The organism is Neobacillus niacini (assembly GCF_048572935.1).
GTDB lineage: Bacteria > Bacillota > Bacilli > Bacillales > Cytobacillaceae > Neobacillus > Neobacillus niacini.
Window position 1 is genome coordinate 1,499,387 of the sequence record NZ_CP183883.1, and the last position, 40,614, is coordinate 1,540,000.

Below are 40,614 nucleotides of genomic sequence, written 5' to 3' on the forward strand. Positions count from 1 at the left end.
GAGGTGGGGCGAGGACCTCACCTCTTACTCTTTTTTAAAAGGGGTGTGAACCATGGAGAAAATTATCAATCGTTTTGTAAAAGTGAGAAATACAACTGAACACTTCAGACATAGCGACCATTATAAAACAAGAGATATCGTGTCCGCGTACGGATTTTTAACACCTGCATTAATTCTAGCGATTCTTTTCATTGTATTACCAATTATTTTAGCGTTTACGTACGGCTTTACGGACTACTATTTATTAAAACCAAACGACAAAGAGTTTAATGGGCTTGAAAACTTTAAAAGAATGATGACAGATGAAGTGTTAATCAAAAGTTTCATGAACACGATTAAGTTTGTGGTGTTTGTTGTTCCTCTGCAACTATCGATGGCACTTGGTCTTGCGCTCATTGTTAACAAAAAAATCAGAGGAGTAGGGTTCTTCCGTACTGCCTATTTTTCACCAGCTGTTTTATCTCTTGTTGTCATCTCAATCCTATGGACGGTCATGTTAAACCCAACATCTGGATTAATGAATGAACTCCTTGCGAATGTTGGGATTTCTAAACAGCCTTTCCTCTCAAGTACATCACAAGCGATGTATACAATCATTGCAATTTCTGCATGGTCAGGCTGCGGGTATCAAATGATGATCTTTTTAGCAGGACTGAAAAATATTGATGGAAGCCTTTATGAAGCAGCGGACATTGACGGAGCCAATGCGTTCCAAAAGTTTTTATTTATCACCATTCCGTCAATAAAACCTATTCTGATGTTTTTAGTGATCACCACTACGATTCAGGCGTTTAAACTCATTGTTCAACCGATGGTTATGACAGGCGGCGGTCCGGATTACTCAACGATTACCATTTTACAATACATTTATGAGTATGGATTCCGTCACCGTAACATTGGATATGCAAGTGCCATTACATTAGTATTCACGATTTTCTTAGTCGTTATCTCAATCATTATTAAAAAGCTATTTAGAGAGGAGAAAGCAGCATGAAAATTGTAAAGAAAACCTTGTTTTATATCTTGGCGTCTCTTGTGGCATTACAATTTTTACTTCCTCTTATTTGGATGATTCTTTCTTCATTTAAAATCGATGAAGTGATTTACAGAGATATTGATACAATCTTTGCCTTTGTTCCAAGATTTTCTGATCTTTCGTTTGATTCCTATGTGGAGTTATTAGGTTTTTATAACATCTTTAAGAACGTTGGAAATAGTTTGATTTATGCATCCGTTACAGTGGTTGTAGGATTAACCATCAATTCATTGGCAGGATATGCTCTAGCAAGATTTATATTTCCATTTAAAGATTGGATTTTAATTTTTATTATCGCACTTATGATTGTGCCAATTGAAGCGACCATTCTTCCCTTGTTTTTAGTGGTAAATGAAATGGGATTAATCAACAGTATTCCGGGTTATTTGCTGCCATTTGTCATCAATGTGATGAACATTTTCCTATTCAGACAACATTTCTTATCCTTCCCTGGTGAATTGATTGAATCAGGAAAAATTGATGGACTAAGTGAAGTCGGATGTTTCTTCCGAATCGTCATGCCGTCAAGCTTAAATATGTATATTACAGTTGGAATTTTAACGTTCTTAGCATCATGGAACGATTTTCTATGGCCGGTTATGGCGTTATCAAACGCAGATTTGATGCCAATTCAAGTTGCCCTTAATGCGGTTTTTGCTGACACGTATAACATTTTCACAAGTCACATGATGGCAGCACTAACAATCGTAACGATTCCAATTGTTATTCTTTATATCATTTTCCAAAAATACATTGTGGAAGGTTCCATGCAAAGTGGAATTAAATAAAAGAGGTGCTCTATGAATCGACTACAAAAAGCAAATGATTATATCAAAGAAAACAAACATAAAACAAATAACCGTCCCCTTTTTCACTTTTCACCAGAAGTCGGATGGCTCAATGACCCAAATGGTTTTTCCTTTTACAAAGGGAAATACCAGCTCTTTTATCAGTATTACCCGTATGACATTGTATGGAATGATATGCATTGGGGTCATGCAACAACAAATGATTTTGTCAAATGGGAGTACCTTCCCGTAGCGATGGCCAATGACAAAGCGTATGATGCAAACGGATGTTTTTCTGGAAGTGCGATTGAAAAGGATGGGAAGCTCTATCTCATTTATACAGGTCATATTGATCCTAACTTAGGGTTTGATAAAGATGAATCACAAATTGCTGAACGTCAGTGTGTAGCAGTGTCAGAGGATGGTATCCATTTCGAGAAATCCAAATTAAATCCCGTGATTGGCGAAAAAGAACTGCCAGAAGGGTATCTCATTTGTGATTTCAGAGACCCTAAAGTGTTAGAGCGTAACGGGGTATACTACTGTGTATTAGCGGTAAGAAACGAGAAACGTCGTGGTGAAATCATCATGTTCCAATCAAAAGATTTACTTCAGTGGAGCTTTCATTCTTCTATTTTTCAAATGCCATTTGAAGAAAATACGTTACTAGAATGTCCAGATCTCTTCCACTTAGACGGAAAAGATGTGCTGATTTTCTCAGAAATGCCATGCGACCCTGAATTTGACGGAGAAGTAGAGAAAAAAACGTCTTATGTGATTGGACACATGGATTTTGAAAACGGAGCATTCAATCCTGAGGCAAAAGGCTTACTAGATTATGCAACGTTTTACGCACCACAAACAACGGACGGTCAAAACGGAGAGAGACTTTTAATTGGATGGATGCATCGTTGGACAAAAGCAATACCACCAAAAGAGTACGGCTATAACGGCATGATGAGTTTACCAAGAAAGTTACACATCAAAAACAACACATTGATTCAACAAGCTTATATTAGCCATGATGATTATTTCACACCTGTTGCTGTTCATGAACATGTTTCATTAAATGAGGACTTGCACATAGAAAGCGGAAGAACAGGATATTTATCTCTATCACCTTTATCTAAGAGTGAATCGTTTGTTGTTGAATTAAATAAGAAAGATAAAACCGCAACACGCGTGAGTGTGGATCCATCATCCAATTCTGTTGTGATTACTTCTGATTATGGAGATAGTGAACCCATTACCGTACGTGACTGTTTTAACAATGAAGAAAACACATTAGAATTTTATGTGGATCTTCATTCAGTTGAAATCTTTGTGAATAAGGGCGAAAAAGTCGCAACATTTACGGCATATGAAAAAGAAAAAGGAACAAGTATTGTCCTTTCAGGAAAAGGAGCCCAATTAAAAGAAGTTCGTTATGAGGCGTTTAGTTCTTAATAGTCTTAATAAACGAAATAAACCCCGCTCTAAACTATTTGGGTATGCACACAAGAAGATTGGCTGGATTTGGAATCACAGATGTCAATGCAAAAAACTTGGCCATTAATCCTAAACTTAGTGATAGTACAAAAGCACCGGGTTTGAAATAATCACGAATTAAATGGACAGGGAGTAGCTCAATATGCTGCTCCCTGCTCTATTTTTTCGGGCGACAATGGGGACGGTTCTGGCTGCAGGGTTTAACAAAAAAAAGCCGCGAGAACCGTCCCCATTGTCACCTCTCTCGAATTTTGTCGGATATTATAGGTAAAATGTCATGGGGGATTGTATCTAATTTTGAAGGAATAGGCTGGGTTCTTGTCGAATTACTAATCTGATATTTCAACTTTTTCAGAAATAGAAGAAAAAACACGCTTTAAATAGAAAAATGGGGATGTTATAAATTTAACCGTGAAGGGTGCATATTCTATGATACCTAAACTAAAACCAGTCGAATCACAAGGAAAGACAACACATAATAAACTATACATTCCGGTTGTAGGTAAGTTTTGGCTAAGCCATGGTTTTGCGCTTCTATGGGTATGCATTTCGATTTATATTGCTCACCCTTGGTTAAAAGATTTAGCCTATCATGTATCGTATCCACTGGCATTGCTTATCATTGGAGGACTAGCGTACGTTCCGGGTTATATGAACGCCTTTCTGGTTATTAGCCTAATTTTAGACCGACAGCCTCCCTCTAAAATTGAAAATCCTCACGAAGAAATTACGATCCTTATCGCTGCACATAATGAAGAAGATAAAATTTTTCAAACGTTGCAATATATAGATAAACAAGACTATTTAGGTAAAAAGAAAGTAATCGTCATTAATAATTGTTCCACAGACCAAACGGTTCATGAAGTAAGAAAGGCAAAGAAGAAATTGTCTATTGAAATTAAGTTGGTCCATGAAAATAAACCAGGAAAATTTCACGCTCTTAACCGTGCACTAAAGGCGGTTTCTACTCCCTATTTCATTACCTTGGATGCTGATACGCTGCTTCATCCATCCTCTATCCGCTACCTTGTTTCAAGAATGAAATCAAGCCCTGAAGAAGTTTGCGCAGTCGCAGGCAGTGTTTTGGCAAAAAATAGTAGAGAGAATTTATTGACGAAAATGCAAGAATGGGATTATTTCTTAGGGATCGCATCGATAAAAAGACTTCAGGGTCTCTATCAAGGTACTTTAGTAGCCCAAGGTGCCTACAGTCTATACAAGACAGAATGCATTAAAGAAGTTGGAGGTTGGCCGGATGCCATCGGTGAAGATATTGTTTTAACTTGGCGGCTGCTCGAAAGAAAATGGAAGGTATACTTTGAACCCTGTGCGGTTGCCTTTACAGAAGTTCCTAATTCATTTAAACATTTGGTACGGCAGCGTGCACGATGGGCAAGGGGCATGATTGAAGGATTGCATGAAGTGAAGCCTTGGAAACAGCCGCAAATGTATGTGAAATATATGACTGGTGTTAATTTAATCATGCCTTATTTAGATGTAACCTTCACATTATGCTGGATTCCCGGACTGATTTTGGCGTTTTTCGGGAACTACTTGATTGTTGGTCCTGCGACATTATTTGTTTTGCCCTTAACACTAATGAGTTATAGTATTCTCTATTTCTATCAAAGGAATTTTGTATTCAAACGATTACAACTTAGAATTCGTAAGAATATAATAGGGTTTATTTTTTACTTTCTTGGCTATCAATTGATCATGTCTCCCGTTTCAGTGTACGGGTATCTGCAAGAGATTTTTAAATTCAAGAGGAAATGGAAATAAAATTATAGGTGTTGAAAGGGAGGTGAGTGTTCGAAACCTCCCTTTTTGCATTAGCCGTATTTTTCCACTTGAAAGTAATTCTCAATTACCTATTGACACCATTTATCTGAAAATATAATATATAAATGTGATAATGATAATCATTTTCAGTTAAAATTATTTAAAGGAGACATTAAGGATGAAAAAATTAGGTCTGATTTCTTTACTATTCACTTTGTTTTTCTTATTAGCTGCGTGCGGCAGCACAGAGGAAGCAAGCAAATCGTCAGGTTCTGAAGGAGAAAAAACGAAAGAAGAAGCGAAAGAAATCACGATTACTCATAAATACGGAGACGTTACCATTGAAAAGAACCCTGAGAAGGTCGTTGTATTTGATTTTGGAGTACTTGATACATTAGATACATTGGGCGTAGAAATAGTCGGACTTCCACAGGCCATCGTACCAAAGACGTTAGAGAAGTATGCAGGTTCAGAATATACCAATGTAGGAAGCTTAAAAGAACCTGATTTTGAAGCACTGCACGAATTACAGCCAGATGTTATTTTCATTTCAACAAGACAAGCAGAACTGTATGATCAATTTGCAGAGATTGCTCCAACGGTATTTGTAGATGTAGATTATGCAAACTATATGTCGTCACTTGAAAAGAATTTCAACCTCTTAGCAGAAATTTTTGAAAAGGAAGACGTACTCGCTGAAAAAATGGATGAGCTAAAAGCAAGTATTAAGGAGTTAAATAAAGAAGCAACCGCATCGGACAGCAGGGCATTGATTTTATTGGCGAATGAGGGAAAAGTAAGTGCCTATGGTCCAGCTTCCCGCTATGGTTTTGTACATGATGTATTTGGTTTCAAAGCAGTAGACGAAAACATTGAAGTTTCACAGCACGGTCAAAGTATCACGTTTGAATATATTTTAGAAAAAAATCCAGATGTTCTATTTGTCATTGACCGTTCAGCCGCAATCGGCGGAGAAGTAGGAGCAAAAGATACCCTTGAAAATGAGCTGGTTAAGAAAACAAATGCTTATAAAAATGGAAAGATTATTTACTTAGACGCAGTGAACTGGTACATTGCAGGAAATGGTATTAACTCAACGCAATCCATGGTTGAAGAAGTGAAAGCAGCATTAAAATAATCGGATAAAAACTAGAAAACCTCCCCGTCTGAACTAACATTAGATGGGGAGGTTTTCGTTTAATTAGATTGTGCTACAGGCTTAATTTGTCTGTTGCCCTGCTGCTCTAGCTTTCTAACTACTTCTTCACTTGTATCCACCCGTTTAACAAATAGGGCCAATACGAGAGCCACGATATTAATGGCGAGTGTTACATAGAAAGAATATTGAATTCCGGCTAATAAAGCCTTCTGTGTTAATAGAGCAGTCGAAGCTTCTGTAAGTGTTGTCGGGTCGACACCAGCCATAAGGCTAGTTGCTTCTGTTTTTGTCACGGAGTTCATAATCGTTACGAGTACCGCTGTACCAATGGAGCCAGATACTTGCTGAGCAGTGTTGTTAATTGCTGTACCATGTGGATTTAACACCGTTGGTAATTGATTTAACCCGTTCGTCATGATTGGCATCATCACCATAGACATCCCTAACATTCGCAATGTGTAGACAAGAATAATATAGGTGTAGCTAGAATCAATTTGTAAGTGCGCCAGCATATAGGTGGATACGCCGGTAATCGTAAGTCCGATTACGCCAAGGATTCGCGGGCCAAATTTATCGAATAGTTTACCAGTGATTGGCGACATAATTCCCATCACAACCGCACCCGGCAGCATCATCAATCCTGAATCAAGTGGTGAAATTCCACGAACGTTTTGTACATAAGCAGGTGTTAAGATCATCCCTGAAAACATGGCGATGGCGTTGACGATGGCAATCACCGAACCAAGGGCAAACATCGGATATTTATAAACACGTAAATCTAATAATGGCTGATCCATTTTTAATTGACGAATAATAAAGGCGATTAAGGAAATACCACCTACAATGATCGTGGTTAAGACGATGGTATCGTCCCAGCCATCCGAGCTTGCTGAACTTACCCCATAGAGTAATCCGCCAAAACCGATGGATGATAATACGACTGAAAGGTAATCAAGTGTTGCATTTTTATTTTGTTCCATTACATTTTCTAGCTTCCAAACGGCCAATACTAAACTAATGATGGCTAATGGTAAAATCATTTCAAATAGTACGCGCCAGTCATAGTATTCTACGATGTAACCGGAAAGCGTCGGTCCGATGGCTGGTGCTGTAATCATAACTAATCCGAAAATTCCCATTGCCGTACCTCGTTTTTCACGAGGGAAGCTGACTAACATGATGTTCATTAATAAAGGTCCCATCACGGATGAACCAGCTGCCTGAACCATGCGCCCTGTAAGTAAAAGACCAAAGTTTGGAGCGAAGGCTGCTAATGCTGTACCGAGCGTGAAGAGTACCATAGATGTAATGTATAAATTACGATTCGAAAATCGTGTAAGTAAAAAGGCTGACGCTGGAATTAATATGCCGCTGACAAGCATATAGCCAGTTGCTAACCACTGAACGGTAGAGTAATCTTTGATTTCTAAATCCACCATAATGGATGGAAGGGCCACATTTAATAGTGAGTTATTTAGAAAAGAGACAAATGCTCCAACAAATAATATCGCAATCATTAAATATGGTGGTTTTTTTTGTAATGATGTATCCATATATTTTCTCCCTTTTCCTTAATTTTTTTGCAAGCCTCTTTTTAGAAGGTCAATCTGGACAAGATAGTTTTTTAGCGCTTCTTCATCGCTATAGTCCTTAGCGAACAGTTGAACAAGGTTTTGAAAGGTAATGCCCATCACGATTTTAATAACATGGTGTAATTCTTGTTCATTGTGAATGTTCAATTTGGTTGTATCGATTAATTTGATGATATTAAAATACTGTGTTTTCTGGTTTTCCTCATAAACATGGTACGCTAAGGTTTTTTCATTTTTATAATTCATATTTAAATAAACATTCCTAAAAAAGTTTTTATGTTCTTGGTCACGATGGACCTCAAGCATAAATTGAAAAATAGAAATAAACGTCTCAAATAAATCTCCGTTTTTTTCCTGAAGGACACTAATAAATCGTAAATGGTTTTTTATGGACAATTGATTTAACAGGTAATAAAATAAATCCTCTTTATCCTCAAAATATTGATAAAAGCTGCCTCGTGGAATCCCAGCACTTTTGATAATATTTGCAACCGACGCCTCATGCAAAGGAACCCTAGAAAACTCCTTCTTAGCAGCCTCAATTAAAGTATCCTGTTTATCCTTCGGTAAATGAAAAAACGTTTGTTTGGGCATAATCATTCTCCTATCCGATGTGTGACACTGTGTCACAATTGGGTACTAACAGATTATAGATGACACCATGTCATAAGTCAACAAAAAAGTGACACAGTGTCATTTTTGGTGCCTGTCACCTTTTATGTCACCTTTTAATTCGGAATATTGTTTATTTTATGATTTAATAGAGTGATACGGCAAAGTAGTAAAAGGAGAGTGTAATAGTTGTTAACGAATCATTTGGACTTTAGACTTGAACCGCAATTGAAGGAACTATATGAGGAACACAAACGAAGGGCTGCAAAAATAGATTGGGGCTATCATGACTTCTTGCCTTGGGATAAGGCGCAGGATTTTAAGAGAGTACCTTGGAACCCTGAACAGGTAACACTGCCACCAGGTGTCGTAACGGCAGTAGAGACAGCACTTTTGACAGAGGTTAATCTTCCTTGGTTCACCTCCCATCTCGATCAAACCTTCAAAGGATCGCTATCTGTGATTAAGGATTTTGTACATACCTGGACAGCCGAGGAGGATCAGCATTCAAACCTTTTGGAAACATATCTTTTGATTACAAGAAATGCAGACCCTAAGCGCATTCGCCAATTGCACAAAATGACCGTTGAAGGCGGCTGGGAGCCGGATTTTCATACCCCATTTGAGACGATGGTCTATACTTCGCTCCAAGAACTCGCAACCATGGTTTTTTATTACAATGTTGCAAAGGTAGCAGGACCTCATGATAAAGAACTGGCTACGCTTCTTAGACGCCTCGCCAAGGATGAAACACTGCATTATGCTTTTTATCGCGATGTCATCAAGCTCCACCTGCAATTGGAACCGAATTATTGCTACTACCTAGGTTATGTCATTAAAAACTTCCAAATGCCCGGCACAGTCATGCCTGATTTTGAAGACCGGATGTCGATTATTGCAAAGGAAGCCAATTACGGGCCGCTTGAATATTTTGACCAAGTACTGGATGTTATTGTGGATTATTGGGATATTGAGAATCTTAGACCGATTGCACCAGAGGCAGAAAAGGCGCGGTTGGATATTCTTAAATACCATGCAAGGCTTAAGCGTGTGAGGGATCGATTTTATGCGGGTGCAAACCGCAAGTAAATAGATACTATATTGAGTTTTCCCTGCGAGATTGCTATGCAGGTAAATCCATGATTTTTGCAGATTGGATGCTGAATCAGGCAGGTAAACAAATAAATAATGCAGGTAGGGGAGAGTTATTGGCAGGTAGGAGTTTTTTCATGAAAGAAGGTATTTGAAAATCTTCCTACTTCCTCTAATTTAAGCTTCAATTCTACCAATTAATTTACAGAGCCAGGCTTTTGTCTGGCTTTTTCAGCTACCCGGGGCTCCCTGCGAGAGAGATATTCAGTGAAATGATAGCTTTTGGCAGATAAAATGATTAATCATGCAGGTAACCGAATGAAAAATGCAGGTAGTGGGGAGTTTTTGGCAGGTAAGCAGAACCAGGTGACAGGTACCACCAATAGTGAGTGGAGACTAACGTTTCCGTTTCCGCTCATTAGACTTTTTTATTTTCATTATTTTTGTGGAAGGCTGCTTTCGAATCCATTTAAGAAAACGAGAGAGCTGGGAATCTTCCTTTAGTTCAGGGACGGTGGTTAAACGCGCTGCGATTTCTTCATTTGTATAAAGAGCATGGATTTGTTTATGGCAAGGGATACATAAATCGGCCGTAGCACCGAATGTACCACCCATTTCTTTAGGGAGCAGATGGTGGACGGTTGTTTCAACCTCCTCTCGCTCACAAAGTTCACAAGTACCCATTCCTACGCCCCCTCTAATTGCTTCCTCTCATTGCCCGCGTTCCACGACCCAATCAACAAAGAAGGAAACAGATGTACATATTTATTTGCAAATTTCCAATTGTAAATTCATCTATTTTTGTAAAGGGCATTCTTTTTTACAAATTTGCCCCTATTATAGCAGGATGGTTGTCTTCGTAGGTGTTGGATTTTTTAAGCATGTTCTAAAAAACGTCTTATGATGGATACTCGTCCAAGCCATTTTCCATATTCTTAATAAACTATACATATAAAAAGGTTTGTTAAGAAAGGAGTAAGGAAAATGCCAGGTAAGAAAAAGCATCATAAGCACCATCATCATCATGGAAAAGACAAGCATGACAAGAAGGAAAAATATGATCATAAAGACAAGCATGACGGCGGCAATCAACACGATCAATACGACAAGTATGATGATAGAAACAATAAGGGCAATAACAATAAACATGATGGTGGTCATAACCAGGACAAAGGCAACAAGCACAATGATTGTATGAAGCATGGTGAAAACGACAACCATGGTGACTATGGTGGTAATAAGCAGAACAAAAATAACCAAAATCGTGATGGCAAAATGGAGTACAACCATAACAAGCATGATGATTACAACATGCAGGACATGAATGACAATCACGATGACTATGGATGGAAAAATCAACACAACAGTGGATGGAACAAGCAAGACAACGATGGATGGAACAAACACCATGACAGTGGGTGCAACAAGCATGACAACGATGGATGGAACAAACACCACAACTGTGGATGCAACAAGCATGACAACGATGGATGGAACAAACACCACAACTGTGGATGCAACAAGCATGACAACGATGGATGGAACAAACACCATGACTGTGGATGCAACAAGCATAGCAACGATGGATGGAACAAACACCATGACTGTGGATGCAACAAGCATGACAACGATGGATGGAACAAACACCATGACAGTGGATGCAATAAGCATGACAACGATGGATGGAATAAGCGCCATGACTGCGGATGCAATAAGCATGACAATGATGGATGGAATAAGCGCCATGACTGCGGATGTAATAAGCGTGACAACGATGGATGGAACAAGCACCGCAACTGTGGATGCAACAAGCATGACAACTATAACCAGCATAATCAATACGGAATGAATGACTATGGCCACAAACAAGATAACAGACATGGTCAAATGGACGATCATCATGACCAAAATCAACACCATGAGTATAATAAATACAGACCATGCAGGAATCCAGGTTGTATTTTTAAATGTAAGTGTTGGTAATTTTGTATGGGAGCGATTTCTATTTGCTTAGAAAGCTCCCTATTTGTGTGCCATTGGGATACTCATTTAGTGCTAATGCCCATGAAGAGGCTAGGTTCAGGTTTCTTCAATGGACGAATCTAATAGATAATAGATTTATCCTTCTTCGACAAAAAATCCCCCTGAAACGCTGCTAGAGTTCGTTTTTCACAATAATTTAGATTATTTTTAATCAAACGATTGATTGGCCGTGATTTATGTGGAGAAATGTCGAAGTCTGGCTGCAGATATAGTAAAATGAATACATCGAGTTTCTGGGAGTGAAATGGATTCGGAATCTAAAAAAATGAGGTTATGGAGCATGATCGCCGATTTGCTTACGAAGTTAGAAGATGAAAAGGACCAATGGATGTACGCAGCGATGGACCATTTTCATGAACAGTTTCCGGGCTTTTATAGCCTAAATGATGAAATTGCTGCAGGAACAGCTGAAAATCAGATTATAAAAATGAAAAGCACCGTACATAGCTTTCTTAAACAAAAGAATCTTGATCTGGAAACGAAGCTGCTGGAGATTAAAACGATTGAAGCTAGCCTTTTGGAAGATCAGCGTACTCACGAGAATTTGAAGACCGCAATTGAATTTTTAAACAAGGAGCTTGCCCTTTACGATGACGAACTGCAAGGCTTGGAAAACGTTCAGTTGGAAAAGTTTGAGTTTTTATTGGACGACAGGTTTACCTTGGACAAGAAGGATCAGGTTATCTTTAAGGAGCGGAAGATATCGAAGTTACTAGAAATCTATCAAATGGTCGAGATGGAATTGGTTGATTTTTATCAAAGGCAGCTTTCAGCGATTTGGGTGCTGCTGTCACGCAGTATGCAAAACATTGATTCTACCATTAAGTTTGATTTTAAAATGGATCCAGCGTTTATTGGCCTTTCTTTGAAGCATGGACGGGGGCTTGATCAATATCTAAAATCAGGGAATTTTGAAGAGGATTTTCAGATTGTGCTGGATACGTTAGTACGAAATAACGATATCGTCTACCAGTATTATGTCAGCCAGGTTAATCAGTTTAAGCTACAGGGTATAAAAGAAATTAACCAGCTATGGACACGAAAGAACGAGCACAAAAGCCTGGCAGAAGAAAACCTGTGTGAGCTTCAAGGAAAGAGAGAGCAAAACAAAACGCGTTTGCAAGAACTGCAGGATGAGCTGGCTAGAGAGAAGTTGCAATGGGATCAGGAAATGCTAGAACCCAAGTTGCTGGATGATCTTTTAAAAAGAGAGTTTGTGAAAACCGTGTCACACTGGCAGGAGAGGCTATTCGCGGAGGATACTTCCGATGAGGAGCGATGGATCTATCACCAGTACTGCCAAGTTATTTTAAAGCAAGCGGAGAGGATTATTGGAAATGACTACTTCTAATACAATGGATGAGAAATATACAAAGGCCATTCAATCACTTAAGAAAATTAATAATGAACTGTTTTATGATGACTTGAAAAAGCTAATGAAGGACCGGGAAGAAACGATTGCAGCACTGAATGAAGAAGTCTATGAATCAATTGAAAACATGCAAAGGTCGATGCAGGGCTTTCCTATGCAGGTTAGTGATCGGTTAAAGGAAGAGGTTATTAACCCGCAGAATGAGTTATTTCATCAAGGGATGGAAAGGTTTAATGAGAATATCCTCGTGCTGGAAAAGAAGATTGCTTTTTGGCACCAGCAGTATCAGGAAAATCTAGAGAAAACCGAAAAGTTGTTAGCCGAAGTCAAAGGGTTTCAGCAGGAGGATCAAGAATTTATCATCGGGGAAACCGATAGGGTGATGTCGGACCTTAGATACCTAAAGGACGCTTTGAGTGAGCAGGCTTCTGCCTTGAATGTGAAATATGAAGTGGTGAGCGACCGATTAGGGTTGATGTTACAAGAGTTTATGGCCATTGAAGACAGATACAAAGAGGAAATCGCTGAGCTGACACAGCAGGTAGTGCACATTCAAAAAAATTCCCAGGACAAGTGGGAAGAAAAATGGAAGCTGAGTGTTGAAACTGGTGTAAAGAGAGAAAGACTTTTTAAAAAGTGGCTGATGGGGCTGGCTGTTGGACAGGGAATCTCGGTTTTAATGATGGTTTTGTATTTTATTTTGAAGTAACGTGGCGGCTTGCTCTTGAAATGGGGGCGGGTCTTTTTTTTTTGATAGTTTTATAGTGTGGGATTTATTCGGCAGATAAACAAAGGAAATTGGCAGGCAAGCAGGGGAATATGCAGGTCAGAACAGCAAATCCGCAGGTTGGCAGGTATGTAGTTTTATTAAAAAATGGTAAACTAAAAAGCTCAACTCTGGTGTGGATTTATGCTTAACTTGAGTGAATTATAGGCATGCCTTAGCATGGCTTATTTTCATTTTAGTCTGAACGAGGAATTAATTAGGCAGATAAACAAAGGAAATAAGCAGATAAAAAGGAAAAAAATGCAGGTAAGAATACCAAATCCGCAGGTAAAGGAGACAAATTTGCAGGAAGGAATAATTGGTATAAAAATGGTAATTGTAAAAGCCCCATTCTAGCCTGAATCCATCTTTATTTCAGAGTTAAATATCCATATTTGGGGAAAATTACATTCGAAGCATGCCGTAACAAGGCTTATTCAAATTTTAGTTTGAGCATGAAATTAATTAGGCAGATAAACAAAGGAAATAAGCAGATAAAAAGGAAAAAATGCAGGTAAGAATACCAAATCCGCAGGTAAAGGAGACAAATTTGCAGGTAGGAATAATTGGTATAAAACTGGAGATTACAAAAGCTCCATTCTAGCCTGAATCCATCTTTATCTCAGAATGCAATACCCATATTTAGGAAAAAACACACCCAAAGCATGCCGTAACAAGGCTTATTCACAATTTAGTTTGAGCATGAAATTAATTAGGCAGATAAACAAAGGAAATAAGCAGATAAAAAGGAAAAAATGCAGGTAAGAATACCAAATCCGCAGGTAGAGAGAACAAATTGGCAGGTAAGAGGGTTTGAACGAAGACCTGAAGAATTCTAGTTCGCCGAGAAAACAAAAAAAGATTCGGTATCATACATAACCGAATCCAAAACGATAAAGAGAGACGGATAATAGGAGGTCCTTCTCATGTCTATATCATAATCCGAATTCATGAACAAACTATGAATAAAGATTTAAAGTACTATTAATGAACGATGAAAGAAAAGAGACCGGCTTCCACTGGAAACCGGCCTCCTGCTCTATTAAACGATCTCATATTCGGTAACGTTCCGGTCAATCACGCGAGCTCCTTTTACAGAAGCAAAGTTGCCATTTGTAGATGTAAAAACTCCAGACGCGATCATTTCCTCCATTGCAGCCTTTACGACTGCTTCTTCAATCGGTTCCTTCGGATTTTCTACAGATAAACGCGCCGTTTTACCAAATTCCGTAACAAATTCTAACTCTAGTGTTTTCGCCATTTTATTCACCTCCTATCATTTTTTATCTTCCCATTATGCTAGTAAATCGGCATTTTCGACTCTCTCAATATTGCTAAGAGTGTCATTGGATAAACCAATAAGGGCTTGTGCCGCTTGCAAAAGTTGATCTGGGGTTGCAGACTTTTGGATATTGTTAAAAGTCTTTGCCTTAAGAAGCGGTTTACCGTCATCATCCATCCCCGCTTGGAACACCAAACGTAACTTTGACGCTGTTACAACTGCTTGTGCCATCACTATCACCTCCTTTCACCCTCTATATATAGAAAAGTAGGCAAAAAGGACATGGTGATTAAAAATATATTTAGTAACTGATGTTATACTTTAATAAACTAGTAAAAGAAGTGAGGAGAAGAAATGAAGTTAAAAAAAATACACCATATAGCGGTGATTTGTTCTAACTATGAAGTTTCGAAGGATTTTTATGTGCGAATTTTAGGTTTAACGCCTATTAGAGAAGTGTACCGCGAGGAAAGAGATTCTTATAAACTGGACCTTGAGGTAAACGGACAATACCAAATTGAATTGTTTTCCTTTCCGAATCCGCCAGCACGTGTCAACTTTCCAGAGGCTGCTGGATTAAGACATTTGGCATTTGAGGTGGATAATATTGAAGAAGCTGTCTATCAATTAACAGAACTGCAAGTGGAAGTAGAAGACATACGGATAGACCCATGGACACAAAAGAAATTTACTTTCTTTGCGGATCCAGATGGGCTGCCGATTGAACTTTATGAATGTTAATCAATCATCAGCAAACATTTCACCGAGATATTCCGCATGATCGAGGTACTGTGAAACAAATTCATCTAATGTCATGGGGAAATTGGTATCTTCTACCCAATAATCATAACTCACGGCAATCGTTTTTTTGATGAGATCGTTGCTTAGCCACTTTTGGGCTAATGGATGGTGATGACCGGAGAGGACTGCATTTACATCCTGGATACTGGTTATCCTGAACACCCCCAAAAAATGCTTTTTTCTAGTATATGCAAAAAGATTCCGTTAAGCGTGAAAAACGGAAATTTATTGTTATATTTTGGCTAAAGTATTGATATCAGGATATAGTAATATATGTAGATTTGTGATAGCATATAAAGCACTGTAGAAAGAGGAAGTGAGCTTGCGTGATTAACATAACTGTTCCAAAGCCAGATGTTACGATTACTAAACAGGAAAATCCAGAAATGAGCAATATTTATGGGTTTACTGATTTCCATCTTATCCCTCGTGATAAGGGTGGCATTTTCATGTTTTATAACAAGGATAAAGAGCTGCTGTTTGTAGGGAAAGCAAGGAAGTTACGACCAAGAATCAAGAAACACTTTGAGGATACGGTATCCCCTATTAAAGACCATCGAAATGAAGTGACACGAATTGAGGTTTGTGTGGTTGATGAGCCGGTAGATAGAGAAATCTATGAAACGTACATCATTAACGAATCGAAGGCGAAGTACAATATCGACAAGGCGTTTTTTAGATAAAAATAAAGGTAATAGGTAAAGTCGATAAATGACCGAGCCTATTGCTTTTTTTTATAAAAGGATGAGACTGAATTGGATACGACCTATATTTATACATATTCAGGTTATGAGGATGAACTCTCTTTGCGTGCGTTGGAGATGCGCGCCTTGTTTGGGAGAGAATCGCAAACGAATATCTTGGAAAGCACCGTAAAAATTGACCCCAGCCGCAGTCCGTTTATAAAGGAGAGAATTGAAGTAATTTTTGAAGGAGAGAGTATGGAGGTGCTCCTTGAAAAGTTGGCAGATTTCCAAGTAACCGAAGATACGTTTAAAGTGATCTTTGTTAAAAATGGTGAGGAAACATTTGCGAATCGACGGTCTATTGAGCGAGAAGCAGGGCTGCGCATTCAAGGTACTGCGGATCTTCATCATCCCAAGCGGCTGTTTGCTGTCATGCATGTAAATGGAAGATGGGTTTTCGGTGACAATGTGAAAAGTGAGTCAGTTTGGTTTCACCATCAGCAGAAGCCGCATCAGTACTCCACCGCGCTTAGTACTCGTGTAGCGAGGGCGGTGGTGAATATCGCCATCCCGAATCCAGTTGGGATAAAAGCGATTGATCCTTGTTGTGGAATCGGGACTGTACTGATTGAAGCACTTTCGATGGGGATTGATATTGAGGGGAGCGACAACAACCCCGTTATTCTCTCGGGAACAAGGGAGAACGTTACACACTTTGGACTTTCTTGTGATGTGAAGTTTAAAGACATGCGTGATATCACTGACCATTACGATGTGGCGATTATTGATTTACCCTATAACCTGTGTTCGGTGATATCCCCTGAAGAGCAGTTGGAAATGCTCCAAAGCTCACGCAGGTTTGCTGATAAGGTTGTAGTGGTAACCGTGGAACCGATCGATCCGATTCTTATCGAAGCAGGATTTGAAATTGTTGACCGGGGTGCTGCGAAAAAAGGGGTATTTATCCGTGAAGTGATTGTGTGCCGGTAGGGATATTCGCGTGCCCACTTGGGTGCCTGTCACCGCTCGTGGACACTGTCCACCTGAGGTGGACAGTTCAGGTGGATTCTGGTTGAGGTTCGTCCCTGATAAGCACGATGAAGGGCATGAACATACTATTCAACATTCATTTCATTTACTTTTTTTTCAACTCAAATAATCGATCACCAGCTTTTACTTGCTTTTGTTCTGTTATGATCGGCATTTGATATTGATTAGTATTTGTCACTATCACAGGAGTGGTAACAATATACCCTGCCCCTTGTATGCCTGTAATATCAAATTCAATAAGTAACTGACCTTTTTCTACTCGCGCTCCTTGAGAGACGTGAGGAGTGAAAAATTTACCGTCCAGCTGCACCGTATCCATTCCGATATGAATTAAAATTTCCGCTCCATGGTCAGAGGTGAAGCCAATCGCATGGTTAGTTGGAAAAAGCGCCGTAACGAAACCGGAAATAGGGGAGTACAGCTTCCCCTCAGAAGGTGCAATCGCAACCCCCTGACCAAGTGCACCAGAGGCAAAGACCGCATCTTGAATACTAGAAAGAGCTTGTACTTCACCGTTGAATGGGCTAAAAAGAACCTCATAGCCTTGACTAGGTTTTGATGGTGTTTGGGCAGTTGGTTTGGACTCATCTATTCTCGTACCTTGGTCCGCTCTTATATTTTTCTCCATCCCAAACAGCCAAGTTAGGATGAAGCCGACGATAAATCCGACAATCATCGCGACGATGGAACCCCAGAATCCAGCGTCCAGTCCTCCTTTAGAACTGATATAGGCAGGGATTCCAAAGATACCGAGACCACCGACCATATAAATTTGCGATTCCATAAAGCCTAAAATGGCACCACCTGCTGCACCGCCAATACAACTGATGATAAACGGCCTTTTCAGGGGCAGCGTAATCCCATAAATAGCGGGCTCTGTCACACCAAAAAAACCAGAAATAAAGGCAGGTAAACTAAGCGATTTTATTTTCTCATCCTTCGTCCTTAACCAAACCGCCAGTACTGCACCAATTTGAGCGAAGGAAGCGGCAAACATCGTCCCAAAAACGGGGTCTGCACCGTTCACGGTAAGATTGTTAATCGCAATAGGGACAAGACCCCAATGAAGTCCGAAGATAACAAATACCTGCCATAAACCGCCGACAAATAGCCCCGCAATCATCGGGCTGAGATGATATAACCAAAGGGTCGCTTTGCCTAAAAGCACGCCGGCCCAAGTGGCGATTGGCCCGATGACAAGGAACGTAATCGGAACAACCATTAATAAAGTAAAAAATGGTACAACAAAGGCTTTGACCACATCCGGTATGACCTTTTTTAAAAATCTCTCTACCTTTGCCGCAAAATAACTGGCTACTATAATTGGGATAACCGAAGAGGCATAGCTCATTAAAATCACAGGTATTCCTAGGAAAGTAATATATACGGGGGATTGAAAAACACTCCCAGAAAATAAAGTGGTAATGGGGTCACCTGTTGTTAACGTAGTCAGGGCTGGATAAACAAGAGAGGCACCAATAGCCATCCCGATAAAGTGGGAGCCGCCGAATTTTTTGATGGCGGTGTAGCCTAAGAAAATTGGGAAGAAGTAAAACAGGGAATCACCAATCGCATAATAGATATGATAGGTTCCGCTTGTATTCTTTAACCATCCTAATGCCACGAACATGGCAACGAACCCTTTAATCATCCCGGTTGCGGACAGCACGCCTAGAACGGGGGTGAAAATACTAGAAATAATATCAATAAAACTAGTTTTCTGTTTGCTGGCGCCATCGTCGGCATCGACTGGCGATTGTGATTGGAAACCGCCGGAGTTAACCACTGCTTTGTACACGTCTGGCACATGATTGCCAATCACCACTTGATATTGGCCGCCGCTTTTCATCACGGTGACAACGCCTTCCATGTTGTTTAGCGTATCTGTATTCGCTTTTTTTTCGTCCTTCAATTTAAAGCGTAAACGGGTAATACAATGAACAACGCTGTTCACATTTTCTTTTCCACCGACATTTTGTAGGATGTCTTTGGCTAACTGTTCATACTTCATTCCAACACCTTCTATCCGATGCTTTTTAAATAAATGGCTGTGGATTTTATTCATTTTAAGAAGGTAAATAAACGGAGAAATCTCGCTTATTTAGTAATAACTAATAAAAGTAGCCTCAATAGACGGAGAGATTCCGCCTATTGACCCGAAATAGATATAAACGGATAAGATTGCTTTGCTTAACCGGAAACCCTCCTCTTATTAACCCTGAAACAGGCTTCATTCTGCATTTAGCCGGAAAGTCTCCGCTTTTCTTACTTCGCTGGTTACGGGAGCGTAAATTAAAAGCCTTATTTAACATAGCCAACTAAATAAAAAAACCTGTATTTCTATGAGCGCACACGAATAGTGTGTTTCAAAGAAATACAGGTTATTCTCTCATTCTTTTAATAAACAACAACTGGCTGGTAAACGCTGAGATTGTCGTAAACGGCTTTCATCATGCTAGGTGTTACGTTGACGCAGCCGCCGGAGCCTTGTGTAAGATAGGCGTTGCCGTTCCAGTTTGTACGCCAGCCGGCGTCGTGAAATCCTTGTCCGCTGTTTGTAAATGGTGCCCAATAATCGACTTTAACTTCATAATCGGCTTTGCCGACGGCACTGCCCTTGAGTGTGTATGGTGTCCGCTTAAAGAGAATATACCATACACCTGGGGAAGTATCTTCACCCGTACTGTGTTTGCCGGTAACAACATTGGTTGTTAATACTAAATTTCCATCTCTATATAGCCAAATTCGCTGTTCGGCAATGGATACTTCCGCATAGGTACCGCCAATGCCATTGTTTGCAATAGTTTCGTAACCATAGCCCTCTTTGTTCCAGCCATTGCCGTGGATGTTAGAAGCAGAAACAGATTTTTCTCCTTTTTCAAAAGCGGTTTGAACAAGTGCAGTTTCCTTTTCGACATCAAGCGCCCAGCCATAGCCTTCACCTTTAACCGATATCACAGAACCTGAGTGGGTCGTAAAGGAGAAATCCTTCCCTAATGTGGATTGAGCATTATTAATTTCTGCGATTTTATCCTTTAGGATGCTTGGATCGATAGAAATTTTCATATCTTTTGTCACAGAGGCATGTTTGATTACTTCGCTGCCCTTTAACGAATACACCTTATCTTGTACCGTATAGTCAACCTGATGGTGAAGGAGCTCCTGCAGCTTCTTCTCTTGGTCTTTTACCGTCTGACTACCTTCTTTGGTCGGCTCAAGTAATAGTGGATTCAGATGGATTTCACTCGTAACTGGTTGTTTTTCAAACTCCTTTACGAGGTGACTCACATCATATTGAGTACCTTCCAACCCTTGTATAATCGTTACTTTTCCGTCTTGTAAATTTACCTCCGCATCTTTAGGAGCTTGTAATTTTTCATTCATGGCGTTGAGCTTTTGTTCCAGTTCTTTTTTCAGGTTTACACTACGGTACCCGTCATCCTTGCTTGGCGTTAAGAAATACTCCTCTGATTTAAAGGAAGGCAAAAAAGTCCACTGATTTTTTACTAGTTTTTTTACTCTAGGCAAATCCTCTTCTGTAACTATCATCTTTGTATCTTTGCCATCTATGAGCAGGTCATTTCCAATATAGATATCATTTTTCAATACAGATGTTTGTAATTTTTCAAGGGCTTCGTCAGCTGTTAATCCGCTAACTTCTATGCCATTAATCTTTTTATTCGCATTAAAGTGGTTTGCCTGATAATAGCTAATCCCTGATAGTAACAGTGCAATCAAAATGACGAGGATTGCTGACATGAGCTTCCAACTTTTATACCACGGTGTTTTTTTATTCGGTGAATGGGTAATCTCCCCAACACTTTGTTCTAAAGCATTTCCCACAATTGTTCCCCCCAATACCTTTGAAACTATATTTTACCACAAATTACCAAGTATTTTACAATAATATTAATCTTTCATTACAATTCTACAAGATAGTATAACGTAAACTTTGTCGTTATTTGTATAAATTTAATTTATATTTTTTTTCGAAAAAGTAGTAACGCACCAATCGATTAATTCGATACAAACTGAGTCACAAGAATATGGGTGGAAATTAAGGGAATAATAGGAAATACCTAGTTTTTTAAGGAGTTTTCCAAAATGAGTTTCTCCAATAAATTGAGTCAGCTTTCTGATAATCTTGAAAAAAACATTAAAATGTTAGAAGAGCATTTTTGCCATACAGAAGATTTAATGAAAAAAGAACTCCTTTTTTCGAAACAGAAGTGTGTCATTCTGTATCTGGATCCCTTGGTAAAGAAGGAACTTCTTCAATCCTCTATTATCGAGCCTATTTTAGAAGGGGAAAAGGAAGCGATTGAACAGATTGTCCATGCGGCAGAAGTAAAAAAGACCACCGAGGTCTCAGAAGTGGGGAAACAATTATTAGATGGATTTTGTGTGATTTTGCTAGAAGGCGATTCCTTTGCCTATACCGCTTCGGTAGGAGGGATAGAAGGCAGGTCCATTGAAGAACCGAAAAATGAACGGAATATTAAAAGTTCTCATGATGGTTTGGTTGAAGAGTTTAACTCAAATCTGCAGCTTTTACGCAAAAGAATAAAAAGTCCTTTTTTAAAGGTGAAATATTTTACAATCGGTAACCTTACCCATACGAAAGTGGGCATGGTTTATCTAGAAAATTTAGCGAACAAAGAGCTTGTTGAAAAAGTAGAGCGAAGATTATCTTCGATTGAAATCGATCAACTTTATACACTTGGTAATTTAGAGCAGCTCATTGAAGACCATCCTTTTTCACCTTTTCCGCAAAATTTAGCAACAGAAAGACCGGATCGAGCAGTGTCCTATTTAGCTGAAGGAAAAATTACGATTATTGTGGATGGGAGCCCCCGAGTGTTAGTCGTTCCGATTACATTTTTTGCTTTTTATCAGGCACCGGACGATTACAATAGTCGGTGGCTGGTCGGTTCATTCTTTCGAATCATTCGTATCTTTAGTTTTATTGTTGCGATTAGTTTGCCTGCAATCTATATAGCCATTGTTTCATTTCATTCAGAGGTCCTTCCCATCGGAATTCTATATTCTATCCGGACATCCTTAGAGTATGTTCCCTTTCCGCCTTTTGTGGAGGCCTTAACGATGCAGATCATTTTGGAACTATTAAAAGAGTCTTCGATTCGATTGCCATCGCCTATCGCTCAAACCATCGGGATAGTCGGGGGTTTAGTCATTGGGACAGCTATCGTAGACGCACATATTGTATCGAATATGATGATTGTGGTAATCGGGTTTACCGCCATTGCCTCCTTTGTGGCGCCGATAAATGAAATGGGGACGAGTGCGAGGTTGTTAGGTTTTCCTACTATGATCGCTGCAACATTGTTTGGTTTTTTTGGGATTGTCTTCGTGTTAATGTTACTTTTTATGCATTTATGTAAACTAGATTCTTTTGGAACGCCTTATTTTTCTCCGTTAGCGCCATTCAAGAAAGAAGAGATAAAGGATACGTTTATACGGCTGCCTTTTTGGAAATTGAATACTCGTCCGACTGATGCCAAACCAGCTTATGCGAATCAACAAGGGAGAACAAGGGCATGGAAAAAGAAATGACAAAAAACCAGATAACAAAATTTCAGTTGTTTTTTTTATTGATACAATCTCAAATTGGTGTCGCTCTCTTATCCCTGCCGCATGCTGTACAGAAGAGTGCGAAGGGAGACGGGTGGATCTCTACCCTCATTGCAGGGGTGGCCGTTCAAGTTATGCTTATCGTTTACTGGCAACTGTTAAAACGATTTCCTACCCTCATGTATACAGAAATAACGAAGAAGGTAGCAGGTAGATTTTTAGGGAATTTCCTTAATATTTTTATCTACCTAAATTTCATTCTTGTCGGGGGTTTAGCGACCATTTTATTTATCAAGCTTATCAATTTATGGTTATTGCCGCTAACACCTGGTTGGATGATTTCTGCGCTGATTTTGACTGCCTGTATTTATTTAGCTGTTAGTGATTTAAAAATAATCGCTAGATTCTTTGTCCTGGCTACCACCTTAATACTATTATTATGGTTTACATCTGTATTAAGCTGGTTTACTCCGAAAGAGTTTCAATATGTCCTTCCGATGGGCAGTTCCGGAATGAAAAATATTTTATTGGGAAGTAATAACTCGCTGCTCGCGATGTTAGGATTTGAATCGCTGCTCTTTTTCTTCCCGTTCATTATTGAAAATAAAAAGGGAGTATTGAAGACAGCTTCGATGGCCAACCTTTTTATCACTCTTTTTTACACCTACTTTATTTTTATTACCCTTATCAATTTTAGTACCGGTCAGTTGACGCAAATGAGAGAACCGATTTTAAATTTACTTAGAGGAATCTCCTATAATATGATTGATCGGATTGACCTGATTTTTCTATCCGTATGGATGGTGCCAATGGCTACTTCGATCATTACCTATTTATTTGCTGCAAGTAAAAGTTTGAATTTAAAAAAGAAGAATTATCCAAAGACTGTCATCGTAAATGGCTGCATTCTCTTTTTGATTACCTTGATTCCAAAAGATGATGACATTATAACGATGTTTAATCAATATGTTTCCTTTTTAAGCTATGTGGTCGTATTTTTGATACCCACTTTGTTATTAATCCTTTCCTTCCTGATGAAAAAACATGAAATGAGTGAATCACGATGAGAAAAATCTGTTTCACCCTTTTGATGATCCTACCCATCATGTTAACAGGTTGTTGGGACCAACGACTCTTAGTAAATCGAACACTGGTGAATGGAGTAAGTTACGATTTAACGGAAGATGGTAAAATAACTGCAGCGGTGAGAGCGTTACATATACAAAGCAAGGGTGGCGGGTTATTCGAAATCCAGGATGAACTAGTTGGAGCCAAAAGGCCAACCATCGTCGGTTTGGGATTAGATTTAGACAGTACCATTCCAGGTGAACTTGACGCGAGTAAAGCCCATGTGATCATCATTGGGGAGGATCTAGCGAAAAAAGGAATTCATCCTTTCATGGAGTTCTATTATCGAAATAGGGATTCTTATTTGTCCTCCAAAATTGTGATTGGTAAAGGAACGGGGAAAGAGATTCTTTCTGTGGAGAAAGAAAAAAGCCCCATTGCATTCGCCATTTTGCAATTACTAGAAAGTGCCGAATCTGATACGGTCATCCCGAAAAAGAATACCTTTATAGTTTGGAACAACATTTTGGATCCTGGTAAGGATATGCTGTTACCTTATCTTGAAAGAACTGCTGCGGATAAAGTAGATGTGGCAGGAGTGGCCCTATTTAACGGTGATAAATATACAGGTAAATCAATATCAAAGGACAAAAGCGGTTTACTATTGTCCTTAATGAATCAGCTAAGCAAAAACAATAGAATGGCATTAATAATCGGTTCAGAAAAAAACGGCCGTTCCATTTCCTTTTCTACTAGAGATATAAGCCGGAACTTAGAAGTCCAAGTGACACAGGATGAAAAAATCACTTGTAAAATTGATCTCAAGATGAATATTGAAGTCATAAGCTATCCACAAGATTTTAAAAATGAAATCAATATTAAAAAAATAAATCAAGACCTATCTGAGGAATTCACCAAGAAAGCAAAGGAAATTACTGACACATTACTAAAAGCCAATTGTGATGCATTTGGGATTGGCCGGCAAATTTCAAGCTACCACCCTGAACTATGGAACAAAATTAACTGGGACCAGGAATATAAAAATGTCCAAATTGAGCCTGTGGTAAAGGTTAATATCATAAAAACGGGCAATGTTTTTTAACCATTTACTTTCGTTACCTATCGGCAGAATTTCTAGCTAAGCGGAACTCCTAAAGGGACTAAAATAAAACCAGCAGCGAAGACTCGCTGCTGGACGGTAACTTATCTATATACATTAATCCTTTTCCTTACGATAAACTCATCTTTTTCGGTTGACATAATCTTAAATAGAAGACCTTGAATGAATATCGCAAATAAAAAGTAATAAAAGATTAATTCCTTGGCAAAGAGGTAGAGTAAAATAAACGAGGTGACCGATAGAAGTCTGCCGATGTTGAGTGCGGTCTCCTTCATTACCATCGATTCTGTCCGCAGGCCGGACTTAGGCAGAACCTTTATCACTCTAAACATGTAACTAAAATAGGTGACGCCTACGAGCGCTTTGCTAATCTCGTTGATGATGAGAAAGATAAAGACGGTCCATATATTCATATGGAAAATCATCGGAACGCAAGCCAGGAAGTACATCAGCCAGACAATCAAGATTGTATGGGGCTCCCTTTCTCTGTGGTTATACTTGGAGTGCCATAAACTTGCAAGAACGGCAATTGTTCCAAATAGGATTGAACTTATTCCTACAAGGAATTCATTTTTTACGGTCATAAATAGAAGGACGGCAGGGAAGAAGCCTAATAGTCCCTCACAGATCCCCCATATTATCCACCCGATCCACATCGGTTTTAAATCTGCTTTTCTCGTGCTAAACCTCCATAATAAACGTAAATACAAAGGTTTCTTAGGTGACAAATCTTTTGGCAGCCAAAAGCTGAGAATCAGTCCTGTAAAAAATAACAATAAAGATAGAGAAAATACAAGATTGTATCCAGTAAGGTCCAATTTGGAAATAATAAATCCTGCAAAAGCCGGGCCAATGGTATTTACAACGCCAAAAACAGCCATTTGTTTCCCCATGAATTGGGAACGGGATGGATTGTCTACCAAGTCATAAATCAATACTTGTATACCAAGCCAATAGAAGCCTGCGGCCGTTCCATTCAAAATGCCGATTAACATTGGATAGGCTGCTGTTTTCTCTTGTAATAGAATAACAAGTAAATAAAACAGTGCTGTAAGGCCAATTCCGATTTGAAAACTAAAGATTCTATCCCTCTTTTTTGACAGCAAGGCACCGATGGCGTAAGAGACGGTACCAAAAAAGAAGGTCACGAGGATAAAAGAAGCATTTGTTGTCAACTCGTTTGAAAGTCTCCACAAATAAAGAGTTAAAAATAAACCTGACATGGTAGTGGCCAGACCGTAACACGCGTGGATCGATAACAATAATTTTTGTGAACGACTCAATTTCTTCCCCTCTATCTTTTCAATCTGATTTCAATTCAAAAGTATACCGATTTCATTAGTTCCGTGTCCACATGTTTATTATGAAATACTTACTTGAAATATTGTGAATTATGACGTAATATTTAGTAAATAAGTTTACTAAATAATTCACGATTTTAAAAAAACTAAATGTTATACATGGAGGTATTTAAATTGGCAACAATAAAAGACATCGCTGAAAAGTCAGGTTACTCGCCTTCTACTGTTTCGCGGGTTCTGAATAATGATCAAAGTCTTTCTGTTTCTGATGAGACGCGTGAAAGGATTTATGAGGTGGCGGAGGAGCTTAATTATCGAAGGAAAACAGTAAGGCTGCTGGTGAAAAATATCGCTTTTTTATATTGGTTAACGGATATTGAAGAATTAGAAGATGTCTATTTTAAAACCATGCGCATCGAATTAGAAAAAATGGCAAGGCTATTCAATGTGGAGATGATTACCTATAAAATTTCTGATGGAATTCACCAAATTCCCGATAGCATTGAGGGATTCATTGCTGTAGGGACGTTTTCAGACAAAGAACTTGCGCATTTAAGAAGCATTACCACCAATGGTGTCTTTCTCGATACATCACCTGACCCGAATCATTATGATTCTGTTCGACCGGACCTTCCGCAGATCACAAGAAAAACGGTTGATTTTTTAATGGAAAAAGGGCATACGGAGATTGGTTTTATTGGAGGAACTTATCATAATCCCAATACAGATGAGGACGAAATGGATTTACGGGAACGTGTGTTTCGCAGGTATATGGAGAAAAAGGGTTTATTGAAAGATGCTTATATTTTTCATCGCAGGGGATTTTCTGTAGAGAATGGCTATTTTTTAATGAAAAATGCCATTGAACAACTAGGGGACCAGCTGCCAACCGCTTTTTATATTGCGGCTGACCCGATTGCAGTAGGCTGCCTTCAAGCATTGAATGAATATGGAATCGCTATTCCTAATCGTGTAAGTATTGTCAGTGTGAATGATATTAGTGTGACAAAATATGTATCTCCGCCGCTCACTACCTTTCATATTGATTTACGGGAAATGTGCAAGAATGCCATTCAACTATTACTTGAACGAGTAATGGAAAAACGCAAACTTGTGAAAACGCTGTATATTGGTTCGGAGCTAGTGATTAGAAAGAGTACTATTTAAGTAAATTATTTTACTTATTTAAGTAAAATAATTGTTTACATGTTTTCTTCCTGGTGATATATTATATTTACTGAAACGCTTTCAAAAAGTGTGAAGAACAAGAACTACTACTTTATTTTGAAAGGATGTCCATCCATGAAGAAATTTAAGAAATACTTTAGCGTTATGAGTGGTATTGCTTTAAGTTTATCTTTAGTTGCCTGTGGACCACAGGATGATGCGAAAGGCGGAGACACAAAAGAGGCGGATAAACCGAAAGAGTTACTTGTTTGGGAAGATGTTATGAAGGGTGAAGGGATTAAAGACGCCATCGCCAAGTTTGAAGAAGAAAATGATGTAAAAGTAAAAATGGTAGAAAAACAATATACAAAACAAATAGAAGACCTTCGTTTGGATGGACCCGCTGGAACAGGTCCAGATGTCCTAACAATGCCTAGTGACCAAATTGGTACGGCTGTTACCGAAGGGTTAATTAAAGAGTTAAATGTTGATGAAAATACACAAGGCGTTTATACAGAAGCAGCGATGGATGCGCAGAAGGTAAATGGTAAGGTTTACGGATTACCGAAAGCGGTAGAAACAACTATGCTTTACTACAATAAAGATCTTATTTCTGAAGATCAATTACCTACTACACTAGAAGGATGGTACGACTATTCTAAAGGTGTTGCCAATGGTGAAAAGTTTGGTTTCTTAGCACTATTTGACCAAATCTATTATGCGAACAGCGTATTAAGCGGTTACGGCGGTTACATCTTTGGTCAAAAAGACGATGGCAGCTATGACCCAGCCGATATTGGAATCAACAATGCAGGTGCAGTTGAAGGTGCACAATATATTCAGAAGTTCTATAAAGAAGGCCTATTCCCAGCAGGTATTATTGGTGAACAAGGTATTAGTGTAATTGAGTCATTGTTTACTGAAGGTAAAGCGACTGCGATTATTTCTGGGCCGTGGAATGTTGAGCCATTTACAAAAGCTGGCGTAAATTATGGCGTACAAAAGTTACCTGAACTTGCTAATGGTAAAAACATGAGTGCGTTCATTGGGGTTAAAAGCTACAACGTTAGCTCTTATTCTAAAAACGCAGAGCTTGCTGAAAAGTTTGTAAAGTTTATTGCAAATGAAGAAAACTCTAAAACGAGATATGAAATTACAAAGGAAGTTCCGGCTGTGGCTTCATTAGCAAACGATCCAGTTGTTACGGAAAGCCCTGTAGCAAAAGCTGTTGCAGAGCAATCTCAATTCTCTGTATTAATGCCGAATATTCCACAAATGAACGAAGTTTGGGCTCCTGCTGATTCAGCATTACAAACGATTGCAACAGGTAAAGCACAACCTAAAGCTGCATTAGATCAAGCAGTTGAAACCATTAAAGGTCAAATTGAAGCAAAACATAGTGGTAAATAAGTAACACAATAATGGTGTCAAACGCTGCTAATGTTTGACACCATTTATTATATGAATTCGAATATGAGAGCCTTTAATTTTATCGGCCATCTATATAAAGAGGTGAAACAACGTGCAACATCGTACAATAGCCCCACTGTTATCCATCGTACCGGGATTAGGCCAATTTTATAACAAGCAATGGGTAAAGGGTCTTATCTTCCTCATTCTCGCAGCTTCGTTTTTTATAGCATTTGGGGATCTCTTGAATATGGGATTCTGGGGTCTTTTTACACTAGGAACAGAGGTGCCGCGAGATAACTCTATCTTTCTTTTAGCGGAAGGGATTATTGCGTTGATTGTGACTGCTTTTGGTCTCGGTATTTATTATTGGAATCTACGAGACGCTTATAAAAACGGAAAATTGCGTGATGAAAATCATCCGGTCACTTCTCTTAAAAGTGAATATCAAAATTTAATTCAACAAGGGTACCCATACTTAATTAGTGGTCCATCATTGTTTCTATTAATCTTTGCTGTTATCTTTCCGATTTTATTTAGTTTCGCGTTAGCCTTTACGAATTATGATTTATATCATTCACCACCGGCTCACTTGGCTGATTGGGTAGGTTTGCAGACTTTTGCTGAAATTTTTACGGTTGATATTTGGCGGGCTACATTCTTTGATGTTTTAGCATGGACGATCATTTGGACTGTGGTTGCTTCTACTCTCCAGGTAAGTCTTGGTGTTTTCTTAGCAATCGTCGTCAATCAAAAGGAAGTACGTTTTAAAAAGTTTTTCCGTACAATTTTAGTATTACCATGGGCGGTACCAGGGTTTGTAACGATCCTGATCTTTGCGGGACTATTCAATGATAGTTTTGGTGCCATCAATAATGATATTCTAGCGTTTTTTGGTGTCGATCCTCTTCCTTGGATGACGGATGAAAAGTGGTCGAGAGTTGCACTGATTCTTATGCAGGGATGGCTTGGGTTCCCCTATATCTTCATCGTAACAACAGGTGTACTTCAATCTATTCCTGATGATTTATATGAAGCGGCAACGATCGATGGAGCGTCGATTTTTGCTAAGTTTAGAAATATTACCTTGCCGATGATTTTAATTGCCATGGCACCGATTATTATTACGCAGTTTACGTTTAACTTTAACAACTTTAATATTATTTATCTTTTCAATGGCGGTGGTCCTGCCGTGGCGGGTTCAACGGCTGGAGGAACTGACATCTTAGTGTCTTGGATTTATAAGCTGACGATGCAATCAAGTCAGTATTCACTCGCAGCAGCTTTAACGATTCTGTTATCTATTTTTGTTGTTGGTATTGCGTTATGGCAATTCAGACGAACAAATTCATTTAAAGAGGGGGCTTAAAAAATGCAGACAACTATGAAAACGAATCGCCTAATACGTCTCTTTTTTACCTATGCCTTCTTACTTTTTATGACCGTGCTGATTGTATATCCTTTGCTTTGGACAGTAGGGGCGAGCTTTAACCCTGGTAACAGTTTAATCAGTACGTCAATTATTCCGAAAAATCCTACTCTTGACCACTATAAAGAGTTATTTGCCGGAAAGGAAAGTTTGCAATATGGCAAATGGTATTTGAACTCGTTGAAAATAAGTATATTTACGATGATCGGGGCGATGATTACGGTATCGTTTACCGCCTATGCTTTTTCACGTTTTCGCTTTAAAGGAAGAAAAAATGCCTTAATGCTGTTTCTATTATTACAAATGATTCCGCAATTTGCTGCTCTAATTGCATTGTTTGTATTAGCGCAAATCCTAGGGATGATGAATAGCCACTGGTTATTGATCCTTCTCTATATCGGCGGACAAATTCCAATGAATACGTATCTGATGAAAGGCTATATGGATTCGATTCCTATGGATCTAGATGAAAGTGCGAAGATTGATGGGGCGAGCAACACACGGATTTTCTGGCAGATTCTCTTGCCGTTATCAAGACCAATGCTAGCGGTTGTGGCGATGAATGGATTTACGGGTCCGCTTGGTGACTTCGTATTATCATCTGTTATTTTAAGAACACCCGAAGCGTTCACACTGCCGATAGGTTTGTATAAATTAGTGAACGATGTAATGGGTGCAAGTTATACCACGTTTGCTGCTGGTGCGATTTTAATTAGTATTCCGATTGCTGTTACCTTCCTGCTGCTGCAAAAGCAGTTTGTCTCTGGATTAACAGCTGGTGGGACGAAGGGGTAAAGGACAAATCGCAGGGTCGAGGAAGGAGATTTGTCCCTCATAGACCTGATGAAGGACAAATCACAGGGTAGAGGAAGAAGATTTGTCTTTAATAGCCTTGATGAAGGACAAATCTTGGTGCTGAGGAAGAGGATTTGTCTTTAATAGCCTTGATGAAGGACAAATCTCGGGGGCAAGGAAGAAGATTTGTCTTTAATAGACCTGATGAAGGACAAATCTCGGGGGCAAGGAAGAAGATTTGTCTTTAATAGACCTGATGAAGGACAAATCTCAGTGCTGAGGAAGAAGATTTGTCTTTAATAGACCTGATGAAGGACAAATCTCGGAGAAGAGGAAGAAGATTTGTCCTTCATAGCCCTAATGAGGGACAAATCCCATAGCAAAGAAAGTAGATTTGTCCTAAACCCATATACCAAAAAAACAAAACTCTATGAGGTAACAAAAAGATTTGCGCTATGAAGAAATCTTTGGTTGTTAGAAGGAGGTTACTATGTCTAAAAACGAAAAAACATACGTGACGAAAGCAGACTTTATGCTTCATGGCGGAGACTATAATCCTGATCAATGGTTAGACCGTCCGGATATTTTAGAAGATGATATTAAATTAATGCAGCTTAGCCATACCAATACGTTTTCGGTTGGAATTTTTGCTTGGGCGGCACTTGAGCCGGAGGAAGGAGTTTACAACTTTGAATGGCTGGATAAAGTAATTGACGATATCTATAGCATAGATGGTCGAGTCATTTTGGCGACACCAAGCGGGGCTCGACCTGCATGGATGTCACAAAAATACCCTGAAGTACTGCGTGTGAATGGCGCCAGGGTTAAGATGCTGCATGGCGGCAGGCACAATCACTGCTTTACCTCTCCTGTATATCGTGAAAAAACACAGAAGATGAATCGTATGCTGGCAGAACGTTATGGGAATCATCCTGCTTTACTGATGTGGCATATTTCGAATGAGTATGGCGGTGAATGTCATTGCGATTATTGTCAAGAAGCTTTTAGAGGTTGGCTGAAAAAGAAGTATCATAACGATTTAAAGTCTTTGAACGACGCGTGGTGGGGACCATTCTGGAGCCACACTTTTACAGATTGGCAGCAAATTGAATCTCCTTCCTCGATCGGAGAAAGTATGGTTCACGGCTTAAATTTAGATTGGCGCCGTTTTGTAACAGACCAAACAATCGATTTCTATGAGAATGAAATTGTTCCGATCCGAGAGTTGACACCAGAAATTCCGATTACCACGAACTTTATGGCGGATACACATGAGTTAATCCCATTCCAGGCGCTTGATTACAGCAAATTTGCGAAACATCTTGATGTTATCAGTTGGGACGCATATCCCGCTTGGCATAATGATTGGGAGAGTACTGCGGATTTAGCGATGAGAGTCGGATTTATTGATGACCTCTATCGCTGCTTAAAGCAACAGCCATTTTTATTAATGGAATCGACTCCTAGTATGGTTAACTGGCATTCTGTTAATAAAGCAAAACGCCCTGGCATGCATAAGCTTGCTTCAATGCAAATGGTGGCGCATGGCTCTGATAGTGTTCTATACTTCCAGTGGCGGAAATCTCGCGGTTCTTCGGAAAAATTCCATGGTGCTGTTGTCGATCATGACAATAGCTCAGAAAACCGTGTATTCCAGGAAGTTGCCGAAGTCGGTAAAACGCTTGAAAAACTTTCTGCTATCGTTGGTACCAATCGTCCTGCCGACGTGGCGATTTTATATGATTGGGAAAACAATTGGGCGCTTAATGACGCACAAGGTTACGGTTTGGAGACAAAACGGTATCCGCAAACCCTTGTCCAGCATTATCGTGCTTTCTGGGAAAAAGATATTCCGGTTGATGTGATTACGAAGGAACAGGATTTTACGGGCTATAAATTATTGATTATTCCTATGCTTTATTTAGTTAGTGAAGAAACCATTGCTCGTCTGAAGGCTTTTGTTGCCGGCGGCGGTACCTTAGTCACGACGTATATTAGCGGTATTGTGAATGAGCATGATTTAACCTATACAGGCGGATGGCACAAGGATCTGCAAGAAATCTTTGGTATCAACCCAGTGGAAACAGACACCTACTATCCTGGTGATAGAAATGCTGTTACGTATCAAAACCAATCCTACGAATTAAAAGACTATGCAACAGTGATTAATGTGGGGACAGCAACCGTTGAAGCTACCTATGAAGATGATTTCTATGCGGGAACACCAGCGGTTACAAGCCATTCGTATGAAAATGGAAAAGCCTACTATATCGGCGGCCGTTTAGAAGATCAATTCCAACGTGACTTCTACCAGGGATTAATCAATGATTTGTCGCTTGAACCAGCCTTTAAGGTGACACATGGAAAAGGTGTATCGGTCCAAGTTAGAAGATCTGCTGAAAGCGACTACGTATTTGTCATGAACTTCACCGAAGAAAAACAGCCAATCACACTCGAAACAAAAGTCACAGACCACCTTACAGGTGAAGAACTATCCGGTGACCTTACCTTAGAAAAATATGAAGTGAGAATTCTTGAGAAAAAGAAATAAATAATACCATGAGAGGGGGGAGAGTTCCCTCTCTTTTGCTATTATGGTGCCTGTCACCGCCCATGGACACTGTCCACCTCAGGCGGACAGTTAAACCTGCTTTAACTGTTTTTATCAATAATCTAGACTGTTCGGTCACTATGGAGTTTCTGTAGTGACCGAAGTTTTAAATTACACATTTAATAGGATTCTAGGTTGATTGTAAGTGGTTTGAAAACAACGCGCAATACCAATACTTACTGCTATTGCTATGTACTCAACACTTTTACATAAAATCAAATTTCGTATAGTTAAGCCCAACCTCTAGCAGAAGTTGGGCTGCTTTCAATTTGTAGGAGGATTACTTTTTTTTCTGTTTTTTAAAAAAGCAATCCCTAAGAGCAGTAAAGGAAAAATGATAAGAAAGAAAGGGTGTAAATAGCGAGTAACAAATTCCAACCCTTCTTTTAAATGCTCCGCATAGCTGCTTGCGATGGTGACAGACATGAATAAAACAATCATCCCCATCGGATAGGATAGCTTTGAAGGTTCTTTAATCCTGAATATGACTGCCGTACTAGCAACGGCGGCATAAAAATATATGCTAACTTTAAAATAAATCGAGATTACGGTTGCTATCATAAAAAAGACATCAAGACGTTCAAGGAATTCCGCTACTTGTATACTTTGAATGGTACTTAACAGCGGAAATTGAGAACGAGCTGCAAGGTCAACACCTAATACACCGATGTTAATGGCCATAGTAATCGCGAGATTAATTCCGCTCAGCCCTATTGCGAATAACCCTACCTTTATTACACTCTTTCTTTTGGTTACATAAGGAAAAATCATCGAAAAAACGATGGCTTCACCAAATGGAAAAAATAAGGTTTGCGTGTAAAATACTTTGACAACAGGAAAAATGCCTTCCTCTAGTATAGGTTTTAGATTATTTAAATCGATTAGCCCGGAAAAAACAATTAGAATAAAACCAGTAATTGCAAGCAAATAGATAGAAACAAAAAACAACTCACCTGTTCTTGCTACGACCTCAATGCCTTTGCTAACAGCATAAATAATAACTAACATCAATAAGGCATTTACCATAAATAAAGGAGTTTCAAGATAGGCAAAGGTCAGGAGCATCTCTCCAAAATCACGAAGTACCCTGGCTGCTATATACATAAAAAGAATAATATAACTAGAGGCAAGAAGGGTACCTGCTATTTTTCCAAGCAGCTTTTGCATATATTCTGGGGGGGTTAACTCTGGATAGTAAAGAAATAAACGGTAATGTATCCAGAATAAGAATAACCCCCCTGCCATTCCAAACAGAATAGCCAGCCAGGAATCTTGTTTGGCTTCAATTGCCAGAGGCACTAATATCGCACTGCCTAGCTCAAATAGCAAGATTAGGACAAAAAGCTGGTATAAGCTTATCCTTGCCTTTTCCATGCTTTTGTCACTTCCTTTTCATCCTTTTTCACTTTACTTATTAACTTGGTGTGGGTTGTTGCGTAAACCAGTTCGGCGAACGAAGGCGTCCACGACAATCTCTGTTTTAACTTCTGGAAAATAAACATCATTCCAATTGGATTTCATTTTTTTCCAAGCTTTAGGATTCGTGCGATGAAGAGCCTCTCCAAAACCAAAAATATCTGCTTTATATTTTTGTGCTTGCTGTACAGCCTGATTAATTTCTTTTTTTATTTCCTTTTCTATTGCTTGTTCAATGTTTAAAAGAACATCAGGGTCTGTAACGTCAGCCGGCACTCTTATCTCGCCAAGATTGCCCTCTGCGTCAACCTTAATTGAAACCCGGGGTGTTCCGTTCTCCATTTTTGCCATTATCTTTGTTTTTTGTCTGATTAATTCGTATGTTATAGCCTCTTCTTTTCCTTTCCACTTGATGGCAATTGCTGAAGCCTTTAGTTTGTCGAGGAGGAATATAGATCCTCTGGACGCCTCGCCATCAATCCAATTAACTAACTTACCGTTTTTAAATATTGCAAGGCTGCCTGCGTAAAGTAACGCAGAGGGTTCTGTTTGCTGAGTGTTTTCGGTTTTTTTTCCATTGGCAGCATCTCCTCTTAAACGAAACCCTGAAACAACCAGTTCCTTCCCAGGTGAGACTAGTGTCTGGATGGCTTCTTGCACATTAACCGCGATATTTTCTCCCCAAGTTTTTTCGGTGATTCTCAACGTTTTGATTACTTTGTTTGCTGGGATTTTATCAATTGCAGTTAACACTTTAACGATGTCGGAAGCTTTCTTTCCCTGGGCGATGACAAGGATGGCTGTACTTCGAAATTGCGCATCGCGTTCTAGCGAATCAAGGATGTTGTTGATAGACTCTTCTTTAGCAAGTTCTTCACTAATGACAACCAAATTTGTATGCGCATAATACAGTCTTCTTGACAATTTACGAGATGTGTTTCTGCTTAACTCAACGATTGTATCTCCTGTTCCGGTGACGATGGAAACAGGCGGTCCTTGACTCCCGCCGCCGCCTTGCAGCCCGCTTGCTACGTTACCTGGATTAATAATTTGCATAGTGCCAACATATCTGCCTTGTTCGTTTTTGTCTATTCCCAAAGCAGCAACAATCGCCAAGTCAGTTAACTCCTTTTTGCTCCAACAACCTGATAAAAGGAAGATAACAACGATACAAGCTAGGAGTAACCATAATCGTTTAGCTTTCATCTTGGTCACCTTTTTCTATTGTTGAGTTGACCATCCCCTTGCTATCAGGAGGTTGTGGTTTTTGGTTCTCTCCTACTCGATTCTCCGTGTTACCGCTAAATAGCCTTGGCCGCTTTTTTTGCGCCCACAATGGGAGACGGATGATTGTATCACCTAGGTTTTCCACGATAAGAGGGGCCATTGGTGTTAAATATGGTACTCCAAATGACCGCAGGCTGCATAAATGTACAGCGAGAATGATTATCCCTAAAATGATTCCATAAAATCCGAAGGTTGCGGCTGCGAACATAAACCCAAAGCGAATAAGACGAGCAGAAATGGCCACAGCAAAGGCAGGAGTAGCAAAATTAGCGATGGCAGTAATGGCTACAACTATGACCATAGCTGGAGAAACAATCCCTGCCTGAACAGCTGCTTGACCAATAACCAGCGCACCAACAATAGAGATGGCTGAACCCACTGCTCTAGGCATCCTTACTCCTGCTTCGCGGAGAATTTCAAAAGAAACTTCCATAATCAAGGCTTCGACCAAAGCTGGAAAAGGAACCGTTTCCCGTTGGGCGGCGATAGCGATCAACAGTTGCGTTGGTATCATTTCCTGATGAAACGTTGTAATCGCAATATAAGCAGCAGGCGCGATTATAGAGATAAAGAATATTAAAATCCTTAAAAATCTTAATGCTGTTGCGATATCCGCGCGCCCATAATAATCTTCAACTGACTGAAAAAATTGGATAAACACAGCTGGTGCGATTAACACAAATGGCGTTCCATTCACAACGATTGCTACCCTGCCTTCAAGGAGATTTCCGGCGACCATATCTGGCCTCTCTGTATGATAGAGAGTTGGAAATGTAGTCAATGCTTGGTCTTCGATAAGCTGTTCAATATAGCCGGATTCAAGAATACCGTCAATTTCAATACTTTTTAATCGATTTCGTACCTCTTGAATAATATCTTCCTTGGCTATGCCTTTTATATACATAATAGAGACGTCTGTTTTTGTGACGCTGCCAATCTTCATATTTTCCATCCATAAATTAGGATTTTGAATACGTCTGCGAATCAATGCGGTATTTGTACGGATGGATTCTGTAAATCCATCCCTCGGACCGCGAACCGTTACTTGGCTGCTCGGTTCTTGAATGGAACGCTGCTCCCCGCCTCTTGTGCTGGCGCTAAGTGCTTTATGTGAACCGTCCACCAGGATGATGCTCTCACCGGACATTAAAGACAGGAACAAGTTCTCCCAATCATTAATTTCTTTGACATCACCGAGCGCAACTACATCCTCAAGAAGAATTTCAAAGAGAGGCCGGCTGTTGTGAACGGAACGATTATTCATGATGGATTCAATAATAAAATCATTAATTGCCTTGCTATCTGCAATTCCTTCTATGAAGACAACTGCTGCATTCGGCCCGATACCGTCACCGAGCTGTAATTGTCGGATGTTTACATCTGTGCTATTACCTGTTTTTTCTTTTATGTAATGGATTTGATCTTGTAACGAACGATGAATGGCCTTCGTAGGCTGATCCGTCTGTTGAGTCTGTTTCTTTTGCAGTTTTAATTTTTTCATTTTTTTGGATAGGGAAAATAGAGACATCGTCACTAAACCTTTCCTGCTTTTTTATTATTTTCCACTAATATTGAAAAGGTATTCGTGATTCTAGAAAGTACCAGAACAATTTCAACAGGAATGAGGAATGATAAATTGAAAGGTGGGAAGATAATGAAGATCATTTTTATTACATTAGGTATGCTAACCATATTAATGGGCTGTTCCTTAGGGATTGACCTCCTGCTGGGTTTTGAGGTGAAAACTACTTTGCGTAATGCTGTAAGTCCATTTCGAGTGATGGAAGTTCCTGAATACTTTGTATTTATTTTTCTAATTGTTATCTATTTACTAAAAAAGCTATATGGTTGGACGAATAAATGGATACATAGAAAATTGTCGAAGATTATGGAGTAGTAGATGAGGATATTACATCTAATCCGTGGCGAGTTAATGGATGAAGTTCTTTTTAAACGAAAGATGTCTTTACGGCACTATTGTGACATAGAGACATCTTTTTTAGGATTACTTAACTAAAACAATCAATACAGGCAGTATGAAAAAGGACAATAAAGTAGTCCAAAGAATTGTTTTAGTTAACACTTTTGGTGACGCGTCAAATTTTTCAGCTAGAATGCCGGCGTTGATTGCAACTGGCATACAAGATAATACTAATAGAGCAGAATACATAATACCCTCGATTTTTAAAAGATTTAAACACAATAATGCAATCAGAGGTGCGATAATTAATCTCATGCCCATGCCTGTCCAAAAGGTAATCCGAGTATTCCTGCTGATACTTTCTGTTTTTACATTGGCCATTTGTGCTCCTAAAACTGCTAGAACGATGGGCGGGTAGGCTTCGGCGATCATGGAAACTCCAGTAGACAAACCACCTGGCAAGGTTAAATCAAAAATGCGTAACACTATGGCTAGTAGTACTGCATAGATAGCTGGTAGAGCAAACACTGATTTAACCGCATTCTTTATTGTAAAGTGAGAGCGTGCTGCAAAGAAGATTCCTAGCGTATTCATCATGATCATCTGCATTAAAATATAAATTGCTGCTTTTTCAAGCCCTAGTTGCCCGAAAGCTAGCAAGATGAGTGGAATTCCGTAATTGACTGAATTGGTAAAGGAGGAGATTAAGGTTAACCCAGCTACATCATTAGCTGGTAGTTTGAGAAATTTACCTAAAATACCGGCTGCAACCGCAAGCAAAATAAGGTTTAATAGGGAATAAGTTAAAGTTAAATAGACATCCTCACGTGATAGGTTCGCCTCCATTAATGTATCAAAAATCAGGAACGGAGTTATGTAATATAACGCAAAGTTTAAAAGCGGCTTGATTTCGAGTTTCCCAAATCTGCTAAGCAAGACTCCTGCTATAACAGGTATAGAAAGTGGGAGTATTACATCAAAAAGTGTGTCAAATATTTCAGCTATCATAAAAAACTTCCTCTCTAATTATCAAACTATCATTAATTGAAATCATTTAACGGGCGATACCAGATATGTACATTAATTATATAATAAAAGATTTTCCCTACAATAATGATTGCGATCGAAGTGCAAGATATAAGTAATTAAAGTAATGATTTAATGTAAGTTTGTTTATTACTACTTATAGAATAAGTTAAAGGAAATGTTATTCTGAGAAAAAGAAAACTTTTTGTTGCATAAGTAAATCGAAGGTGCTATTATAAGGGAGTTGCTTTTAACGCCAGCTTTTCTAGTTAAAAGTAAGAAAGAAAAAAGTTAAATTATTATGTTGAAATAATAATAGAGATGTGATATGATAGTATCGCTGTCGCTTAAGACATAATAGATTGCTCTTTGAAAACTAAACAAACAAGAACGTCAACAAAAAATATTAGTTTCTTCTATAGAAACTAGCCAACGTAACAAAATGAGCTAATCAACTTTCTTGGAGAGTTTGATCCTGGCTCAGGACGAACGCTGGCGGCGTGCCTAATACATGCAAGTCGAGCGAATCTTGAGGTGCTTGCACCTCTTGGTTAGCGGCGGACGGGTGAGTAACACGTGGGCAACCTGCCTGTAAGACTGGGATAACTTCGGGAAACCGGAGCTAATACCGGATAATTCTTTTCTTCTCATGAGGAAAAGCTGAAAGTCGGTTTACGCTGACACTTACAGATGGGCCCGCGGCGCATTAGCTAGTTGGTGAGGTAACGGCTCACCAAGGCAACGATGCGTAGCCGACCTGAGAGGGTGATCGGCCACACTGGGACTGAGACACGGCCCAGACTCCTACGGGAGGCAGCAGTAGGGAATCTTCCGCAATGGACGAAAGTCTGACGGAGCAACGCCGCGTGAGCGATGAAGGCCTTCGGGTCGTAAAGCTCTGTTGTTAGGGAAGAACAAGTAC

Annotated in this window: 35 protein-coding genes and 1 rRNA gene (1 of these 36 running past the window's edge); 22 read left to right on the forward strand and 14 right to left on the reverse strand. The window is 39.3% G+C overall.

Features of this window, described 5'->3' with window-relative positions:
* The first annotated feature begins 52 nt into the window (after positions 1-52).
* From ACN6MT_RS07130 to ACN6MT_RS07155, 6 genes are all read left to right on the forward strand, one after another.
* Positions 53-994, forward strand: a complete 942-nt coding sequence (locus ACN6MT_RS07130; RefSeq protein ID WP_419955310.1) for a carbohydrate ABC transporter permease — start codon at positions 53-55, stop codon at positions 992-994.
* Complete coding sequence (locus ACN6MT_RS07135) at positions 991-1,824, forward strand: carbohydrate ABC transporter permease (protein WP_419955311.1); 834 nt, start codon at positions 991-993, stop codon at positions 1,822-1,824. The genes ACN6MT_RS07130 and ACN6MT_RS07135 overlap by 4 nt, the downstream gene beginning before the upstream one ends.
* Before the next feature lie 12 nt (positions 1,825-1,836).
* Positions 1,837-3,270, forward strand: coding sequence for a glycoside hydrolase family 32 protein (locus ACN6MT_RS07140; RefSeq protein ID WP_419955312.1), 1,434 nt, complete (start codon positions 1,837-1,839; stop codon positions 3,268-3,270).
* Positions 3,271-3,314: 44 nt separating this feature from the next.
* The gene (locus ACN6MT_RS07145; RefSeq protein ID WP_419955313.1) at positions 3,315-3,422 is read left to right on the forward strand and encodes a hypothetical protein; all 108 of its coding nucleotides are present in this window, start codon (positions 3,315-3,317) and stop codon (positions 3,420-3,422) included.
* Between the two features lie 319 nt (positions 3,423-3,741).
* Positions 3,742-5,094 (forward strand): glycosyltransferase family 2 protein, encoded by a 1,353-nt coding sequence (locus ACN6MT_RS07150; RefSeq protein ID WP_419955314.1) that lies wholly within the window; start codon positions 3,742-3,744, stop codon positions 5,092-5,094.
* A gap of 178 nt (positions 5,095-5,272) precedes the next feature.
* Complete coding sequence (locus ACN6MT_RS07155; RefSeq protein ID WP_419955315.1) at positions 5,273-6,232, forward strand: siderophore ABC transporter substrate-binding protein; 960 nt, start codon at positions 5,273-5,275, stop codon at positions 6,230-6,232.
* Between the two features lie 59 nt (positions 6,233-6,291).
* Here the strand turns inward: ACN6MT_RS07155 and ACN6MT_RS07160 are convergent, their stop codons facing one another.
* Both ACN6MT_RS07160 and ACN6MT_RS07165 read right to left on the reverse strand, forming a co-directional pair.
* A complete protein-coding gene (locus ACN6MT_RS07160; RefSeq protein ID WP_419955316.1) occupies positions 6,292-7,806 on the reverse strand; it encodes a DHA2 family efflux MFS transporter permease subunit in 1,515 nt (504 codons plus the stop codon).
* Positions 7,807-7,824: 18 nt separating this feature from the next.
* Positions 7,825-8,439: a TetR/AcrR family transcriptional regulator gene (locus tag ACN6MT_RS07165; protein WP_419955317.1), complete on the reverse strand. Its 615-nt coding sequence runs from the start codon at positions 8,437-8,439 to the stop codon at positions 7,825-7,827.
* A gap of 207 nt (positions 8,440-8,646) precedes the next feature.
* Here ACN6MT_RS07165 and ACN6MT_RS07170 point away from each other — a divergent pair, with 207 nt between their 5' ends.
* Entirely contained in the window at positions 8,647-9,546 is a 900-nt protein-coding gene (locus ACN6MT_RS07170) for an acyl-ACP desaturase (protein WP_419955318.1), read from the forward strand.
* A 399-nt stretch (positions 9,547-9,945) separates the two neighbouring features.
* Here ACN6MT_RS07170 and ACN6MT_RS07175 read toward each other — a convergent pair whose 3' ends face one another.
* Both ACN6MT_RS07175 and ACN6MT_RS07180 read right to left on the reverse strand, forming a co-directional pair.
* Positions 9,946-10,233 (reverse strand): HNH endonuclease, encoded by a 288-nt coding sequence (locus ACN6MT_RS07175; protein WP_419955319.1) that lies wholly within the window; start codon positions 10,231-10,233, stop codon positions 9,946-9,948.
* Positions 10,234-10,386: 153 nt separating this feature from the next.
* Positions 10,387-11,451, reverse strand: coding sequence for a hypothetical protein (locus ACN6MT_RS07180; RefSeq protein ID WP_419955320.1), 1,065 nt, complete (start codon positions 11,449-11,451; stop codon positions 10,387-10,389).
* 421 nt (positions 11,452-11,872) lie between these two features.
* Here ACN6MT_RS07180 and ACN6MT_RS07185 point away from each other — a divergent pair, with 421 nt between their 5' ends.
* Both ACN6MT_RS07185 and ACN6MT_RS07190 read left to right on the forward strand, forming a co-directional pair.
* Positions 11,873-12,943: a hypothetical protein gene (locus tag ACN6MT_RS07185; protein WP_419955321.1), complete on the forward strand. Its 1,071-nt coding sequence runs from the start codon at positions 11,873-11,875 to the stop codon at positions 12,941-12,943.
* Positions 12,930-13,673: a hypothetical protein gene (locus ACN6MT_RS07190; protein WP_419955322.1), complete on the forward strand. Its 744-nt coding sequence runs from the start codon at positions 12,930-12,932 to the stop codon at positions 13,671-13,673. The genes ACN6MT_RS07185 and ACN6MT_RS07190 overlap by 14 nt, the downstream gene beginning before the upstream one ends.
* Positions 13,674-14,772: 1,099 nt before the next feature.
* Here the strand turns inward: ACN6MT_RS07190 and ACN6MT_RS07195 are convergent.
* Complete coding sequence (locus tag ACN6MT_RS07195; RefSeq protein ID WP_034672946.1) at positions 14,773-14,991, reverse strand: DUF2922 domain-containing protein; 219 nt, start codon at positions 14,989-14,991, stop codon at positions 14,773-14,775.
* Positions 14,992-15,024: 33 nt separating this feature from the next.
* On the reverse strand, positions 15,025-15,243 hold the full coding sequence (locus tag ACN6MT_RS07200) for a DUF1659 domain-containing protein (protein WP_419955323.1): 219 nt from the start codon (positions 15,241-15,243) through the stop codon (positions 15,025-15,027).
* A gap of 123 nt (positions 15,244-15,366) precedes the next feature.
* Here ACN6MT_RS07200 and ACN6MT_RS07205 point away from each other — a divergent pair, with 123 nt between their 5' ends.
* Entirely contained in the window at positions 15,367-15,753 is a 387-nt protein-coding gene (locus tag ACN6MT_RS07205) for a VOC family protein (protein WP_034672951.1), read from the forward strand.
* Here the strand turns inward: ACN6MT_RS07205 and ACN6MT_RS07210 are convergent, their stop codons facing one another.
* On the reverse strand, positions 15,754-15,975 hold the full coding sequence (locus ACN6MT_RS07210; RefSeq protein ID WP_157411908.1) for a hypothetical protein: 222 nt from the start codon (positions 15,973-15,975) through the stop codon (positions 15,754-15,756). It abuts the gene before it with no gap.
* A gap of 164 nt (positions 15,976-16,139) precedes the next feature.
* On the opposite strand from ACN6MT_RS07210, the gene ACN6MT_RS07215 reads away from it, so the two are divergent.
* Both ACN6MT_RS07215 and ACN6MT_RS07220 read left to right on the forward strand, forming a co-directional pair.
* Entirely contained in the window at positions 16,140-16,496 is a 357-nt protein-coding gene (locus ACN6MT_RS07215; RefSeq protein WP_034672955.1) for a nucleotide excision repair endonuclease, read from the forward strand.
* 72 nt (positions 16,497-16,568) lie between these two features.
* Positions 16,569-17,489: a TRM11 family SAM-dependent methyltransferase gene (locus ACN6MT_RS07220; RefSeq protein ID WP_419955324.1), complete on the forward strand. Its 921-nt coding sequence runs from the start codon at positions 16,569-16,571 to the stop codon at positions 17,487-17,489.
* A gap of 145 nt (positions 17,490-17,634) precedes the next feature.
* On the opposite strand, the gene ACN6MT_RS07225 is transcribed toward ACN6MT_RS07220, so the two are convergent.
* On the reverse strand, positions 17,635-19,560 hold the full coding sequence (locus tag ACN6MT_RS07225) for a beta-glucoside-specific PTS transporter subunit IIABC (protein WP_419955325.1): 1,926 nt from the start codon (positions 19,558-19,560) through the stop codon (positions 17,635-17,637).
* Between the two features lie 386 nt (positions 19,561-19,946).
* Positions 19,947-21,395, reverse strand: a complete 1,449-nt coding sequence (locus ACN6MT_RS07230) for a L,D-transpeptidase family protein (RefSeq protein ID WP_419956403.1) — start codon at positions 21,393-21,395, stop codon at positions 19,947-19,949.
* A 258-nt stretch (positions 21,396-21,653) separates the two neighbouring features.
* Between ACN6MT_RS07230 and ACN6MT_RS07235 the strand changes: the two genes are divergently transcribed.
* Genes ACN6MT_RS07235 through ACN6MT_RS07245 form a run of 3 tightly spaced genes read left to right on the forward strand, consistent with a single transcriptional unit; the run spans position 21,654 to position 25,311 of the window.
* Positions 21,654-23,123 (forward strand): spore germination protein, encoded by a 1,470-nt coding sequence (locus ACN6MT_RS07235; RefSeq protein ID WP_419955326.1) that lies wholly within the window; start codon positions 21,654-21,656, stop codon positions 23,121-23,123.
* Positions 23,108-24,208, forward strand: a complete 1,101-nt coding sequence (locus ACN6MT_RS07240; RefSeq protein ID WP_419955327.1) for a GerAB/ArcD/ProY family transporter — start codon at positions 23,108-23,110, stop codon at positions 24,206-24,208. Before ACN6MT_RS07235 ends, ACN6MT_RS07240 begins: the two co-directional genes overlap by 16 nt.
* The gene (locus tag ACN6MT_RS07245) at positions 24,205-25,311 is read left to right on the forward strand and encodes a Ger(x)C family spore germination protein (RefSeq protein WP_419955328.1); all 1,107 of its coding nucleotides are present in this window, start codon (positions 24,205-24,207) and stop codon (positions 25,309-25,311) included. The genes ACN6MT_RS07240 and ACN6MT_RS07245 overlap by 4 nt, the downstream gene beginning before the upstream one ends.
* 101 nt (positions 25,312-25,412) lie before the next feature.
* Here ACN6MT_RS07245 and ACN6MT_RS07250 read toward each other — a convergent pair whose 3' ends face one another.
* Positions 25,413-26,612: an MFS transporter gene (locus tag ACN6MT_RS07250; RefSeq protein ID WP_419955329.1), complete on the reverse strand. Its 1,200-nt coding sequence runs from the start codon at positions 26,610-26,612 to the stop codon at positions 25,413-25,415.
* A gap of 192 nt (positions 26,613-26,804) precedes the next feature.
* On the opposite strand from ACN6MT_RS07250, the gene ACN6MT_RS07255 reads away from it, so the two are divergent.
* The 5 genes from ACN6MT_RS07255 to ACN6MT_RS07275 all read left to right on the forward strand — a co-directional run bounded on the left by ACN6MT_RS07255 (position 26,805) and on the right by ACN6MT_RS07275 (position 33,982).
* On the forward strand, positions 26,805-27,797 hold the full coding sequence (locus ACN6MT_RS07255) for a LacI family DNA-binding transcriptional regulator (protein ID WP_419955330.1): 993 nt from the start codon (positions 26,805-26,807) through the stop codon (positions 27,795-27,797).
* 135 nt (positions 27,798-27,932) lie between these two features.
* Positions 27,933-29,207 (forward strand): sugar ABC transporter substrate-binding protein, encoded by a 1,275-nt coding sequence (locus tag ACN6MT_RS07260; protein WP_419955331.1) that lies wholly within the window; start codon positions 27,933-27,935, stop codon positions 29,205-29,207.
* A 112-nt stretch (positions 29,208-29,319) separates the two neighbouring features.
* Positions 29,320-30,576, forward strand: coding sequence for a carbohydrate ABC transporter permease (locus ACN6MT_RS07265; RefSeq protein WP_419955332.1), 1,257 nt, complete (start codon positions 29,320-29,322; stop codon positions 30,574-30,576).
* Between the two features lie 3 nt (positions 30,577-30,579).
* A complete protein-coding gene (locus ACN6MT_RS07270; protein WP_419955333.1) occupies positions 30,580-31,431 on the forward strand; it encodes a sugar ABC transporter permease in 852 nt (283 codons plus the stop codon).
* 490 nt (positions 31,432-31,921) lie between these two features.
* A complete protein-coding gene (locus ACN6MT_RS07275) occupies positions 31,922-33,982 on the forward strand; it encodes a beta-galactosidase (RefSeq protein ID WP_419955334.1) in 2,061 nt (686 codons plus the stop codon).
* 324 nt (positions 33,983-34,306) lie between these two features.
* Here ACN6MT_RS07275 and ACN6MT_RS07280 read toward each other — a convergent pair whose 3' ends face one another.
* From ACN6MT_RS07280 to ACN6MT_RS07290, 3 genes are read right to left on the reverse strand one after another with little or no spacing between them, the layout of a single operon-like run.
* Positions 34,307-35,416, reverse strand: a complete 1,110-nt coding sequence (locus ACN6MT_RS07280; RefSeq protein ID WP_419955335.1) for a GerAB/ArcD/ProY family transporter — start codon at positions 35,414-35,416, stop codon at positions 34,307-34,309.
* A gap of 33 nt (positions 35,417-35,449) precedes the next feature.
* Positions 35,450-36,664: a Ger(x)C family spore germination protein gene (locus ACN6MT_RS07285; protein WP_419955336.1), complete on the reverse strand. Its 1,215-nt coding sequence runs from the start codon at positions 36,662-36,664 to the stop codon at positions 35,450-35,452.
* On the reverse strand, positions 36,654-38,273 hold the full coding sequence (locus ACN6MT_RS07290; protein WP_419955337.1) for a spore germination protein: 1,620 nt from the start codon (positions 38,271-38,273) through the stop codon (positions 36,654-36,656). Before ACN6MT_RS07290 ends, ACN6MT_RS07285 begins: the two co-directional genes overlap by 11 nt.
* Before the next feature lie 126 nt (positions 38,274-38,399).
* Here ACN6MT_RS07290 and ACN6MT_RS07295 point away from each other — a divergent pair, with 126 nt between their 5' ends.
* Positions 38,400-38,642 carry a hypothetical protein gene (locus ACN6MT_RS07295; protein ID WP_419955338.1) on the forward strand — a complete coding sequence of 81 codons (243 nt, stop codon included), beginning with the start codon at positions 38,400-38,402 and terminating at the stop codon, positions 38,640-38,642.
* A gap of 108 nt (positions 38,643-38,750) precedes the next feature.
* On the opposite strand, the gene ACN6MT_RS07300 is transcribed toward ACN6MT_RS07295, so the two are convergent.
* Positions 38,751-39,674, reverse strand: coding sequence for an AEC family transporter (locus ACN6MT_RS07300; protein ID WP_419955339.1), 924 nt, complete (start codon positions 39,672-39,674; stop codon positions 38,751-38,753).
* 475 nt (positions 39,675-40,149) lie between these two features.
* Here ACN6MT_RS07300 and ACN6MT_RS07305 point away from each other — a divergent pair.
* Positions 40,150-40,614 (forward strand): 16S ribosomal RNA (locus ACN6MT_RS07305) (it continues 1,085 nt past the right edge of the window).

Bases quoted from the DNA above. Each gene is read 5' to 3' on its own strand.
- ACN6MT_RS07130 (WP_419955310.1), top strand. From the start codon at position 53: ATGGAGAAAATTATCAATCGTTTTGTAAAAGTGAGAAATACAACTGAA.
- ACN6MT_RS07135 (WP_419955311.1), top strand. From the start codon at position 991: ATGAAAATTGTAAAGAAAACCTTGTTTTATATCTTGGCGTCTCTTGTG.
- ACN6MT_RS07140 (WP_419955312.1), top strand. From the start codon at position 1,837: ATGAATCGACTACAAAAAGCAAATGATTATATCAAAGAAAACAAACAT.
- ACN6MT_RS07145 (WP_419955313.1), top strand. From the start codon at position 3,315: ATGCACACAAGAAGATTGGCTGGATTTGGAATCACAGATGTCAATGCA.
- ACN6MT_RS07150 (WP_419955314.1), top strand. From the start codon at position 3,742: ATGATACCTAAACTAAAACCAGTCGAATCACAAGGAAAGACAACACAT.
- ACN6MT_RS07155 (WP_419955315.1), top strand. From the start codon at position 5,273: ATGAAAAAATTAGGTCTGATTTCTTTACTATTCACTTTGTTTTTCTTA.
- ACN6MT_RS07160 (WP_419955316.1), bottom strand. From the start codon at position 7,806: ATGGATACATCATTACAAAAAAAACCACCATATTTAATGATTGCGATA.
- ACN6MT_RS07165 (WP_419955317.1), bottom strand. From the start codon at position 8,439: ATGCCCAAACAAACGTTTTTTCATTTACCGAAGGATAAACAGGATACT.
- ACN6MT_RS07175 (WP_419955319.1), bottom strand. From the start codon at position 10,233: ATGGGTACTTGTGAACTTTGTGAGCGAGAGGAGGTTGAAACAACCGTC.
- ACN6MT_RS07180 (WP_419955320.1), bottom strand. From the start codon at position 11,451: ATGATGATCGTCCATTTGACCATGTCTGTTATCTTGTTTGTGGCCATA.
- ACN6MT_RS07185 (WP_419955321.1), top strand. From the start codon at position 11,873: ATGATCGCCGATTTGCTTACGAAGTTAGAAGATGAAAAGGACCAATGG.
- ACN6MT_RS07190 (WP_419955322.1), top strand. From the start codon at position 12,930: ATGACTACTTCTAATACAATGGATGAGAAATATACAAAGGCCATTCAA.
- ACN6MT_RS07195 (WP_034672946.1), bottom strand. From the start codon at position 14,991: ATGGCGAAAACACTAGAGTTAGAATTTGTTACGGAATTTGGTAAAACG.
- ACN6MT_RS07200 (WP_419955323.1), bottom strand. From the start codon at position 15,243: ATGGCACAAGCAGTTGTAACAGCGTCAAAGTTACGTTTGGTGTTCCAA.
- ACN6MT_RS07205 (WP_034672951.1), top strand. From the start codon at position 15,367: ATGAAGTTAAAAAAAATACACCATATAGCGGTGATTTGTTCTAACTAT.
- ACN6MT_RS07225 (WP_419955325.1), bottom strand. From the start codon at position 19,560: ATGAAGTATGAACAGTTAGCCAAAGACATCCTACAAAATGTCGGTGGA.
- ACN6MT_RS07235 (WP_419955326.1), top strand. From the start codon at position 21,654: ATGAGTTTCTCCAATAAATTGAGTCAGCTTTCTGATAATCTTGAAAAA.
- ACN6MT_RS07240 (WP_419955327.1), top strand. From the start codon at position 23,108: ATGGAAAAAGAAATGACAAAAAACCAGATAACAAAATTTCAGTTGTTT.
- ACN6MT_RS07245 (WP_419955328.1), top strand. From the start codon at position 24,205: ATGAGAAAAATCTGTTTCACCCTTTTGATGATCCTACCCATCATGTTA.
- ACN6MT_RS07260 (WP_419955331.1), top strand. From the start codon at position 27,933: ATGAAGAAATTTAAGAAATACTTTAGCGTTATGAGTGGTATTGCTTTA.
- ACN6MT_RS07270 (WP_419955333.1), top strand. From the start codon at position 30,580: ATGCAGACAACTATGAAAACGAATCGCCTAATACGTCTCTTTTTTACC.
- ACN6MT_RS07275 (WP_419955334.1), top strand. From the start codon at position 31,922: ATGTCTAAAAACGAAAAAACATACGTGACGAAAGCAGACTTTATGCTT.
- ACN6MT_RS07280 (WP_419955335.1), bottom strand. From the start codon at position 35,416: ATGGAAAAGGCAAGGATAAGCTTATACCAGCTTTTTGTCCTAATCTTG.
- ACN6MT_RS07285 (WP_419955336.1), bottom strand. From the start codon at position 36,664: ATGAAAGCTAAACGATTATGGTTACTCCTAGCTTGTATCGTTGTTATC.
- ACN6MT_RS07290 (WP_419955337.1), bottom strand. From the start codon at position 38,273: ATGTCTCTATTTTCCCTATCCAAAAAAATGAAAAAATTAAAACTGCAA.
- ACN6MT_RS07295 (WP_419955338.1), top strand. From the start codon at position 38,400: ATGAAGATCATTTTTATTACATTAGGTATGCTAACCATATTAATGGGC.
- ACN6MT_RS07300 (WP_419955339.1), bottom strand. From the start codon at position 39,674: ATGATAGCTGAAATATTTGACACACTTTTTGATGTAATACTCCCACTT.